This is a genomic window from Rossellomorea sp. LJF3, assembly GCF_037046045.1.
GTDB lineage: Bacteria > Bacillota > Bacilli > Bacillales > Bacillaceae_B > Rossellomorea.
This window is the reverse complement of the sequence record NZ_JBANLY010000004.1, coordinates 1-57,671: the sequence shown is the minus strand read 5'-3', so window position 1 is coordinate 57,671 and position 57,671 is coordinate 1. Positions and strand designations below refer to the sequence as shown.

Below are 57,671 nucleotides of genomic sequence, written 5' to 3'. Positions count from 1 at the left end.
GGACAAATGAACTTAATGAATACGCCATTTAATGGCATGAAAACACTTAATATCTATATAAATTAGACTTAAAGTAATGAACATTAGAGATGAGAACCTTATGTGGAAAAGATTTCGTCGTACTTAAACCAAGGCAAATAGAATCCTCCCGACCGTAATGGTCGGGGGGATTCTATGCTTTATAGAGCATCTTCCAATTCTTTTTCAGTATACCCAAACATGTAATCTTCATCTTTTCCATGTGAAGCCCAAATCTCTGCAGCTTCATATACACTTAAAGCTTCATCACTATCATCATCGTCGTCATCATCTAAACCATAGTTGCAATTTGTACAATACGTTTCACTATATTCATATTTTTTAGTTAATGACTCTCCACATCGTGGACAAGGTGGGGTATCGCCTGTATATTCATTCTCTTCACCCGAACTCTTCCCTTTGAAGATATCAAATATTCCCATACTGACTTCCTCCTTTGTTATATAACTTAAAATTAATTGGCTGGGGCTAATTGCCACTTGTTAAATTATACCACACTAAAAGTCAGAATTTATAAAAAATTATTAGCCCTCCTGGTACCCTCCACCGTTCATAAACGATTTCAACTCTTCCAGATTCTCACCGTCCATCAGATAAGTCACTCCAAATGTTTCGCCTTGTCCACTATGATTTAAAGCAATGTCTAAATCGTGGACAATTCTCTTCATATACATATATGAATAATTCAAATCCAGACTGGCCGGCCTCCAATCACTCACGGCTGTTTGAGCCTCTGTCTCCCCTCCCGTGTCGTCTATATGGGCCGTTCTTACATACTGAAGATGCCCGATTGTGGCGGCAAGCAATCTGATATTCAACAAGTCGCTTGATTTAGGTTTATCCTGAAACCTTAGGAATTCATCGACTTCATTGGATACTTTTTGAGACTTTAAATACCAATCATATTCCTTGTCAAACCCAGCTTCGATCAGAGAAGCGTCCATAGGCTCATCCAAAATCCTCTTTAAGCTCTCAACGACTCTAACGGCTTCTTCCTTATTTTCCATGAAGTTTTCCTTCATCTCATTCTGAGCTTCGTCTTCTATAGACTTAAATGACTTCACTTCTACATTCGCTACTTTTTCAACTGACTGTTTTGGTTCAGACGTTTCTTCTGCTGAACAACCTACTAATACTGAGCCGATTAACATGGATGCGGTAAAGTACTTTAATTTCACCAATCTTTATTCCTCCCAAATTCCCTTTTTCCGTTTCACATATTTCTTTTAGGTCAACCAGGGACGGATTCCATCCTACTTTCGCATCTCCTGAAAATGTAATGTTGGTTAGGGTACAGCGGGAGCCGTTCCCATTTACTATCACGGCTCCACAATCAAGGTACCTGCTCCGTGGATTTTTTTGCCGTATTAGCTTTATTCACTATCATCTTTCACGATATTAACAATCGATAATAACTTTTGATGCAATTGCTTATTTCCCGCTCCAGGTACCATCTGCAATGCACCCATTCTATATCTATCATGATAACCTTCCTGAAAATACCTCATCGATTCTACAGAATTATCACTTGTCGGTGTTAGTATATACACTTCACTAACAGCTCTTTCTCCTGTCTCCCTGTGAAAAATTCCATCCCGATACTTGTGCATTTCACCAAGAGCAGTACCAAGGTTCCCGGGTACCCGATATTTTGGATCAAATACAATGATTTCTTTTCCACCTTCCAACACGATATCAGGAATCATCCTTTGGGTATAAGTGTAGAATTCTTTTGAATCGTACTGATATTTCCGTTGAAAGTAGAGTGACTTTCCATCTCGAAGCCTGATCCTGCTTTCTTTGTTTTCGACTAGGTCGATAAAGATCCCACTTTTAGTCGTCTTGTATAACCCCCTGGTATCCTCGACCAGGTTCAACTCCCTCAATATCCCGATAATTTTCATAAAGCACCACATCTCATATAATTCGAAAGTATCCTTCATGGCAATGGGATAATCAAACCCGATTCCTTCCCTGTCATGTTTGTATAACTGTTCAAACCACTTATACCATTGTCGGTAAATGGGATGTTTCCTGAATTTTTGGGTGATAGAGTATGGCCCTTGATGCATGGAAACTTCCTTTAGAAAAGGAGAGTTGATCCACCTTCTTATTAATGAATGAAACGTTGCCGCTTTCTTGGAAACGTCCACTCTTTCCACTTTCATGTATGTCCTAAGGAGAGTAGTCAGGTCAAACAGCTGCTTCTTTAAAACCTGATTTTCATACACGTCCACTGTCTCAAACGTTTTGGTCGTCTCGACATTGAGGGGAATAGTTTCACCGTACCCTCTCTTATCCAGCCAGTTCAACGTCGTATGTTCAACACGTTGTACCCTCTCCCTTTTTTGAACAATCGGCAGTTTGACGAGCCTGCTGAATGGCTGTTTCTCGATACGGTCAAAAATCTGACGTAGAGGTTGCATGGACCTTTCAATGTAAATCCACTGCGTCCAGGAGGATCCCCGGCTCTTACCGGATACAGAGACCTCCCTCTCCAATCCGCTCAATTGAAAACAGCTGTTGCTTTCCTCTAATATCTCCTCAATCATCACATCAAATTGCTGTTCTGATAGTTTACGGGAATCAGGGTAGATGAATGTTTTATATTCCTTACCATTGAGGTATATTTGGACCGATCCGCTCTGGAAGGGAGTCACGAGTGAAGTGAAGAACAGGTTCCCCTCCTTATGAAAAGGTATCGGTATTCCTTGCATCCTTAAATCAATTCCAGTCCCCTCATACCGCAATCTGTATTCCGTTGCCTCTGTTAAAAAGGCTTCTTCAAAGGGGATCCATCCCTCTGAAGACATCCAGACTTCTAATTTATCTCCAGAACTGAGTTGCACCATAGTACTCCAACTCCTCTTGCATCCGGTTCACATGCTGCAAGGAGACGGAACGGCCTTCCAGATTGGAAGTCAACCAGAGATTCAGTTCATTAAGCATTTCCGATATTCGTTCGTCACCACGGATCTTCGTTAACACCTTTTCGGCAATCACGCCATCCAGTGCTTCCATCGGAGCCATTGCATGATCCGCTCCCAGCTGATGATTCGCATAGAGCTTCTGAAGCATCTCCCCCATGGTCCTGTAGCCAAAATGAAGTTCGTATGCAGACAATTTAGTATGGAACTCTTTCAAAAGAGAGAATTCCCGGAACAATGAATCTTTCAAATCCTGGTCTACCCTCTCCCAGAAAGAAGTGAAGTCCACATCCGATAATGTCATGACAAAAGCACGGTCCAATACTTTATCCGATATGGAATGAGTGGTCTCATCGATGTTTATTGTCCCTAATACGTAAACATTAGGCGGTATGTTCAATTTTTGAGGGATATCCGTTATATGCTCATCCTGATGAAGTGGGATTTCCTTTCTTGACTCCACCGCACTTAGATAATCACTCAAATAGTACTCCACCCTGGCCAGGTTCATTTCATCCAGTAGAATGAAATGTGGCTTTTCTCGTTCCTTCAATGCATTCAATATCACTTTCAAGAATTCCGTTTTCACATAACGTTTCTCGAATGAACTGTAGTACCCGAACAAGGAACTGGCATCAGTCCAGTCGGGCCGAACTGGTATGATGCTGAAATAGGGATTTTCACTTTCATACTCCAGCCCATATACAGCATTGGCGTATAATCGGCAAAGCTGTGTTTTCCCAGTCCCGGAAATTCCGCTTAGTATAACAAAATGTTTGTCATCAAGCGCAGTCAGATTCAAGTGCAGATCCCTTACAATCGATTTGGAAAAAGTAAATTGACTGTTATCGATCATGTCATGGATTTCTGCGAACCTGAAATTAGGCTCAAGTGTTTCTGTTTCGGAAAGCTCATTTTCTCCTTCCATTTCCAGTTCATTGTTTACACTATCAGAAGGAAGCTCCACCGTTTTTCGTGCATGGGCAAACAGAAGAGCTGCATCAATAAAGTTCTTCTTGACCTGATGAGCCCCTTCAATGAAGGTTTCACTATCGTTGTCATATGTGCCTACACAATAAGAAGCATCCTCCACCTGTATCCCATGTTCCTGAAGCAAGCGCATGGCTTCCGCCTTGATTTCATGGTTATCCATACTCTGAGTGGCAAATAACTTCTTGATCCACCACTCCTTTGTACCATTGGCCAAAATCTCACGTACATTGGTGAAAATCTGATTGCCTCCTGCCACCCTAACGACAATTGTTTGGAATGGTGAGTTTTTGTCATGATAATCAAGATAGTCAATATTTCCTTTAGTGATCATTTGATCTCCATCATTGATTTGAAAAGATTGTCTCTTCCCTTGATATTTAAGGTTTTCAACAGAAGAAATCTCTACAGAATAAGGTCGTCCAAGCAGTTGGGTTTCTTCAATATCACGTATGGAAGACAATTGTTTTAATGCAGTCCAAGCTCTCTGTCCTGTTTGTATTTCCATATTGATGAATTCCCTGAATTCGCTCAACCCGTCCCAGACTTCCTGTAAATATCCACTCAGTTCTTTCTCATCCATCTGTCCTTCAAGATCCATACTTTTTCCTACTTGGAACCATGGCCTCTTTCTTGGTTTGATACAACTTTTCACAAAATCTTCAAATTCTTCTTTAGGCACTCTGGACTTTTCCTTCCATCCAGTAAAAATCGAGTACTCATCAGGAATCGAGGACAAAACGTCCTGGATGACACCACTCCTGGACCAGGACCAAAAAGGTATGAGGCTTATTTCCGTATGCAACAATAACGATTGATCAATTCCATTAAATTCTATTGTCAAAAGGTTGTATTCTTTCTCATCGGATTTCATATATAGACCCACAAAGTATTTCCTGCCCATATCAGAGTTCTTTTTCTTTTCTGCATATGTTGGATTCCGCGCATCATGATAAGTTGTCGTCAAAGTAGTATCGTAGTTACGGATGTATAACTTATCCCCCAAAGGGATTTCCTTGGAAGTAATGAATCGTTCAAATACCCTGTTTACTTGAGGAGCCACTTCATCAAGGACCCTGCGGCACCTTATCTCGGTATTGTCTTCATTAAATAATGATTGATAGTATGTAAGATTCAGAATTGTGTTCACCCACTTATTGTTAGTTATAATTCTAGACTAGCATATAATTGGGAGGAAAAGGGAAAGTAACGTCTTATTAGATCGAACACTCAATAAAAGCCCTTCCTAACGGAAAGGCTTTTACTTTCTAGGAGCTTCAAACACCGAATCTTTAACTAGTTTAAACACCTGAGCTGGCTGTTTCTGTAAGGATACTAACGGAATAGTTTTTACGATCTCATAATCATGTAATATTTCTATCTGTTGATTTGTAGGATTCAATAACACCTCAACATGACCAATTTGATAAGCTTGCACCTTCTTGGCAAGATCCAAAGTCCTATCATCTAAGCTTGTTCCCACTCTACTATTAAGCCGACGCAGCATCCGCCAAAGCTTAATCTCCTCCCCAGACTTCATAAACAACTCCGGAAGCTCCTCAGACTGCTCAAGCAATGACATCGTCGTCATCATATGTGACTGGATTCCATACCCTACAGGTCGAATCACCTTCTTCAAGGTTTGCCAACTCTCCACTACAAACCTCACCTTACCGCCATTAACCTTTATATCCTCAACTCTTCCATAATACTGAATCCCATTCTCAGGACCCGCCTCACCACTCACTTCACTAGTCATATACAAAGCAACATACAAACTTTCCTGCCAACCCCTCTTCAAAGAAGATGAGTCCATCTCAAAATACTTGCCCCTCTTATACTCCTGATAATCCGACCTATCACTCACCGTTCCAACAAGCACCTTCTCATCCAAAGAAGACTCCCAATGCTTCCAAGCACCAGTAGGCAGCACACCTTCCTCCTGCAGATCCTCAGGATTACTCTCCACCAATCGTTCCACTAACGTCTCCACTAGCACAGTCGAATTCGGCAAAAACGGCAGTCCCCCAATATTCACCTCATCAATGCTCTTATAAAAAGGATGCTCTAAGTAAGCCTGCTCTTCATTCCACGGAAACAATACATACGCACCAAACGAATACCGCTCATAGCTATCTCTCTCATGATGCTTCTTTACCAATGCATCTCGATAACGATGCATCGTATTAATATCTTCTTCCAACGGCCCAACCTTTTCTGCCTGATCAGATCCGAAACCAAAATCAATCCGATACTTCGCGTCAAACACATAGTGATAGCGATTATGAGAATACTTCTTCTCCACCTCGAGCATAATATCAGGCTTCTGCGTGACTGTAGGGACCTTCCCTTCTCTCTTTTGAAAAGAAAGGACAATCCGCTCCCCAGTCTGAGGATGTGTAAACACCTGCTTCGCATTCGAAGTTTGATCCAGATCAACGAATAATGATCCATGGCGAATCGCCACAACATCCTGATATTCAGGCACATACTTCGCTCGTAATATCTGCCCCATTTTCAGGTACGTCCAATACTCATAAAGCGTCGCGACATCCTTCACCGACATTTTGAAAAGCTCACCCTCAAGCATCAACCCTCTGGTCACAACTAGATAGATTTTATACGCATCCCGATAACCAATCTTCCTCTGGATCACCATGCTTGTGACCGTTCGATCCACACTACTAATACCTTTCCAAAAAGGTTTATTCAAATAAGCCTTCAGGGTACCTTGCATCCCTTTGACCTTGAGAAGCAACTTTTCATCTACCTTCCGCTCATACCTACCCGATTGACTGCTTATCTTAGTAGCAAGATCGGCTAACTTATGAGTTAGCCGATCCATCATCCACTTCACAAATCGATTTTCTAACGTATCATAAGTAATCGTTTTTCGTGCATTTAACCCCTTAACAGGGAAAACAGGCTTATTGTCCAGCACCAGTCCATTGTCAGCTTCCATAAACAATTGAGGGTTGCTTCGTAAATGCTTACGTCCCTTACTATCCAACCTCTTAATTCGTTCCCCTCTCACCATCTGATGCTCCGTCAGCAGCTGGTGGTGAGGCTGTTCCTCAATCCGTTGAATCGACTTGATAAAGCTCTGAAAATAGAACTCTATCAACCGATAAAACTCCGTCAAAGAAGGATTCTCTGATAAATGATTAGAAGCCCCTAAAAATGTCTTCTTAATAAAGTGAAAAGCAAGATTATACACTTCATCATTTACTTCCTCTAGTAGCTTACGATAATCATCCTTATAGCTTAATTTCGTCGGGAAAATCTCAAGCTTCACTTCAAGTAAAATCTTCTCATTGTGTTTAATAGAAAAGCTTGTATATCCCACTTCATTCATAAACTGCAAATTCCCCATAAGTATCGGATGACTTCCTCTACCTACTCGTTCAACCGCATTCCTTAAAACAGGATGCTCATGATAAAAGGACAGGCTTTTATCAGTCTTAGGAGAAATCACAATCTGATAGACTCCATTTTCAAAGAAAACAGGAGAAAAGGACTGTCCCTGAACTACCTCAAGTGAATCCGTTTCCACATCATACAGTTCAACCGATCTTATGCACTCACCACTATAGGTAAACGTCATAGCTTCCTTTTCAAGAGCAGAATGCTTCCGATACTGTGATAAACTCTCAAACCTCGCATTATACGGCATTCCCTTGATATACAGGGAGAAATCATCAGTCTCAATATACAGCAGTTCTTTCGTTTCCGATCCATTCATCCTTAACTACCCCAGAAGGAAGTGAAGCCATCATGCATGATTTTCGGAATCATATTTGAAAGCTTTTCGGCAGATTTTGAAAAACGAGCTTCTTTTACGATCGAGGTTGCATTCATCTCATCCCACTCATGACTTGTACAGAACAAGAATAGTTTCTTTAATGCTTCCTCCGTTTTCAGGTCGTTGCCTGTTAATCTTGGAAGAACTTTTTGAAGTAGTTGAAAATCAAAGGCGTCCTCGAATTTCATCAGTTGGCCCTCATCGTTATAAATCATATAAAAGCAGACTTCATCTCGTACCCGGTATCCGAAATGAGCCTTTATTGGTTCTAATATCGTATTTACCTCAACAAGCAGCCCAGTGACCTTTCTCACAAGATACTCATGATCAAAGAAAGCATCCTTTAAATTTAAAAACCTACCAGCCATTTGTTGATTGTCTATAGCTACTGGTTCAGCAATAGAATCTTTTGTTAAAAACCCAAAATGATCTAATACCACGTCATTATATTCAATCGTGTTCGCCCGATCTAACACCTTTGGACTGAACGGATGAGTCGTCTCATCCATGTTCACTGTCCCAATAATATAAAAATTATCTCGTAAAAGAAGTTTACCTACTTTCTCTTCCTCCACAACAGGAGCAGAAACCATCTCCCCATCCTGGCGATCTCGACTTTCCATCACACTCAACAGGTCACTAAAATAGTATTCTACTCGTGCTAGATTCATCTCATCCAACAGCAAGAAATAAGGCTTATCACGGTTTTCAGGCTGATTCGCTTCCATCAACACTTTCGTTAAGGGCCCTGCCTGGAACTCTCCTTTAATATCTCGATATCCAATTAGGTCGGATCCATCACTCCAATCAGGTCGTACTGGGATCAGGGCAAACTGTCCATTTTCTGCCGTGGCACCAAGACTTTCAGCAAGCAACTGAACTATCTTCGTCTTACCCGTCCCTGAAATACCAGACAGAATAACGAAGGGTTTTGTCTTTAGAGAAAGGTATAAGTTGATGATATCTTTGCGATCATAATAATATCCTTTAGCAGAAATATAATCATGGATATGATCAATTAGTTCACCATCACTTTGGAACTCGACTTGAACTTCCTCTACTTCAGGTAGAACATCATCTGTTTCGTCTATAGTATTAGAATACTCTATGTATCTCTCATAATAAGCAATCATGCTCTCTAAATCGTCCACAAGCTCGCCTTCAGAAGGCATGTCTTCTCTATGATATTCTATGTATGCTGCCGTTGAAAAAGCATAATCTTTTGATTTCTTGGATTCCCCTAAATATATATCATCATCTTTTTTAACAGAGGGTTGCATATCAATGTGATCACGTATATCTTTTTTTCTTTGTAACATGTCTTCTCGTGTAGTTTCTTTTACACCCTGGGCAAATGTTAAGAATAATTTAGTCATATCTTCACTAAACAAATAAACTAGATAATAGCCTCTTTGAGTAGATGTTGTAATATTTTTATGCATAATTGCAATCCAGGGTACAAATGCCCATTTTGTCTTTCCTACAGAGCCAACAACAGTAAATTCGCTATTTATACTAGGAAGTTTATTAAAATCTTTAGGAACTTCATTTCTTACAAAGGATCCGAGTTGATTCCCTCCAAAAGGTTTGGTCCTCGCTGAAACATAGTTATTCATTATAAATAAAAGTTTTTCACGTATCGAAGTATTCACAATAGGGTGCTCCTTCAGTTTACTGAATTGAATGTTTGGGGCGTACTTTTCATCGATTAAGTCTACATATTGAAGCCATTTGAGTAGATTCGTAGTTCTTTCTCTCGCTACACTATCCACCATCAGATTATCGCCAATTGAATTTCTTACAATTAGTTTTCCTACCTCAATCAATGCTCTCTTTTTTTCGATTGGGGTATGGTCATTTAATAAGCCCAATATTTCAATCGCGATTCTAAAATATTCTTTATGTAAAATCTGTTCCCTTAATAGCTCTATCTTGTTTGATGATTGAATGTATTCTTTGAAGAGTTTTTCATTTTGATGTTGATCCTTATCCAGGAATCCTAACAATCTTAAGTCCTGCCGTGCTCTTGACGTGATTCGATACTCATTACCCCTAAGTTGTTCACTTAATCTATCAGGTTGATACGTACCCTCAATAACCTTCTCTAAAAAGGCCGTAACTTTATGGATCTGCTCATTCGGCAAATCATCTGTTTTGAACTCAATGAACGAAATGGCAGTCTTTTGTCCTTTCTCCACTATCTTTACAAAAGACAGCTTTGAGAAGAAAGACATAATAAAAGAAGTTCTCCCCTTCGTTTTAACAAAGTCCTCTTTAGAAGCCACTCGTTTTGAGGAAAACTCTCCCCACGCTTGTTGTAGAAACTCAAAAGAAATGGATTCAATTGAAGTATTTTTTTCTCCACGTTGAAACTTCTCCAATGATGACTCGGTCTCTACATAAATCCCTTTTTCATCTATTTTTCTAATGTAGTTCCTCTTATTTAACGATAAGGTTTCTATCATGTTTGTTTGTTTTGCCAATGCTTTTATGATTTCTATTATCATAGTTGTCTCCTAAATAGTCATTTTCTATAGTTTATCACAATTATTTCCATGTAATTAAAAAGCCTTCCTGCTGTATGCAAAGAAGTCTTAAACAACTCTATATTGAATCTAATTAAAATAGGACAATAGTATAAACCGTCTTCCCTTTATTCCTTCCCTAATCTAGAGGCATCCATTCAATTGAACTCATCCAATCAATCCTCTACCTCGATCAAAAAGATCTTCTCTTCAAACCCACCACGTTTTTCCGCTTTCTCTTTGCGTACCGATTCAACTTCTTCTAAAGAAGATCCATGTTGCTTAGCCAGAGCTTGAATAATCTCTAACAGATCTGCAAGCTCCTCTACTGCTTCTTCATTAGATTCAGCTGCGCAATACTCGTCCATCTCTTCATAGCTTTTTTCTTTTAAATACTTTATGTAGTCCTGATCAATTAAGATTTTAGTTAAAAACTTCTTCCCTGTGTTTTCAATGATTTGTGGAATTTTATCTCTGACTCGTTTGTTGTAAGTTGGCATATTACGACCTCCTATTTTATGTATATGAATAGTTTAACACGACGGATAATTGCAAATGAAAATACTTTAGGGATGCGTCTAAAAAAATATACTATCTGGTCACACTTTATTTCAAAATGTGGTGTTTAGTCTGTGTTAACTCTCGATTCCCCCTTGAATAATAGAGTAGAAAGGTGGGTAGCGAGAGATGGACATACATAATAGTTTATTCGAAATGATTGGCAAGTATATTCGTAAAGAACGAAAACGTCAGAAACTAACAATAGAACAATTGGCAGAATTAGCTGGCATTGATCATACCCACCTAGGAAATATTGAAAGAGGCGGGGTTAATCCAACAATCGCTACCATCTTTAATATCGCTGCAGGTTTAAACCTTAATCCGCTCGACATACTGACTGAAGCCAATAATAAACTCTACCCTTTCTTTCAAGAAAAAGTAAAGAAACGTACAATTAAAAAGAGGTAATCTTTTAATTTATATTAATCTCTATCTAATAAAGGAGGTATCATTATTAAAAGAGAATTTTACGTAATTAAAGATAAAGATACCATCCTATACACCATTATGGGATTTAATTCCAAGAATGGATATGGAGAAGTATTTATTCGTAATAATGACTCAACAACTTATGCTTTTAGAGGATTTAATAGACAAAAAACGTTAAAGGAAGCTAAAAAGCAAATTAATTCTTTAATCTAGATGGCTTCACCAAGTCTTAGAAAAAGTGACACAATCTAAGTCACCACAAATTGTAGAAAAACCCCAGTTTCTCGTAAAGAGAAGTTGGGGTTTTTCTAGGGTAATTATTGTTCACACTGCTCTATTCCATTGTTATTTCTGAATTCCATAAATAACTTCACTATAATTCTTAGTATAGTGTAAAAATACATTAGCTATACTGACTGAAGTTCTTTATAATATGAATCAATTCTTTTGTTACTTAATAATATTGGCTTATTAATTTCAATTCTTTCTTTAATACCTGTTAGTGTATCCTGAATATATGTAATTAATTTCTCCTTAAAATTAGATGTCTCACTAAGATACATTAAATTAAATGCCATATTTTTCATAGGATCTTTCTCAATTTCAACATCTACCATTATTATATAATTTTTGCTAATTTCTTTAAAATAATCTCTTTCTTTTTTAGTCATTTCTAAAGAGCCTATTTTTGTTATTAAATCTAAAATAAATAAACTATCTTTTATTTTAGTTTCAAAATCAAATTTATTCACTTGCTTTGTCAATTGTCTTTCAACTTGTACTTCAGTACCAGATAAGTTATTAATAAATAGATCTAATCCTTTAAATTCTATAAAGTCTATTCTGTCTGATGCGGGTATTATTTTTAAAGCATCACATGATTTTGGATCTTGAAACGTAATCGATGATTGATTTAAAGTATCAATCATATACCGTTTAGTATCATCATAATCAATCACCTCTGTAATAGATACCTGACAACACGATTTTTCAATATCTTTTATTGGTTTAATTTTAAAATAACTGTTATTTATTCCATGATCTAACAATCTTTGTAACATAACCAGTTTACTCCCATACTAAATTTTGTAATGGATCTGAAAGTTTTTTAAAGACTTTATTTAAATCATTATTTACATTGTAAACTACGCTACCTGTACCCTCGGGTTCTCTTTCTGCGAAATAAAAGTTTGTTTTGCTCTTCACATCAGATTTACTACTGAATACCTTTAGCGCTTGTAAGATATACGGGCTATGTGAAGTTACCAAAACAGGAATACCTCGCTCAACAATTTCTACTATTATTTTACAATACTCCACTTGCCATTTAGGATGCAGATGAATTTCAGGTTCATCTATTATGAGTAAGCTTCGTTCATTTAAGATATCTGCTTTCAATAAAAGTTGTAATATACTAAAAGCTTTTACGCCTGTAGCAACGTTGGTTGATTTTACATTTACATACTTCTCTCCAAACTTTTTCCTATAAAGAAAGTCTCTCTTTTTTTTATCAAAGCTAACCTCACCGTTAATAATATTATTTATGCTATTAACTAATTGTTTAATATTATCATCTGTTTCATCTAATTCATTATAATACAATGAATTAGCCATTTTATTGATAATGTCTTTCATGTGGAAAGGTACAGTTGGTCTAGCTATCCCCCTCACTCTTCTTATACTACCGGGAGAAATTTCCTCATCCTCTAAAAAAGCACTACTTCTACTAATTAGGTCATACATTTGCAAAACTAAAGGCGTCTCTATATACGTGACATCATTAAAATAGAGTAAATTATTATATGTTAGATCTTTTAAATTGTTTTGTTCAATTGTGACTTCGAGTATACTGTCTAAACCTTCATTGTACTTAACTACTGCTTTTTGGTTACTAAATTTATTTGAAACTTCTTGTCCAAATTCCGACATGAACGCTAACTTTAAGGCTCTTTTTATATAGTCTTTTTTTTCACTAAGGCCAACCATTTTTGATTTTAATTCTTCTATACGATTAATTATTAGATTTTTGTCTGATTCATTTAAATTAGATTTTTCAATTAGATATATTCTGTAATTGAGAGTATTTTCTATAGCCTCAACATTCATCAAGTCTAAGTGTAGCTCTAGTTCTTTCATAAGTTTGGGAGGATAAAACTCATCTCTTATATCTAAGATTTCATTATCTGACAATCTACGAAGTTTAAAAAAAATATTGTCAAGAGTATTGAAAATTGTTCTTTTCTTATCTTCATTAAAATCTTGTTCATACCTACTGAATGCCTTAATTATTGAGAACATTGTTTTTCCGACTGTACTTTTACCTGTATCATTCTCACCAGCAATAATTGTTAATCCATTAAACTCTATGTCAGCATAAGAAATTAATCCCACATCTCTTAGTTGTAAACTCATAGGTTAACACCTCACTCCATTTGTATTGTATTAAAACATACTATACTAAATACATAGTTCTATTTTAATTTATATATATCCTTTTTTATATAGATAAAACAAAAATAACATCTTATCAGAATTCTGAGTTTCAATATAAATTACTTATTTAAATAGCTTTAAATCACTATGCGTCCCATCTATACTATCATATTCATGAAACTATTCTGTGAATTTCCTGTATAATAAAGGAAAGAAGAATAAAAAGGGGATATTAGTATTGGCTTATCAACCGGAAGCACAACTCGAAAAAAATTTACATAAACAGCTAGTAGATCAAGGATACAAACCCGTTAATATAAAAGACTATGAAGCTCTATTAGCAAACTTTAAGCAACAACTCAATGTCTTTAATGAACATAAACTAAATGGGCAGCCATTATCAGATTTAGAGTTCAACCGAATTCTTACTTTAATCGAAGGTAAAAGCATATACGACTCCGCAAAAATCCTTCGCGATAAGCTATTGATTGAGCGTGAAGATGGAACACAGCTTTATGTAGAACTCATGAATACTAAAGACTGGTGCAAGAACTTGTTCCAAGTAACGACTCAAACAACTGTTAAAGGCACTTATACAAATCGTTATGATGTGACGATTCTCATTAATGGTTTGCCACTTGTCCAAATTGAGCTGAAGCGTCGCGGATTAGATTTCAAAGAGGCGTTCAATCAGATTCAACGTTATCGTCGACATACATTTAATGGTCTATATCGATTTTTACAAATATTTGTCGTGAGTAATGGCGTTGATACGAAGTACTTCTCTAACTCGGATTATGATATTCAGTTTGGATTTACATTCTTCTGGTCAGATGAAAAGAATGAATTGATTACAAACTTACAAGAGTTCAGTAGTGCTTTCTTAAAACCATGCCACTTAGCCAAAATGATCTGTCGCTATATGATCATCAATGACACAGATAAAGCGTTGATGGTGATGCGTCCTTATCAAGTGTATGCTGTAGAAGCATTGGTACAACGAGCGACGGAGACGAAGAACAACGGTTATATTTGGCATACTACTGGATCGGGTAAGACACTTACCTCCTTTAAAGCTGGCCAAATATTAGCGGATGAGGAAAGCATCAAAAAGGTTTTCTTCTTAGTTGATCGTCAAGACCTCGACAGTCAAACGACCTCTGAATTCAACAAGTTCCAAAAAGGTGCGGTAGACCGGACAGACAAAACCGAAATCCTTATTGAACAAATCCAAGATCCAATGAAACGATTCATTGTGACAACGATTCAAAAAATGAATAATGCGATTAAGAACTCTAAATATGCAAAGATCATGGCACCATATAAACAGGAGCGGGTTGTCTTCATCATTGATGAATGTCACCGCAGCCAATTTGGTGATATGAGAAAGGAAATTGATCAACACTTTCAAAGCGCACAGTACTTTGGCTTTACTGGAACTCCACGTTTTGTCGAAAACAAGAGCAAAGACGGTCGTACCACAGCTGACCTTTTTGAGAAGTGCCTTCATCACTACCTTATTAAAGATGCGATTCGTGATGGGAATGTTTTAGGATTTTCAGTTGAATATATCCGTACGTTTAACGCAAATATTGATGAATCAGATGAGACAGAAGTACATGCTATAAACACGGATGAAGTGTTGCACGACGAACGTCGTTTAAACCTTGTAGCTGATCATATTATTGATAATCACCAACGACGTTCTAAGAGTAAAGGGTATTGTGGAATGTTCGCAGTAGATTCCATTGCAACATTAATAAAGTACTACGATATTCTCAAGTCGAAGAACCACGATCTTAAAATTGCTGGTATCTATTCATATGGGCAAAATGAGGATAGTGACGGAACGAGTGAACATTCTCGCGAAGCGCTAGATCGTATGATTACAGATTATAACAAGATGTATGAGACCGACTTCTCTACTGAAACATGGGATCGATATTTTTCCGATGTATCTAAAAAAGTAAAAAATGCTCAGGTTGATATTCTACTTGTCGTTAAAATGTTCCTAACAGGATTTGACAGTAAGCCTCTTAATACACTTTATGTAGATAAGAACATGGTTTATCACGATTTGGTGCAAGCCTATAGTCGTACGAATCGTGTTGAAAAATCAACTAAGCCCTATGGAAACATCGTTAACTACCGAAACTTAAAAGACAATACAGATGAAGCCATTAAGTTATTCTCTAGAACAGACAATGTGGATACTGTTCTAATGGGTAGCGATGAGGAATATTTAAAAGCATTTAAGGATGCTGTTAAAAACCTTCGAAGCATTGCGGTCATTCCAGAAGAAGTTGACGAACTAGAGCGAGAAGAAGATAAAAGAAAATTTATCATTGCATTTAAAAGTGTAACGAAATTTCTTCAACGGTTACAGTCGTTTTCTGACTTTGAGTTTGATGAAAAAGAACTTACAATCTCTCAACAATCCTATGAAGATTTCAAAAGTAAATACTTCAAAGTATATGAAGACTTTAAACGGAACGAAGTACCAAAAGAATCAATTTTACATGACATCGATTTTGAATTAGAGCTAATGCACACAGACAAGATTAATGTCAGTTACATCTTGAACCTGATTGCGACGCTCAACACTGAAAATAATAAGGAACGAGACAAAGAGATTCGCTTTATTAAACAAGAATTAGATCATGCCTCAGATCCGAAATTACGACTGAAGATTGAATTGATTAAAGGATTCTTGGATAAGGTGGCTCCAACTCTTACTTCAAGTGATTCTGTAATGGATGCCTACAACCGTTACGAAGAAGCAATGAGCGAACAGGAACTTGAATCATTCGCAAAAGAAGTTGATATTGAAGACAGTGTTTTACGCGAACAAGTCTCAACGTATGAGTACTCCAATTTAATTGAAAAAAATGTGATTATGGATTCTTTACCTGGATCTTTCCTGAAAAAGAACAAAGCAATTAAAGCTATCACCTCTTTTATTCATGATTTCTCTGAAAAGTACGGTGCATAAACCTCAATTGATTAAAGAGCGCAAATCCGCGCTCTTTTTTTGATATTTTTAAAAATATCAAAAAACTATTGCTCTTCGTAATATTATCCATTAGACTAAACAAAGTGATATATTAAAAAATATCAAGGAGGCGAGCCGTGAAACTCTCTGAAATTGCTGAATTTACTCAAGGAGCATTTAAAAATCGATTAGAAGACCCGACTTCTGAAGTAGAATTATTGCAAGTTAAACCCCTTTCTTTAAAAGAATTTAACGAAACACTAGGCTTGGCTTATCGGATTTCAAAAGATAGAGATGTTACAATTACTGTTCCCAAAGAAAAATTATCACCTAACCTTTTAACTGATACGAATAGCACTATTCTACATATACATACGCAAAAGGTTGTTTGGTTACCTGAGAAATATACTGGGCTATTGATAACAAATAACTTTATCAAAATACAATTAGTAAGTAATGTAGATGAAGCTTTTTTTGAATGGTACTTTAATGAACATCCATCCATTCAAAAACAGTTAGCGATATTGTGTGAGGGAACCTTCAACTCGTCATTGAAGCTCTCTCACTTAAAAGACTTAGATGTTAATTTACCACCCTACCAACAGCAAATCGCTATTGGGAAAATCGCACAACTTAAAAAGAAGAAAAAATTACTGATGTCTGAAAAAAGTAGATTGCAACAGCTATACATTCAGCATAAACTAATTCAAGGCATAACTACTATAGGGGGAAATAAAAATGACAACCAGTGAAAAACAACGTCAACAACAAGCGGAATTACATAAAAAATTATGGGCCATGGCAAATGATTTAAGAGGCCAAATGGATGCCAGTGAATTTAAAGATTATATTTTAGGGTTGATATTCTACCGCTACCTTTCAGAAAAAGTAGAAGCACGCGCTGACGCATTACTAAAAGAAGATAACATTTCATTTGCAAATGCATGGAAAAACGAAGAATATCGAGAAGGTTTAGCAGAGTACTTAATCGATGAATTAGGCTATGTCGTTGAGCCACAATTTCTTTTCTCACATTTTCTCGAAGAAATTGTGAAAGGAACAAATGGTAACTTTGACGTTGAAATGCTTCAAAATGGAATTAAGGCAATTGAATCTTCTACTTTAGGAACAAGAAGTCAAGATGATTTTCAAAATCTCTTTGATGACATGGATTTATCTTCAACACGATTAGGACGCACAGTAAAAGATCGTACCGGTTTAATCAGTAAAGTAATTGTTAACATTGCAGACATTCCTTTCTTGCAAGATGACGTAGAGATTGATGTATTAGGAGATGCATATGAATATATGATTTCTCAGTTCGCAGCAAATGCAGGAAAAAAAGCTGGAGAATTCTATACACCACAACAAGTCTCTAGAATCTTGGCGAAGATTGTCACTTCTGGTAAATCAGAGATTCGTGATGTATATGACGGGGCATGTGGATCAGGATCATTGCTTCTTCGCGTAGGTAGAGAAACAAAGGTGCATAAATATTATGGACAAGAAAAAGTATCCACAACCTACAACCTAGCTCGAATGAATATGTTACTTCATGATGTTCCATATCAACGCTTTGATATACGAAACGCAGATACTTTAAAAGAGCCACAACATCTGGATCAACGGTTTGAAGCAATCGTTGTGAACCCTCCATACTCAGCAAAATGGAGCGCTGATGACAAATTTAAAGAAGATGAACGATTTAGCGTATATGCTAAATTAGCTCCAAAATCCAAAGCAGACTTCGCGTTTATACAACACTTTATTCATCATTTAGATGAGAACGGGACAATGGCAATTGTATTGCCACATGGTGTTTTATTTCGTGGAGCTGCAGAGTTAGCAATTCGAAAGTATCTGATTGAAGAAAAAAATTATTTAGATGCTGTGATTGGCTTACCAGCAAACATATTTTTTGGAACTAGCATACCAACATGTATTTTGGTATTCAAAAAATGTCGTAAAGATGATGATAACGTATTATTTATAGATGCATCTAATGAATTTGAAAAAGGTAAAAATCAAAACCATCTATCAGATGAACATGTCGATAAAATCATTACTACATACCAAAGTCGTGAACAAGTTGAAAAATATTCGTTCTCTGCAACACTAGAAGAAATTAAAAAAAATGAATATAATCTAAATATTCCACGTTATGTAGATACATTTGAAGAAGAGGAACCCATTGATCTACAAGCTGTATCCAGCCGTCTCAATGAGATTGATCAAGAAATTGAAGAAATTGAACATGAATTGGTCAAATACTTCAGAGAGTTGGGGGTGTAATATATTGAATATACCAAAAATAAGATTTAAAGAATTCACCTCAAAATGGAAAATAAAAGAACTTAAAGAAGTTGTTGAGATTCAGGGGGGAGGAACTCCTTCTACTTCAAATTCAGAGTATTGGAACGGTAATATCCAGTGGTTTACGCCGAGTGAGATTGGTGATAAGAAGTATGTTTCTGAAAGCATCAGAACTATTTCAAGTTTAGGACTAAGAAAAAGTAGTGCTAAACTTTTACCTATTGGAACAATCTTGCTTACTACAAGAGCTTCACTAGGTGATATGTCTATTAACACACAAGAAGTTAGTACTAACCAAGGGTTTCAATCATTAATTTGCAAAGAGAATGTATATAACCAATTCATTTATTATCAACAACCTATTATAAAACAGCATTGTTATACCCACTCAAGTGGATCTACATTCTTAGAGATTAGTAAACATAATTTAGGTAAATGTAAAATTGGCATAACTACTATAAAAGAGCAAAAGAAAATCTCAGATTTTTTATCATTAATTGATGAAAATATTTATAAACTACGTGAAAAAATTAATTTATTGAGAGCACAAAAAAAGGGATATTTACAGAAAATATTTTCTAGGGAACTACGTTTCATGGATGACAATGGGCAAGCTTTTCCCGACTGGCAAACACAGAAACTATCGAACTATTTATTCGAACATAAAATCCGAAACTATGATAATTTTTATTCAAAAGAAGATGTTCTCTCAGTCTCTGGTGAGTACGGTATAGTCAATCAAATAGAATTTCAAGGAAGATCTTTTGCTGGAAAATCCGTAGCAAATTATCATGTAGTTCATACAGGAGATGTTGTTTATACAAAAAGTCCATTAAAGTCTAATCCCTATGGAATTATAAAGTGTAACAAACATGAGACAGGTATAGTTTCTACCCTATACGCTGTTTACTCTTGTAAAGAAACTATGATTGGAGAGTTTTTAGATTATTATTTTGAACTTGATGATCATACAAATTCATACCTTCGACCTTTAGTAAATAAAGGTGCAAAAAATGATATGAAAATAAATAATGAGAATGTACTAAAAGGGGTAATTACAGCACCTATAATTGACGAACAAAGAAAAATAATAAAATTTCTAAAAGCCCTGGATAATAATATTAAGCTGCAAGAGGAAAAATACGATAACTTACTAAAACAAAAGAAATATTTTGTGCAGCACATGTTTATTTAATAAGACAGCACCTTCCAGAATTAATGGAATGGTGCTGTGTTTTTTAGAATTTAAAACCCTAATAATTTCTAATCCAAACATCTAAGTAGCCACATAGCGCATTAGCAAGAATTGAGCTGAGGAATTAAAGAATAAAACTACTCTAAATAATCGCCACCTATCCCTTAGAATTAATCCTTATAAGTCGTATACCAACCCTGCATATAACTTGTAGACTTACTACCGTTTTGAGTAAAGTTAAATTTGATACCCATCTTATTCAATTCTCCCATTAGAATATCTAATTCTTCTCCACCCACTACCCACAAGTTACCACCTTTTTCACGTTGATCAATGACCTTTAACTTTCTTTGCTTTAAATAATTCAGTAAAGAGAAATTTGAAGGTTGATCGTAATCTCCAATGCTTTCATTATCCTCTTCAAACAAGGCAATCTGCTCGAAAGATCCTTTTGATGGCTCAGTAAGTCCAGACAGGTCTAACTTTATTTGTCCATTAGGTACTACGTATTGTTTAATCCTTTCTTTTTCTGTAGTTACAGCCGCAGGTTGAGGCTTCAAATTTACACGTTCAATTTTAGGTCTATTCTCTTTTTGAGTCTTTTGCTCCTCTGAATGTTCTAGTGTGTTAGGTTCTATACCTAACTTCTCTAACTTCTCCCATAGGCTTTCCATTGCAGCCACTCGATCATAATAGAATTGTCTACCCCTAACTCTCCAGAACTTCCAGCCTGCTCGTTCCAGGTCATACTGACGTTGCATATCTTCTTCCCACTTTTCAGGTCCATGCCACCTTTCGCCATCACACTCAATAGCCAGACGGTCTCTGATTCCTTCAATGACAAAGTCAATACGGTACTTACCTACCTTTACTTGTGGTTGGATTTTATATCCTTTGGCCACAATCATACGTAATACATCAACTTCAAATGGAGAATCACATTGCTCTTCTAAGTTCTCTACAATATCGTTTACTCTTGTAGGATTCTTACAATAGCTTAATAACTTGTATCTGTAGCAGTCTTTCTTCAAGTCATCTAAGTCTACTGAGTGATATAACCTCATCTGGTTTTTGGCACGGCTGGCAGCAACGTTGAAGGTCTGTGGTTGATCTTTCTTTGCCATCGCAACAAATCGCCTGTTCCCTGAAACTACCATTGAAAGGAAAACAATATCCCGTTCGTCCCCTTGAAGGCTATAGGCATTTCCACAGATTATTTTTCTTTTCACAAATTCACTTTCTGAAATTTTCTCACGGATTCTATTCTCTATAAGAGCTGCTTGTTTTGTTCCTTGAAGGGTAATCACACCTATTGTTTGATCATTATATTTAGGATCTGAAATGATTGTTTCTATATCTTCTACAATTTTTTCAGCCTCAGGTATGTTTACGAAGTTACTACCTTCTGTTGCATAACCTTCATCTACCTTTATTGCCAGTACTGGAGGGTCAATTTTTTCATTTTCGAAAGGCAGTCTGAGTGGGACCATCTGACCTCCATAACTCAAGTCATTAGAGAATTGAATGATTTCTGGTACACATCTAAAATGCTCTTTTAACATTAACCTTCCGCTCTTAGGGAAAATTTGATCTGCAATTTCATATAGTGAAATCTTATGATCAAATAATCGCTTATTTGGTACTCCCTCTAGATAACGCTGGATTAATTCTTCTATCTCAGAATCCTTTGTGCCAATGCCGTACGGACTAATTTGTTCGTCATCACCAACGACGACAATTTTTTCACCACGTAACAATACCGGAACGGACATGATATCGCACTGGCTGCTTTCATCAAAGATAATGACGTCAAACTTTTCATTGTAGACAGGGAAGTTTTCAATGACTTGATTGACTGGCATAATCCATACAGGAATGGCTGATTGAGCCTTCTCCATTTCCTGGCGGGCATCTGTTAAATAACGCTTGTTGTTACCCGTTCCTTTTCCATAGCGCTTAATAAAGTTTTTCCAAGCTACCAACGCCCTCTTTTGGGTTTCGGTTATTCGAGTAATCTGATTTAACCACGTTGAATTAGACACGATTGAAGTAATCATTTTCTTTTGGTACTCTTGCTCAGCTTTAATATGACCTTCCATACGCTCTGCTTCAACCTCTTGGTTTTCTGTCATCCAATCGTATAATGACTTTAACTCCCAAGCTCTTGAAGGATTATGAGGCATCTCGGCTCCATTCCCCATCAAATCAATGATCATAGCTGCTGTTTGAGGAGCTTGCTGTTCAAGGCGACTTATTAAAGAATGGAACTGCAGTACTTCCTCTTTTGTTCTTCGTAAGGCCGATATTTCAGTCAGAACGGTAGCCCATCTATTTTCATCCTGTACCTGGAGAACCTGTATCAAGGTTTTTATTATTGGATGAGTGTTTTGAACTTTAAGAGCGTTCTCTAGTTTCTCTTCATATAATGAATAGTCATTTTTCCACTCATTATAGTTAAGCACGTCAAAGACGATTCCAGTAATCTTGTATAACTCATGGTAAAAATCATAATCTAGCCAATTCTCATTACTTATATTTAATCGATTAGCAGCTTCTTTAAATTTCACAATTTTATCGGCTAAAGAAATAATCTTTTCAAAATCAGCAATCTTTTTATCAATGGAACTAATAAGACGCTTATCCTCACGATCGATGAATTCACCACTGACTTCATCAAGGTTGGCATTCCAAGTCCTAACCGCTTCCTCTTTCTTCTTCTTCAACAATAAATGCTGCTGAAGTACATCAATTTCTTCTACATTTCTTATAGGCTGCCCATTAATGATCGGAGTTTGCCATAAGTACTTGGCATTCTTCCCTTTAGTGAGACCAAACACAGCATTGGGCTTTTTATTCTGTCTTAATCTTTCGCCCAATACGTATATATCCGCTTCTAATTCGTAATCCGATTTATCCGGTAGATTAATGTCGTAACTAATAATCGAACGGTTAATGGTAGCCATTTCTTTATTCATTGATTCCATTTCCTTGAGGAAAGTAACCCAACGCTCTTTACGCGTATCTCCGGCAAGAAAATCATCAAGAATCTTATGAGATGCAGTATCTTCTGCTAAAAGTTCTTTGTAAGCAAGAATAGCTGACAGCTGCTCTTTTATCGTTTGAGCATACTCTTTCTCAATAGGGAAGCGGACCTTGTCTGTATGAACAATAGCCGTATCATTCTTATGTTTTAAATCTCTTCCAAGATTTAACCACTGTTTCATTTCTTCAGGACTTTTTAGAAAGTCGGTTTCAGGAAGGATAGATTCCTTTAGATATAAGTCTTCTTTTTTCAATCTTCCTCTTAGCTCCCATAAGGATAGAAACTCTTCATCCGAAATGGGAAGATCAGTGTTGAGTTGTATTTTGTCCAAGATCCACTTGTAGTCTAAAGGCTCTTCAATTAACATTTTAGCGGCATCTGCCTTCGTCGTTACATTGCCTTTATGCTCGATTTCTGTCCTTTCGCTCTTGCTGTATTCTAAGAGTTGATTCTTGAGTTTGGCTTCTTTTCTTCTGCTTTTATCTAAACCTTCTTTACTTCGAGCGATTTCAGCTTCTAACTTTTCTGTGGAAGCATTTCCAAGTTTTTCGGATATGGTACGGATTGATTTTTCAATCTCTCTCAGCGAATCCCTTCCACCTCCGAGTACTGGAACACACAAGTCACGAATTTCTTCTGGAATTTTATCTTTTAATACCTTTAAAGGGTTCTCTTTTTGACTTGTGATCAATACTTTTTTTCCATGAGCCAGTAAATGAGACACAATGTTAGCGATTGTATGGGTTTTCCCCGTCCCTGGAGGACCTTGAACAGTAAGACCATAATTTGTCGCTAACCTTCTTGCGATATCCTTTTGCTCCTCATTCGCTGCTAAAGGAAAATACAAATCGGTACCTACTTCATCCCATTTCAGGTTATGAACAGTTTCTTCGTTAATTTGATTACCTACAATGGAATCAATTGTTGCTGGTACTGGATAATCTTCCTCCTGCATCAATTCGATAATCTGCTCCAAATCATTCTTCAATACTTGATTATCTTTTTTCCTAAGAAGAATGACATACTCGTCTACATGACCTACCGCATTTTTTGTAGGAAGTAATGCTTCTCCTTTACCTGAAGTTCTACCTCCAGCATCCACTAATTGCATAAATTGACTCGAAAGATCTTTCACATCTTCTTCTAAAACATCCTTGTACCTGGCTAATCTTCCAATGTTCTGAATGCCTTCCATATTAGGAAGTGATATTCCACTTAAAATGTTAAGTTCGAGCTTATACCCTTGATTTGTTGGTTTAACAGTAATAACACCTTTATCAGTATCAAGCTCAATATCCAATTTCGTTGTAAACAGGGGATGCTGAATGGTGCCAACCTCATGTTTCCAAGTAAATAACGTCTCACCTAGAAGGAGTTCAAGTCCTTCTCCTTCCCTTTGAAAATCTTGATGGATTCTAAAGAATAATTCATAAAGAGACTGAACTTTCTTTATCCTTGTTACTTCTTTTGCCCAATCATGCCATTCAGTTTTCCACTCACTAAAAAGCTTTACTCTTGTAGTGTCATCCTCAAATTTCACTTCCACTTTCTCGTCGCCTTTTAATACAACTTTAGGATCAGGCATTTGTGGATGTTGATTTTCTTTATTATAAGGATATGTAATCCACTCTTTAATCTTTTTATCTGGTTGTGGCGGGGTTAATACATCTGTGGTTATTTTCTGCCTATGAATCTCTAAAACTGCTTCCTCATCTTTCCCGTCACCAAAAAGAAATACATCCTCCCCATATTCCTCCAAGGATTTATTATTCCAACTTTTATCATATTCGGTATAATCCCGAATCACATTAAAACGCAAATTATTAACGGCCAATAAATATTCAAATAACTGTCTCGCCTTGTCGTTCACTTACAAACACCTCTTTATCATTTCTAATAGTAAATATATCACAATTGTATGTTTGGGAAATTAAGTTAATGAGGGTGGAATACATTTCCTAATTAAATATGCTGTATCTTCTATTTTAATTATAAAGTGGAGCCTTACTAAAAATTCGGACTGCAGGTAAGATGTGTTCAACATAAAAAATCACCCCACCATTTTTGATGGAATGATTTTTTATGATTAATACCTTATTAGTAATCGTACAATAAAAGCGCCTAATTCCTGTTCTGATTGAAACTTAATGAATAACCATAGTGATTATTTACTAAAGGATGATAACTCTTCAATATATGAGGAATACATATCCTTATTAGAACTATGGACTAATTTTAAGTGCTTAATAAGGTGCTTCTTCATTGAGTTTCGATCAAATGATAACAATTCTTTTCCAAGCTCTTTATATTTAACCTTTTTGCGTACCCCGCTAAAATTCTCCATTTGAATTATCACTTCCGCTTCCCTCATCTCAAAAAAACTAAGAGCACACGCAAACAATCCATAATAATATTTAAGCTGTATTAATCGTTTTCTATCACTCCTACTAAATACACCAGTTCTCTTACTCGTCCTTATAATGTCATCTAATAAAAAATAAACAACAGCATGTTTATCAATCTCTGCTCTGCTTCCCCATCCATCTTCATAATATTCATATCCTATTAACCCTTCATATACTTTTAGAACAGTTGGAGAAGCATATTTAATTTTTTCTTTCAGTTCACTTAATGCAATCTCCAGCAAATCACCTTCTATCACTTTATGATGGACGTCGTGGAGTTTTCTTGGATTAGTTTTTATATGCATGTAAGTCGATATCGGAGCTATAATATTTACGTATAAATCTTGATACTTTTGCATGAATTCCTTCTTTTTTTCTCTCTTGTTAGTTAAATAATGAGAAATAAGCTGGGCTAGAATTGCAGCCAAGAACGTACCTAAGACAGTAAATATAATATAAATTGGAATTTCGTATAAAATGACAGGCTTATTAATAGAGCTTAAAGAAAAATAATTAACCAACCACATTTCTATATCCCCCTACTTCAACAATCTTTATCTCTTTTTTTCTTTGAATAAATTTTTATTTTGAAGTTTAGGATCTGAACCCTCAGCACGGAAACCTTGCAAAAATTCCCCACATAAAGCAAATTTATTATAAGGTCAGTTCCTAATTACGATATCGGAGTTTCTACTTCTACAATATGCCGTTCGATTATTTAGGAGAAGGGGAGTCTATTATAAATTTTATATGTAACAACTCTATTAATTACTTCTTAACTTTCGTTAAATCAGTCTGTTATGTTGTTACAACTTGCCTCCTACACCATCAGTTTTATCTTCTTCAACAAATACAAATAGGTCATTAGGCGTTACGTTCAACACCTTGCATGCCTTTTCAATTAACTCACCAGGGAATCTCGTCATAGTACCGTGGTACATCTGCCGGCAGGATTCAAAACGGAAGTCCGCCATTCTAGAAAACTCTCTTATCGTAATACGCCTGTCATCAAGTATTTCCTTTAGATTAGACTTCAGCATCTTAGATGTCCTCCTTTTGTTTTTTTTCAGCTAAATACTACACTCTCACACAAACTATACTCTGGGAAACCATGGCTACTTTCTTCTCAATTAAGTTCCTCTTAAAAACACATAAACCAATACCCCGACTCATCCACCTTACAAAACGCATGCCTCTCATCTTGTTTTCCATCCGGATGAAACCAGAAGGTACTCACTTTTTCCATCTCTGTTTCTACATCCCAATACCGATAGACCATTAAGACACTTGACTGCTGCTGACGATTTTTCTCCACAACAAGATTGTTCAAATAATCAATTCTTCCCTCAGATTCTATGTATTGAATACCAATTACATGAGTAGGGACACAGCCTTCTTCCGTTTCGGAAAACAACTTCTCTACTGTTTCGACATCTTTCCCCCACACACTCTCTCGCTCCAGATGCAAATCCAAAGAGACATACTCTTCCTCACTGATTCGTTTATCCCACTTCCACCAAGCCAGGTCCATGGGACGGGACCGCCCCTTCACCTTATCCATTTTCCTATCTTCAATAAAAACCTCGAAACCAAGCATCTCTCCCAAACTGGCAAAATAGTCGATTTCTCTTTTAGTAAACATCGAACGATTATGATTAACAGACAAATTTAGCCTTCTATAATTTCTTACGTAGCCTTCAAAGAATTGCATTAGATTGAAAAAATTTTTGGGATATTCCTTGTTCAGTACATACTTAGGATTGATTCTAACTACTTCATTTAGATAATGCTTCTTCCAATAATAATTATCTCTATTATGGTTGTTGTTACATAAACTAGTGAACTCATCCCCAACGCCTTCATTCTCAAAGATAAAATAATCCCTTTGTTTCTGGTTACTGAGCATACTCATAAGGGAGAATCCATACGTTGCATAATTTTCTACATCCGCAGTTCCTCTAGGTATGAGTTCAGTAATTTCTTTTATAGTAAACGATTTGTTAATATCTAACCGATTGTCCTCGATCTTCTTCAATAAACTCACAAATAATTTATCTGCGTTTACCTTAGCTTGTATATCCACAGTAGAAAACAGGCGATATCCGCTGCAAACCCAATCAAAGTTGTTCAATGTTTTTCCCCCAATTACTTTTTACTTTTAATAAGCCTTAATCCCAAACATCAACAACTTCTTAGGCAAAATATCATCTAAGTTCTGGATATCCGCGTCATTCAGCTCAATTAAATTAAATCCATATTTATGATAGATGCGTAATTTTTCTTGTTTTCTTGCTGCATATTTCGGGTCGTTTTCCATTCCCCAATATTCTATGTACACTTTACCGACGGGCAGGTAGAAATCCGTGTATACATCTTCTTCTACAGGCAACTTTCTTTCGTACGCATGGGCAATTTCTGACATGTATAGCCAATTATCAATTAACATTTCTGCTCTAGACCTGACATAATGTCCATCAGTTGCCCTATGTTTGGCTTCAAACTTTTCTCTAAACTCTAAAGGGTTGTGTTGGGCAAAATCTGATTTCTCTTCCGTCCCATTCCCTTGAAGCTCCTTCATCGTTTCTACTAACCTTCTGTTCTGCAATATGCTGTTTGGCCAGTTTACATACGGGACTCCTGTTTTATCGTATTCAAGCTGTTTTCCACCCAAACTTAAACCAAGCTTTGTTACTGTCCAACCTTTTAGACCCTTCTGAACAAAGCCTAACTCCGATAGGATTGGATTCATTTTAAGTTTTGAAATCCCGAAGTGTTTACTTATGGCAGTAGAATTTATAAGTACATCAAGACTATCGGCTTTAAACATACTATGATCTCTTATATCTTCCTTCCAAGCAATATACTCCCCCACTCTTGGAAGTTTTTTTATGGTGCCCCCTATCTGCTTTCCCTTTTCAGTTAGCACCCAATAATCATCCACTCTGTTAATGAACCCATTTGCAAGGAAAATATTAAACATATCTTTAACATTTATTTTTAATTCCTTTGAAAGTGCAGTGGTAGAAACATATTTCACTTTACCCGTTGTACTCATGTCATCCCCCATTTTCAATAATCTGCTAATTATATAGTACTTCTTAAGTGTCGATAGAACAATAGATATAGAGAGATCCTCTTTCGCAAAGATATTGAAGGTTACAAGAGGCGACTTCTTCTAAACCTCTCACTCAAACCTTCTCAAACACTCCACAATAACCCCCTGCCGATCTTTATGCACCTCATGATCACTCCCCTCCGCAATCACCAGCTCTCCCTTACTCGATAACCCAGCCAACTCCACCTGTAGCTCCCTCCACGCTCTCTCATGCAGGATTGCTTCTGCCTCTGGTATTCCATGTTCAACATAAGGCTTGGCTGAAAGCTCTTGATCTCTTGCTATCACGATCAGTGGAATGTCCGGAAATGCTTCTCCGGATTTGATTTCGTCCCGGCTAGTGGACCAGTTCTCAAACTCTTCCGCCACCGTTTTGTAGAAATGAGGAGTCGTCATGAACTCTTCATAATCAGCCGCTTCTTTTTCGGTAAGATAGCCCTTACTTTCTTCTTTACTCTCCTTAAATTTTTCCTTTAACTCATTCTTGGATTTCGTTGATGTTTCCTTGTTGGCTTCTATCAATTTTTCTAAAGAGATCATGGAATACATGAACGGCAGATCCAGATCATAAAGGCGGTGGAAATTATGTGACTTAGAGTCGATCAAAAGGACTCCATCCAGTTTTTCAGGATACATTCGTGCATATTGTTGAGCACAGAGTCCGCCAAAGGAATTCCCGACTAACAGAAACCGATCAAGTTGCAACTTTTCAATAAGCACATGAAGCTCCCTCGCAATATTGGCGGTGGTCCTTCGATGCATGGGGGTCGCACTTTTTCCATAACCGGCCCGATGGTACAGGATGATCGTATACTCTTTCTTGATGGTGTTGATGAATGGCAGCCAGCTGTAGAACGAATTCCCGATCCCCGTTTCAAGGACAAGAATCCGTTTCCCTTCTCCTATGATGAGATATTCAAGGTCGATATCGTGCATTTTCACCCTCCTGACGTTCAATTTTTATGTAGAATTATGTAATATTATGGTAAAATAAAAGGAGTATTCTACTAGTATCAAATGAAACGAGGAACCACTTATGCCTATAGCTGAAAGAGACTACTGGAATGATAACCGGTATCGACCTAAAAGCAAGAAAGCTCCCAAATGGTCATGGGGAGTCATCGGATTCATCCTCCTGGCGTTGTTCGCAAGCGGGTTACCAATGAAGATCTACAACGAAATCACCATCCAACAGGAACAAAAGATACGAAGTTATCTACAGGAGCGCGAACAATATTTCAGTTCCAGTGACCAAAGCTTCAAGCAGCTGATGACCAAGCTCAACGCTTCTAACGGTAATCTTTCATCCCTGACAATCGACATCAACGAAACCAATACGACGCTCACTCAAAATTATCAGAAGCTCATCGACTTGAATCCTCCCCACGATTTCATGGAGCTGCACGACAAAACCATCGAACTATACGTCATCAAACAAGCAGCCGTCGATTATCTCATATCGTCTGTGAATGCCAACTCCTATCATTCTGAAATACTCTCTACTTATATAGAAGAAAGTAATCGAAAAATGAGTGAATTGCGACCACTTATGATTGAGGGATTGCAGAAAGCTGAACTGCGCTATCGTATTGAGCAGGATGGGACGTTGACGTATTGGGTGAAGGATCATTATGCACGGAGTTTGGAGTGATGGTGATGCGAAGGTCCGTCCCCATAAGTCTTAAGACCTACACGAAAGTCCACCTTAGGCTCATTCTCAACAATGGCTTTACTCTATAAACTTAGTACATACGGTATATATGAATGAGGAGAGTGGAGATAGTGGCGAGGAATGTTTATTTGATTCATGGTTTAATGGGAACGGGAGAAATGCATTTTAAGGAGAAATTAGGTCCTTTACGAGAGGAATACACTGTTATTCCAATTGATTTGCCGGATAGTTAATCGGGGACGGTTCCGATTTGACTTTTGCAAAAATGGTAAAATTACATTATCAGATTGACACTACCACACCAATATGTCTACTTAATTAGTGCAAATAGTAAGAGCCCCTGTGGCGGACATTTTAGTATCAAGTTAATAAGTGATAGAATAAAACACCTCTTTTTGAGTTTTTATTTTGAGTTTGGCCGTTTTTTCTTTTATAGACCTATTACCTAAGATAATGAACCATACAAAAACCCTCTTGAATATTAGTCACCACCCGAAGGTATGCTCACTAATTATAAAGAGGGCCTAGTTGTAAACGGCTGGTCATTTCTTGTCACTAGAAATAGATTGTCATTGGTGATCCATTTCACTGACCGTATTCATTTCCATATTCATGAAAAAAGTCAAATCGGATCCGTCCCCATTTAACCCAGAGGATAATACTAAGTTCTCTATAACTATATTTTTATATTTATAAAAAACTTTCACTCTTCTTAAGCCATAATCTTATTTAGACCAATATTACACACCGTAAAAATGGAATATATTAGATTTCACGCTCACTTTTATATTTCATCATGTATAATACTACATAATTATATTTTCAAAAATCAGAAAATCGAATAGGAGGATTCCATGGACTATATATTTATTGATGAAAAAGGACCACAAGAGACAATTAGGATTACGACTCCCTATAATGAAGAGAAGAAAATTAAGTTAGGAAATGATAACATGAACGTTTATGTTGCTAACTTAATCAAAATAAACGAGAAACACCTTCATGAAATTGAGAAGAAATACAAAATGTTAGAAAAAAATTACATGTCTTCTAGGAATTTTCGTGACAAGGATAGAGAATTAAAAGGAAAAGATATTTTAGATAAGCATTTCGAGTATGGAATTGCTAGCCTTAAAGGACATGAAATAAATTTTTATAGTTCATTATTTGAAATACTCCTTGAAAATCAAGTTGATAATTTATTATTTTCAATAAATAAAATGTCTCTAGTTGCAGACAAAAGATTGTCAGACTGGATACTTAAATTAGAAGAAAAAAGGTTTATAGGATCTGTAAAGCTTTTAAAATATTCTATTGTTAAGTATTTACATATCGAAGCTAGCGAGAGTGTGATTCAATCCTTTTTTGACCCTAATAAGAAAAATAGAGAAGTTCTTACAGAGATTCAGAAAGATATGAAAGCATTCGTTGATAAGAACAAGCATATTCAAAGAATGAAAGTTCAAATACAGAATTACACGGAAACAATCGAAACAATTAGGAAAACAAAACATTTGATTCAAGAAACTCCTTTTGATTTAGTCTCCTTTGATTGGAACAAGGTGTCATTTGATCTTGACTTGTGGATTACGGAAATGGACCATGCTAATAAAGCTAGCGTGCAGTCTACAGAACTTATTCTTGATGAAGGGATACCTTTAGAACCATTCAAAAAGCTAGGTTTTTTATCTATAAAAGAAAATGAAGATTCTGCAGTAAATGTTGGACTTCGCATTTGCGATGTTCTTGTAGTAATTTCCGGAAAGTATTTTTCAAAATTAGAGATTGATGTCAGATATAATAAAGAACAGCCTGAAAACAGGAGGCTTTTGCATAGTGAGTGGTTTAAATTAAATGAAGAGCAATTTGAATTAATAAAAAAAATGAATATGTTTCTTTTCCCTAAAAATTCAACCTACTGTTATATCGTCGATACTTATTTTGATGATGGACTGTTATTCGAAACATTTTTTAGATATATAAGTTCATATGGGAATTTCATTGATTATAATAAGCATTTAGAATCACACGTAGACCAACATTTCGAATATTTCGCAAGGCAACTTAATTTTAAATATCATTTAGCAGTTGAAAACGATTTAATGACTAGAAAGATATATGGGAGTACACTTTCTGGTATAAAAGCTGGAACGGTCCGTCCTATATGAATAAACTATTGAGCAAACTCCTTCTTGAAAGGCGTTAGGCTCAAATAAAAAAGGGTTTATTTTGGTGCCTACATTTCTCACTAAAGAGAGACCTTTTAAAAGTGTAGAAGCGCGAAATCCATTCCAGACTCTCCTTTAAATCCTACACCTTTGGAATAGAAACCATCCCTTAAATACTTCATGTTTTAAATTTAGATATACTTATATAATATGGGTCTATTCTTTTGATATATAGTAAACTAACCATTACTAGAAAGGGTGAAAATCATTAAAGTATTATTTTGGAACATCAAAAATAACCCTAGAATAATTCCTACTGTTTCACAGATATGTAATGAACATAAAATTAATGTATTGATTTTATGCGAAGTAAATAAAGTAGATCATGAACTTATAAAAAAGAGCCTGAAAAGAGTAGATCTCAATTTTGAAGTAGAAATGCCCTTACCTAAAAATAGAACAATGCTATTTCACAACATAGGTAAGAGAATAACAAAATATCATGATGGAACTTTTTATTCTGCTTTTAAACTTAAATATAAGTCTTCTCTAATCATGATTGTTTCATTACACTTACCTAGTAATCTCCATATTTCAGAAAACGATATAGGTGCTCAAGCATCCTTAATCAAGAGAGAAATTGAAATATATGAAAATAAGTTAGGAATTAACAAAACCATTGTAGTAGGTGACTTTAATTTAAATCCCTTTTCTGAGGTAATGGTTTCAGCACACGGTTTTAATGCTGTAATGGATAAAAATACAGCAATGAAGATTCAAAGAACAGTGTATAGAGAAAAATATTCATATTTTTATAATCCGATGTGGACTCTACATGGAAACTTTAATAATGAGGTTTTAGGCACATATTATTACCATAGTAAACCAACAAGTTACGTTTGGAATATGTTTGACCAAGTAATTATTCGTCCTGATCTTATTGAAATTTTTGATTTTAATGAACTAGAAATTATACATAAAATAAGCGAAGATAATTCTCTTCTCAAACCAAGCGGTAGACCAAATGCTACTTTGTTTTCAGACCACTTACCAATAAAATTCGCTCTACAATAGGAGGATATTTATGAAAGATTTATGGGGATTCAATAAGTTAACTAAAAATGATATTAAATCATTACCTCAAGGGATATTAAAAGAACAGGCTGAATTATTTGAAAAGAAAACTGATGATATGCTTTTTCTTAAGACACCAACTAGAAGTTTGAAATATAAAGTTGATGAGAAATATGGATTAGCTACAAATTTTGAGATAGTAGCACCATATTTAGATGGATATTCATATACCTTGTTCACTATGTACTCTAGTCCTGAAAATGATTATCCAGTTGCACTTGCATTCGATGCTGATGATATTGATGGTCCCTTTGCAAGTTCTGATTATGAATGCAAAAATGAAACTCAATTTTTAGAAAAACTTCAAGAAATTCTTAGCTCTCAAGACACTATAAATATTATTAAAAGTTTATATTCAAAGAGCATTATCAATGGAAAAGACGAGGGTCTCCCATTTTAATAGAATAATTTTCATCCCTGCAAACCCTATAGCCCCACCATGTATTGATGAGACGGGGCTTTTTTGATTGTATAAAATATTCACAACGTCATTCCACTCGTTAATCATTAACTATTTACCCCCAGCCCCCAAATACACCACCCACGTAACAGAAAGCACTGGGACGGGCCCAGATATTCAAATACACCATTTATCTCACCAACACCCCCAGGTGGTCAAATTCACATAAACACATGGAGAGTTCTGATGTTTACTATCAATATAAAAAAGCACGAGATCTATGCCCGTGCTTCCACATGATTATTTCCCCTCAAATTTCTGCATTCTTTCTACCAAATCCAAATCTACCTCTTCATTATTTAAGTACTTATACTCAAAATACTCTATTCTTGCTGTCGGACCAAACTCGCTTTCATGCCAATTTGTATAATCAAAATGCACATTCAACTTACCTGCATCATTGACTAATAGAGTGACTGAAAACCAAGGTTCTTGGTCGTTTTCAATAAATACCTGTTGAAGTTTTACGGTTAGTTCAAACAAGTTATGAAGTTCTTCGTCATACGTATCCTCATCTATTTGGTATAAGTCTGGTATGTCGTGTGAATAAACTGCACTTTCATTTTTATCAACAGGAGTAAAAAAGAAGAATACCCCACCCTCTTTGTCCTTAACTTCTCCATTAAAATAAAACTCTTGCCATTCAACTGGGATCATATTATTAACACATTGAGCTATCTGTTCATAAAGTCTATTTAATTCTATTTCAAAACTCATTTTCTTTAACCTCCTGATTTATTTAATATTTTTAGCCTGACTTGTCGCTTTCCTTCGATTTTATATTTTATAATAAATGAATCTGGTCGCAATGAATTATTCGAATAAATTGGACTAATATTAACTGAGACTTTCTTAGGAGGCACCTCTCTTAATGCTTTAACCCATTCAGTCTCCATATCAAACCAAACTCCACCACTTCTGTTAATCTGGCTGTTTTGTGGTACAAGATTATCAATATCAGGAGGTCCATTAAACTGAGCTCCTATTAAGTGACCGCCATCATCATCCGGTAATCTATCTTTTCCACCCACATTTGCTTGTGCATATTTATTTCTATCAGCCTTTTTCAACACTAGTTCAGGTGCTTCAACACTAACAATACGTCCAAATTCATCAGTAATATATTTATAATCATCATTTGTTACATACTTAGTATTGGGGAGTAGTTGTTTCTTTCCGTTCTTACCTTTAATTATATGCTTCCCGAAGTCAATTTCTTTAACTTCATTGAAACCATTACTTTTAACCGTTCCCTCATTCTCACCCCGTCTAACCCAATCCTTCCCAGACACCACCACATGCCCATCCTCATTTAACAACACCTTCCCCATCCTGGAGAAAGCCTCTGTCTGTGCCACCCTCGAAACCGGACCGGCAACCACTTTTTGATACGTATTCTCCATCACCGATCTCACTTTCTTCGGATTTAAGACGTTTTTCGTTTTCCTGAATAGCTCTTGAAGATGTCCGGAAAAAGCGTTCAGTCCCAATGCCCTTTTTCCAGTTCGGGAAGAAAGTAGCTGATGAGCGGTGTCCTCTACTTTTCCAAAGGTGCTTTTCACTCCATCGTGGATGAAGGATTTGATTTTGGCTGTCGTCATGACGTTGTAGGGAACGTCGGTCTTGGAGCTCACTTTGCCGGCTTTGCCCATCTTGCCGACTTTGTCTACGCCTTTTGCTCCGAAAATGGATGCGGCGATATAGGTTCCCGCATAGGAAAAGTACCTTGCCCTGCTTCGCACATCTCCGTTGACGACTTCTTCTTCAAAGGATTGTTTCAGGTCATTCCATATGTACTTCGCCGTGTCGATGGGGTGAAGGACGGTATGAATGATGCCTTTGAAGAATCCGATGGGATCGGTGAACAGGGCGATGAGCGTGTCGACGAGATCGCTCACAATATCGACGATCGCAAAAAGGGCTCCTTCCACGGTCCCAAGAAACTCGGATAATTTATTTTTGGCCATGGCCGATGTAAACTCGGATAGTTTGGATAAAAACGATGAGTCTTCCTGATGAGCCTTCTTCTCTATTATACCAAGCTTTCCTTTTTGAAAAACAGTTTGGAGCCGAGCGATTTGCTGCGTCATGGTGTGGACCTGTTCTTCGAGGGGCGCAAGGGAAGCCGTTTGAGTATGGTCGAACTCATGCAGCTTTCGGAGGCTGCGTTCTTTTTCCTCCTGGGCATGGGTCACCTGCTGTAAAAACGACCAGTCCTGGATTCTTGGCACCGATACGATGTCTGATACACTTCTGATGGTCGAATTGGCTTCCCCTGTCAATTCCACCGTTGTCCGCCGTGCACGGTGAAGACCTTCTTCCACTTCGTTGTCCAGAAAGCTCTGTCTCATAAACCCGTCAGGTGAAGGCTCCACGTGATCTAGAGCCTCCTTCATCTGCCGGATGACGGATTGATAGTCGGATAAAAACAACTGGTATTGTTCCAGCATGGGAAGGTGCTGACTCCTGTAGAAGTCCCGGATCGCATTCCCACCCTCCCCCTTGAACGCCTCATCCAGATTAACCACTTCCTGAACGGCTCTTTCAATCTGCTCTACCTGATCTCTCTGGGAAGACAGGGTTTCCTCTATCTCCTTTATTCCATGTTGAAAGCCGTCAACATCCAGTATTTTCATAGAATGCCTCCTTTACCGGCTCAAGGTCATGGCAGAAGAAAGAGTACGATCGGTTTCTTCCATGCCTTCTACAGAAAGTTGAGTGGCCGCCTGGTTTTCCATCAAAAGCTGCTGATAGCTCTCCAACATCTTCTGGCATTGCTCATTGAGTTCATTTAGCTTGTTAATGACCTCCAGTTCGTTCGCCCCGCCAATCTGCCTTGGATACGTCGTATTCCAAGCGTCAATCGTCTGACGAAGCTTGGAGAGCGCCCTCTCCGTCTCGTTGTACTGAATCTTGATTTCAGTGTGCATGTGATCGGTCCTTTCTCTATGAATATCTCCACTAACATCCTATAAAATTCCAATTCATAGAATATCGTACCATCGTTTCTGTGGGCATTCTATTATGAACCCAGGTTTTTCTATAAATAGGAAAATACTCATAATTCTTAAGTAGCGCTAAAGTAGATTTAAAGAAGCATGGGGACGGTTCTGTTGCTTCTCTTATAATAGAAAAAGGAAGCACGAGAACCGTCCCCGTGCTTCCTTCCGTCACTCTGTATTAACTTTTCGAAGCTCCCAGGCAATATGGGCACTTTCCTCTAATTCTTCTAATGCAAAAAATGCTTCCATGATACCTTTTCCGGGTACTACTGGGCCGTGATGGCTCAACAACCATCCATCACTTGCATGTACGTGTTTATCAAACTCGCGGAACAATTCTTGACTACCGGGTTGTTCATAAGGAATTAAACCAACGGTTCCCAGCTTCATTTTCAAGTATGGAGTATGGTCCGGCACACAATCCGATTCATTCAGGCCAGGCAGACAACTCCAAAGTACACTATACGTGCTGTGAACATGAAGAACTGCACCAGCATCAGGCTTTGCTTTGTATACCGACAAATGTAATGGCCATTCTTTGCTTGGTTTTATGTCACCATATTGCCTTCCATCCATTTCCAGTATAGCAAACTCCTCGTGTTTAAGAGTTCCAAAGCAAGTTCCCGTAGCCGTCACATACATTTTGCCCTCGTGGAGAAAACTTAGGTTTGCAACACTCCCCGTTGCTTTCCCGCGTTGAAAGAGACTTTGGGCCACCCAAATGGCATCCTTTATCTTCTTATCTACTGATTGATCCATATTTTCCACTTCTCTCTTATGTTAAAGATAAGGCTTGAAGGAAAAAGTCCGATTGTCCAAAGTTTCCGCTTTTAAACACCATCCGAATACGTTTATCTTCTATTGGGATCATAGTAGGTACTCCTGGTGAAATACTATCTCCAATATGATATCCATGGTACCCAAGCCGTTTGGCCACCGCCCCACTCGTTTCTCCGCCTGCCACGATGATTCTGTGAAACCCGGCTTGAACAGCCAGTTTTGCCAGGTCTGCGGTGGCTTTTTCTAATCTTCCGGCCACTTCTTCTTTCCCTTTTTGTTGAATATCCCGCACATTTTCAGGTGTGTCGCTGCTGTATACCAGGATGGATTCTTCTTTGTTTTGAGAAATCACATTCCAAATCTTCTCGATCGATTCTTCCCCTGACATCAATTTAAGAGGATCCATGAAGTAGGTTTTACCACCTGAACGTTGATATTCTGTAATCTGGTTTCGAGTCGCTTCACTGCAGCTCCCTGCTAACAGTAACGCTGGCGAATTCGATCGCGCAAAGTCATCCGCATCCGCTTGTTCCTTATGCATTTTAGCCAATGGATAGGCAAGGCCACTTCCACCTGTGATGAGTTTGAGCTCTCCAAATAACTCTACCAGCTTTTCCGCGTCTTCTTCTTTCTCGTAATCTGGTACGATATAAAAAGGCGAATCCTTATGTTGTGCGGCTATTCCTGTCATCCATTCATTTACTTCTTTCTTGTCTAAAGTATCCGGCAATTTCACACTGGGAAATTTGCTCTGGGCGTCCATTAAACGAACCAGATCACAATCCCGCATGGGCGTAAGCGGATGATCCTTCATTGGGCTCTTATCGAGTGGAACTCCATTTACATATAAACATCCATTTTTCACAACCCGTCCATTTACGGGAAGGGCAGGACAAAGAATCGTATAAGGAACGTCCAATTCTTCCATTACAGCATCACAAATCGGGCCGATATTCCCTTCAGGTGTAGAATCGAAGGTAGAACAATATTTTATATAAAACTGTTGCGCACCCTGCTCTTTTAACCAGGCGATTGCCTCGAGTGAATCGTCGACAGCGTCATTTGGATCTTGAGTACGTGTTTTCAAGGCAATGACACATACCTCTGCCTTTGGAACCTCATCCATTTCAGGTATTCCAGAGTATAAAACGGTACTGAGTCCGCCTTTCACAAAGAAAGAAGCGATGTCACTGGCACCGGTAAAATCATCTGCAATCACACCAAAGCGCAATAAATTCACCCCCATCCTATGTTTTTATGTACTACTTTACCAATTCAGCTTCTGTTTCTTGATAGCTCTTATTACGCACTTTTACACCTAACAAATCTTCAAAATAACATATCATGGCATGCTTGTAGAAATCACCTTGTCCGTTTTGTAAGGCAAGTTGATACGTTTGCATCGTTCCACTCAACGTTGGCAGCGGAATTTGGTATTTCGTTAATACTTCATTCATACTTTCCATGTCTTTATAGGCTCTTTCAAGTGAAAAACTATGTTCAAAATCCCCTTCTAACACCTTAGGAATCAATGTTTTCGAAGCAAAACTTGATCCAGTTGCCGTCATTAATACATCACCGAGTTTCTCTGGATCTAAACCAAGCTTCACTCCAACGGGTAATAATTCACTGAAGCTTGCACAACAAATATTTAATACACAGTTATTAATCATTTTCGTCAGCTGCCCAGCCCCGTTGTCACCCATGTAGAGGATCTGTTTCCCCATCCGGTCAAGCATTGGTTTCAGTGTGTGAAATAGTTCTTCATTCCCGCCGCACATGATCGTAAGTGTTCCTTCGACCGTTGTTCTGGGATGACCCGAAATGGGGCAATCCATATATTCGATTCCATTCTCCCTGCAGGTTTCTGCGACTTCTACTGCTCCTAAATAACTGATGGTGCTAAAGTCCACAATGGTCTGACCCTGCTTCATATATTTCAGTAGACCGTTTTCCCCTACTACAACCTTTTTGACAATCTCTAAGTCTGGCAGACAAAGAAATAGATAATCACTATCTGCAGTCTCCAAGATATCCGTTGTGGTTTTAATCCCTTGTGCATTGAATTCTTCTAATGCCTGTGGATTTGCATCACACACAAGATACTCATACTCATCTTCTTTTTCACCTTTTGCCAGATTGAATGCCATACCTGTGCCCATGACGCCTAATCCAATAAAACTTACTTTCATTGAAATCTCTCCTTTTTGTTTGAAATCATTTCAAGGGCTGAAGAACAGGGAAGTACCGTAACCTAAGCGTTTACTTTATCCCCTTCCAATGCACCAATGACCGCTTTCACCGCTTCTTTCGGACTGGTTAACACCGGAATTCCTAATGTACTCGCTTCAACTTCTGCACATGCCTGCGTAATCTGGGCAAGAATGATGGCTTCACATCCTCTTTTTTGCAATTCCGCTGCGGCAAGACGATTCAGATGATTATGTTCGACCTCATGACCAGCCTTCAATTCTGTCATCGCCTGCGTAATAATCTCCGTTTCAATTTCCACTTCCCTGCCCCATTCCTTGGCAAGCTTCTCCAATTGGGCTTTCGTTGCGGGCCCGGATGGAGCAGTCGTCGCCACAACGCCAATTTTTGTATAATGAGTAACGGCCTTTTCTAACATCGGGCGATCCACCGCAAAGATCGGGACGGATATAAATGGCTTCACAGCATCCACTACAGGTGTGAGCACAGTGCATGCTACAATAATCGCGTCTACTCCCGCTTCCTGTGCTTTACTGGCCAAATGGACAAAATCCCGAAATGATTTGTCATCGATTCCATTCATTTGGTTGGCATGATACTGGATATTCTCGTCAACAAAATTTAAAACCGTCACTTCTGGTGCCAATTGTTTGAAGGCTGCATTCAAAGGTGGTACAGCATTGCAGGTTGCATGTATAATACCGATTTTCATTTCGATTCTCCCCCTAGTGGATTCCGGTTTATAGAGTGACCTTTACCTTACTTGAAGTTTTTTTTAGCACATCGATCATTTGGTTGATATCTAAAACTTTTTCATTGAAATTTAATGTATTGCATAACCGGCTGATATGAGGCTGTTTCAACATCGCTTCTGCCAGGACACCATGGTTCCAGAACACATCCTGCTTATGAGAATCCTGAACGACTCTCTTATTTGCCATCACGATGACACGTTCAAAGTTATTCACGACAAATTCCATATCATGTGTAATGGTAATGATGGTTTTCCCTTCTTGAACCAATGAATCAATGATGTGCCCCAGTCTTTTAATGGCCAGGGAGTCTTGTCCAGCTGTTGGCTCGTCTAAGATAATCGTATCCGTATCCATCGCAATGACCGAAGCAATGGTGACAAATTTCTTCATGGAATAAGGCAGGTTATACGGATGGATATCCAAGAATGGCACGATTCCTGTCAATTCTGCTGCCTTCATTACATTTTCTTCAATCTTCTCCTGTGAGAATCCAAGGTTTTTAGGCCCGAACCTAATTTCACTTTTTACATTTTCGTGAAAAATTTGATCATCAGGGTTCTGAAAGACATACCCCACCTTTTTAGATATTTGAGCGGTTGTGTAATCTTTTGTATTCAAACCATCAATGATCACATCACCTTGGGTCGGCTTTGTTAATCCATTCATCATTTTCACTGTTGTTGTTTTCCCGGCCCCATTTTGTCCAACAATGGCTACTGATTCGCCTTTTTCAAATGACATGCTGACATTTTCAACCGCTTTAAAACCATTTGGATAACAGTAGGTAACGTCATTTAAAGTTAAATAGCTCATCCTTTCACCCCTTCTAGTTCCATCCATTGTTTCATTACTTGAACGGAGTCCCTTTCAGTGATGGGTATTCTTTCTGTATGCATATCGTGTTTCCGCATTTGTAGATCCAATAGCGTATACTGGGTCAATCCCAATCCATAATCCTGTGTACCTTCTTCAGAAAGCACCTCTTCCGTACTTCCTTGTTTCTTAATCTGCCCATCCTGAAGGACAATCACATAGTCTGCATATTCAGCAATCAATTCAATCTTGTGCTCTACTAAAATAATGGTTTTTCCTTTTTTCTTCATAATATCGATTACCCTGAATATTTCTTCCGTACCTTGTGGATCCAACTGTGATGTCGGTTCATCAAAAATGAGAATATCCGGTTCCATTACGATAATGGACGCTAAAGCGACCCGTTGTTTTTGACCCCCCGACAGTTCATTCGGGTTTTTGTGCTGGATATACTCAATCCCCAGCAATGTAATGATGTCTTGTACTTTCTGTTTAATGACACTGATTTCAACTCCCAGATTCTCAAGTCCGAAAGCAATCTCATCAAAAACAGTTTCCTTCACACCGCTGATTTGGGTAAATGGATTTTGGAAGACAAACCCTACCTTTTGAGCAAGCTCACTTGGATCCCATTCACAAACATCCTTCCCATCAATCAGCACTTCCCCACTTCTATCACCATTAAAAAAATGTGGTATAAAACCTCGGCAAACATTGCAAAGTGTGGTCTTTCCCCCACCATTCACACCGACCAGAGCGTAAAATTTCCCGCTTTCGATCGTAAGATTCAGATCATCCAATACTTTTTCACTTCCAGTAGGATACTGGTATGATAGATTTCTAATCTCGATTCCACTCATAAGAAAAACCTCCAGATCAAGATGGAAACAAATACAATCAATAGTACAACTCTTACCACATGATCACTCTTCGTCTTTTCCAGTTGATGTAAGCTTGTCTTCTTTGTACGGGCAGTGAAAGCACGGGATTCCAGCGTGATGGCTTTCTCATCTGTGCTTGAGAATGATGATAATATCAGTGGGGTTAATGCCGGTACAAATGCTTTTACCCTTATACTTAGATTCCCTTCCGTTTCAACACCACGGGTTCTTTGTGCATCCATAATCCGTAATAAATGCAGCCTCATTTCCGGAATAATCGTAAGTGCAGATGAAAGGACATAGGTAGCTTTTGGTGAAACTCCTGCTATTTCTAATGCACGGGATAAATCATTGATTTTTGTAATCTGAAAAAATAACACAATGGCTGATCCCACCGCCAATATTTTGGAGGTTAATTGTAAACTGAAATGGATTCCTTCTTGTTTAATGGAGAAGATGCTCCATGACCATAATATGGTCTCTCCAGGGTAGAAAAATGATTGCAGAAGGAAAATCATGAAAACAATCGGTATCAATCCTTTTAAGACGAAGTCGGCGTACTGCTTTGTTTTTCCAGCTGCCATTGCAATAAATAAACATAACACGGGGACTAAATAAGAGTAGATATAACCTGGTAACAGTAACGGGGTCATCATCAAAAAGGCGGCAAACAAGAATTTAGTAGTTGGATAGAGATTTAGAATGAAGCTTCTCAGTTTTTCCATATGTGTATCTCCCCTTTCATGGTAAGGTTCATTTTTGGCTGATTAATAAAAAAAATCCGGTCAATCCCTTCAAGCCCTCTGTTATTCTTGAAATATACTTTCCGAAAGCAGAAACACGATATAACGGGGTGGGTGGTGCAGTGACCGCAGATTCCTCAACATGTTCACCCCGTATTTTTTTAAGCTCCTATTTTAGTACTTCTATTTTTATTGTTCATCGTAAGATATAAGTGACCATACTTTTGTTTAGACAGGTATTGATCTGACATCTTACGCACAATCATATAGGCAACTAAAATCGAGAGAATTTTATCAATACTTTCAACAAATATCTTTTGTGTAAAAACGGATGTCCATATTTCTTTGCCTGAAGCTAAAAGTACGGCAGTGATTGTATCTGATCCGGTTCCTGAAGCTCCACCGAATACAATAACCGTGGTCGGGGTAGCGATTAAGATGGCAACAATTGCGACAATAAAGCCTGTAAATGCGACCTTCCAAACATTTTTTGTCAGCCCCTTTTTTGCCATGAGACCTACTACAATCCCTGAAGCCATGGCAACCGGCATAAACGCCAGCTGAGTAGGGTTGAAAATCCCGAATATCAGTTTTGAGACGCCTCCAGTTACTGCTCCAACCCAAGGACCGGCTACCATCGCAACAATCATCGTGCCGATTTGATTTAAGAAAAGAGGGATCTTTAATAATTCAACCAATTCTCCAGCAACTACATTGACGGCAACACCAATGGGAATGAGCAATATGGAAATAAGCGTAAAATCCTTTTTTATACTTTTCATGTATAGTCCTCCTTTTATATGGGTTTTCTAAGATTTCATTCCTTCAAATTTTCCTTGCTCATGAGCAGCATCCATTCGGTTGCTGCCAGCCTTTTTCTCTCCAGGATGAGGATGAAACTTTTTATACATATCAGTGAAATAGGGTTCAACTTCATTCGCCCACTGAACACTTGCCCGGCTTTTTTGAAGAAGGGATTCCTGTTTTTCTTTTACTGCTTGAATTACCGCTTCTTCATCGAATGAAACCATTTTACGATTCTTGAGAATCCATTCTCCCTTGACCATCACTGATTCAATCGAACTCCCATTTTCGTAGTACACAAGCTGAGAAATGACATCGGCATTCACTGTTAAAGCAGATGAGCGCTTGTTTAGTAAAACAAGGTCCGCTTCATAATTCTGTTTAATTTTCCCCCGCTTTTTCTCTTCGCCTAATATGTGTGCTCCCCCAACTGTCGCCATTTTAAGGACATCTATCGGCTGCAGCCATTCATGAAAATTGGGGTGTTCTTGCCGGCTGTGCATAACGGCTATCCTCATGGCTTCAAAAAGGTTATGGGAGATTCCGCAATTGGAGGAATCCGTTCCTAAGGCCACGTTGATTCCATCTTCAAGATAGGATGATACGTTCGCTCTCCCGCTGCCAAGCATCATATTACTGACTGGATTATGAACAAAGGAAACCCCATGTTCAGCTAACATCTCTGCCTCATCATCTTCAATCCAAATGGAATGGGCGGTGGACAACTTTCTTGAAAGTAATTGTTGATCCTGCAGTCTGCCGAGTATACCGCCCGAAAACGCCGAATCCCCGACTTCCTTTTGAATTCTTGTTTCGAGAAGATGTGTATGAACATATGCCCCACTTTGTTCACTTAATTCCTTACATAACGCGAGCATTTCCTGGGAACATCGCTGCGGAGCATTTGGACCGACTACTATTTGAATTCGATCATTTTTATCGTGCCACCTATCGAAAAGAGAGTTATAAAAGGCTCTCATTTCAACCACTGATATCGGTGATGCTTGGTCCAGTTTTCGCTTTGTATCGATCGGCAAGTCAACTGGAAGAAAATGATGATCAGGAACATCGTGCATCATGGGAGCAAATCCTACTCTAATGGAAGATGCCTCGTATGCTTTAAGGGCTGCTTCTGATCTTCTGATATGAGGAAAATGGTCAATGCAACTGGTCACCCCACTTTTAATCATATCGATTACACCTAAAAGGACTGCATGGTAAATATCTTCATCATCAAGTGAATAACCATATGCTGTTGTATAAAGGGACCACATTTCTAATGGAAGATGGCTGGTTGTTCCTTTTAACAGATTCGAATAGGAATGATAATGAGCATTCGTCATACCAGGCATGACGATCATTTCAGATCCATCGATTGTTTCATTTACGTGAATTGTTGGTTCACTCCCAGGGAGGTGTGGGATGACTTCTTTTATGCGTCCATTTTCCACCCATACACTGCCCTGAATGATACCTGACTGGTCATCCATCGTTATGATGGTTGCGTTTTTAATGAGAGTTGACATGGAGTCACCCCTTCAATAAATAGTTTTCTAAATATTAAGATATCTCGGCGCGCAAAACGATTTATTTTTGCGTCTCTGCATAGTTTGTTTCCAAAGTAGAAATTCGTTCTGCAAAACGTCGTGCCACTGTCTCTCCATCTACATCCATCAGGATGGATGTATTTGATTCTGAATGACCCCACTGTCCTGTAAACTCAGTGACCGTCTGACCGGCTGTCAGTTCCCCTTTTGTCTCGATTGAAACAAAAGCCGGCTGGACCTTAAAGAGTTCTGGCCAAAGGGCATAAGCTACGGCTGGGACGTCATTAAAGAAAACGCCTGTCTCTGTTTCTGACGATTGCTTGGCAGCAATGTAAGCCTTGCGCCGAAATTCAGCGGCCTCTAATAGGAAAGTTCCTGGTCGCGTATTCGCATACCTGATACGTTCAAGGTTTTCGTGTGAGATTCTCACTTTTGTACATACATCGAGACCTACCTGTACGATTGGGGCACCAGAATTGTATATCACCCTTGCTGCCTCGGGATCAGTTGCCAGATTGAAGGACGCCACTGGGGAATAGTTCCCGGCAACACGGACTGCGCCACCCATGACAATGATCCTTTTCACTTTCTGCGCAATACCAGGGTCTATAGATAGAGCCAGAGCCACATTGGTTAATGGACCTATCGCTAAAATAGTGATCTCGTTTGGTGCTTCGTTACAGCGCCTCACAATCTCCATGGCTGCAAACTCCCCGGCTTCTGATACGGTAGGGGCTGGGGCCTCGACTCCACCAAAACCGTTATTGCCGTGAATATGCTTGGCAAATTGCGGTTGACGTATGAGGGGCCTGCTTGCTCCCCGGTAAACGGGGATATCCGTCCTGCCTGCTAATTCAAGTAATGAAAGGGCATTACGAGTCGCAGTCTCCACCTCAATATTTCCATGTACTGTCGTCAAAGCTTCAACATGCATTTCCGGTGACGCAAGTGCAAGATAGATTGCGGCAAGGTCGTCTACCCCCGGATCCGTGTCAATTATTACTCTTTCCATCATCATGTTAATTCCTCCTATTCTCTTTTATAAGAATATCAAGACACATACCAGCACTAACCCCTTACTGTAATAAGGTTTCGGTCCCAACGCCTTCGATACTCTTTTTCTATTAAAACTAAACCAATTGAGAGTTTCTTTCTCTGTCCACCCCTTCGCAGAAGCGGCGTGTTTTGTCCTCGTCAACCGGGTTCGTCATAATATCATCCACTTTCGCCCCATATCCAAAGACAGCTCCATCCGCATATTTGAGCAGATTGGCGGTTTCGACTTTCATTCCACTGCCGATAATGATTGGAACATCAGGGACTGCATTCCTTACCGCCTCTAAATTCTCAATGGAAGGAGGTTGAGCTGATTCCTCACCCGCAAGAATGATAGCGTCCGCCATTCCACGATAGGCAGTATCACGAGCCAAGACATCAATAGGACGAGCCGCTAAAGGAGCTGCATGTTTTGTTTGGATATCTGCGAAAATCTTGACTTTATTCTCTAAACCAAGAAATTTACGATATCTTGCCACCAAGTGCGCCGTACCGTTAATGAGACCCTGATCGGTTACATATGCATCTGTCAGGACGTTAAGTCTGATAAAATCAGCCCCTACTGTTCCAGCAACTGCTAGAGCAGATTTCCACGAATTTCTCAGGATATTAATCCCCATTGGAAGCTTCACTTCACGGCGAATTTCGTGAGCAATCAGTGTCATCGCCGCTACTGTTTCAGGTTCCTCTGTTTCAGGGTAAAATGGATAGTCATTAAAGTTTTCTACCATCACGGAGCTGGCTCCGCCCTTTTCAAGACTTTTTGCATCACGGATGGCAGCTTCTAATACATGATCGATATTCCCTTCATATAGGGGCGATCCAGGCAGCGGACCTAAGTGAACCATACCTAATACTGGTTTTTCGACACCGAACATATTTGCAAATGAGGTTTTCATACTATTTTCCTCCTTTAAAATATTGATCATATTCCTACTAGGGGGTAAAATCTTAAACTCTCAATCCATTATTCTAATCCTTGAACGAATGAGCAGTTGGAAGGGAAGGCATTTATTCTTTGACTCCGGTGGTAGCCATCCCTAAGTCGATTTCGTCCATAGAGAGCGCTACATCGGCATCCATACTTGGCGCCCGAAGCTGAGAAGTGAGTCCACCATCAATGGCTAAGACATGACCTGTAATGTAAGATGCATCAGGTGAAGCCAAGAAACGGACTCCCTGACCAACGTCCTGAGGCATTCCAAGCCTGCCAAGTGGAATGAGAAGGTCAGGTGAGGACTCCTCCCCGACTGCTGTACGGTTTTCAACCTCTATGGCGCCTGGCATCACAGCATTCACCCGGATTTTCCACGGAGCCAGATCAAGTGCCATTGCTCTTGTAGCGGCCTCAATGGCACCTTTCGTCGCGTCGTAAGCGACACGATTCCGATGCGCGCGCGTAGCTCCACCAGAACTCATATTGATGATGACCCCGCCCTCACCCTGATGGACCATTGCTCTCGCTGCCATTTGGCTGCAGTAGTAGAGTCCATTAAGGTGTACATTCATGAGGTTCTCCCACATAGGGAAGTCCGTTTTTAGAAAGTGTCTTTCCGAGAGCGGTCCGTGACCAATACCAGCATTGTTCACAAGTACATCTATACCGCCTTGGAAATGACGCGCTTCCTCAAAGAGGTTTCTCACATCTTCACTTGACGCTACATCCGTATAGACGAATAAACCTTCTCCTCCAGATTCAATGATCTCCTCCACACAGCGCTCGCCCGCTTCAGGATCAATATCAGCAATGACCACCGATGCACCGGTCTCTGCGAAAGCCAGGGCAATTCCACGTCCTAGCCCTTTAGACCCGCCAGTCACGAGCACACGTTGCTTTTTTTTATCACTCATTGTTTATACACCTCATTCAAATTTAGTTATCAATTCCGTTACTACAAAAATTTTAAAACTGCTAAACTGCTAACTTACGAAAACACAATGTAAGCCTTTTCATTTATTTGTAAATATCCCTTGGACAGTTAAAGAAGTTAAGGTAATCCTACTTGGACTGTTTTGCTAACTTTGACTCCTCTGCCAATTCAATCGTTGTATAATCCTCCAATGTATCAGAAAACCAGTATTGTAAGTCTGCTTCTCTTTCATGAACATAAACAGGTTCCCCGTTAACCAGTTTCAAAGGTATATCATGTCCGGGTACTAAAATACTATTCTCCCTTTTTTTCCATAAACTCCATAAGTATTCGATAGAATGCTGGCTCTCTGAAAGATCAAGTGTCATATCGACGTTCCTTGATAAAAGCTCCGCCCTATTCTTAGCGGCATCCCCACTAAATATCAAATCATAATCACCATTGTCTACGGTGTATGCCAAATGACCTGGTGAATGTCCTTTCGTTTGATGCGCCACAATGCCAGGAACAATTTCTTCAGAATCGTTGACCAACCTTATTTGTGGAGAAGAATTTAATTCTTTCACATACAATTCAGGAACATGCCAACCTCCAGGTGGTTCGTTTATTGCCCAATCCATATCCACCTGCCCTACAACAATGGTCGCGTTGGGGAACATAGTCCAATTAACACAATGATCCCAATGCGTATGTGTCAATAAAACCATAGAGATGTCACTTGGAGATAAACCTCTGGCTTCGAGCTTATCTAATAGTAAAGGCCTGACACCGAAGCTGCCGACATCGATAATAATGTGTTGGTCATTGCGGGACAATAACGTAACTGTACTCCACCCAAGCCCCCCATGAGTGGATGACTTTCCGGGAAACCCTTGAATAAATATGTTGTAGTCGTACATTCCAATCCCCTTTCATCGTTGTTATTGAGTTGGATACCTTGAATGAGATTTAATGTTAATCCATTCAATTAGGTTAGATTTACATGATCTGTAAGAGAATAAATAAATCTTGTAAAAGACTATTTCTGGAAACGTTTCCACAAAACCTACTAGAAACCTATTTCATTTTTAATTTACGAGTTGGATACCATTCAGAAAATGAAAACGTTGCTTATAGGGCTTCTTGCAGCTTTAAACATATAAAATAGGGACAATCTGGAGTTGATAATAGCACAAACACTTTGATGTTTAGTTTAGTTGAGTGGACAATACTTATTGATCCAAAAAAAAATGATTTAAATAATATGGAAACGTTTCCACTTATTTAAATCAAATTATACATACTTAGTAAACCACTTTCAATGATTTTTTTGAAAATTTATAAAATTATATTCATTTATCCTGAATCTCCAAATGTCTTTTAATCATTTGCTTCTATCTCCATTGTTGACTCCCTTTCAATAAGAGTCGGATAAAAGAGGACAGTTTCTTTGATTATTTGTTTTTCCTTTATTGCTTTCACCATGATTTCGATCGCCCTTTGACCCATTTCTTTAATTGGTGTTCGTATAGTCGTAAGCATAGGATATAAAATTTCCGCATATTGAGAATCATCAAAACCAACAACTGACAATTGCTCGGGGATTCTAATATTCAGCTCCCTTGCAGCTTTGTAGACACCCACAGCCACACTGTCGCTAACCGCAAAGATTGCCGATGGCCTATCATTTTTTTGCAACAATCTCATTGCATTTTTATAACCGCTTTCAATATAAAACTTGTCAAAAATCACATAATCGTCCTTTATGGGAACACCTCTTTCATTCAATGCTAACTTGTACCCTTGATGCCTTTCGATGGATGCGTAAGTTTCAGGATCCCCACCGATAAAGGCAATATCCTTATGACCTAAATCCAGAAGATGTCTCATCGCTTTATAGGCTCCATCAACATTATCAACTATGATCTCATTTAGAATTAATTTCGGGAATTTCCCCCCTAATATGACGACTGGCAGTTCAGGGTAGTTTTCTCTCAATTCCTCTATATTTCCATCATCAGCCTCTGGAGATGAAAAGATGATTCCATCGACTCCTTTAGCAATCAGTAGGTGTATATACTCTGCTTCTTTCTGCAAATTGTTATCTGTATTACATAAAAAGATGTTAAATCCATGACTATTTGCCCGATCCTCTATTGTTCTAGTCAGATCTGAATAAAAAATATTCTTTATATCAGGTATGATTAAACCAAGAGTCAATGTTTGTTTCTTCTTCATTGCAGCAGCCACCAGACTCCCCTGGTAGTTGAGTTTTTTAACTGCATCAAGAACCTTTTCTTTCGTTTTTTCACTTGTATACCCGCTCTTATTAAGCACTCTTGAAACAGTGGAGATTGAAACATTAGCTTCTTTTGCAACTTCCTTTATTGTTACCAAAACTGACACATCCTTATGGAAACGTTTCCTCATTTTTTACCACTATTATAATTCTACTATAATTCTAGAAAATTTGTCGATTTCCTTTTGTTGATAAAAGAACAAAAGGTAAACTCCCCCTAACCTTATACATTAATCTACATGATCGTCTGTTTTTATATCTAAAAGTGTATAAGAAAGCGTATCACAAAATTTGGAGAACAGAAAGTTCTGTCATTTTCATTCTTCTTCGGGATTTTATTCTTTATTACTGCTAGTTACTTATTGCAAAGAGAGAGGAGTGACGTTGCTTATTTTAATATAGGTTTCTTTGTTACATTTCGGAGATTACATAAGGAAGCACGGGGACGGTTCCCGTGCTTCCTTCTTTAAAACGTCGCAGTATTATTCGCCTGATCCGCCTTCACACAATCAATCGCAATCACAAGCGCCAGAATCATCGTTTCCATCTCTTCCTCCAGGATCTGCACCCTGTAACTGTCTCCCCAACTGAACCATTTCTTGCCCACTTCACCCACGACTCTCCCCTGATGTAACACCTGAAAGTCCATATCCATCCAGTTTCCTTCCACTTCAATGTCTGCCGAATCAATAGAATACTTGGCCTTCAGAAAGGATAATTCCTTCTTGATCGTCACGACCTCTTCACCATTCACCTCGACAAAAAATGTCGGCAAAAAGCTCAACACCTTTTTCGTGATCAGGGCTACTTCATCGCGGTCTTGATTCATAATAGTGAATGTCTTCGGGACCTTCATAAAACTCCCCTCGACATAATAAACGTCCTTCTCGTCCTGGTCCTTTACGGTGAATTTTTCGCTGAGACTGAATACTTTCTGTTTGATGTAAAGTTGTTTCATATCAGTTCCCCCATTTTTCGTCTTTCCTTTATATACGATTGAGATGGGGGGAAGTTCCAGTCATTCATCAACATTTTTGCAAATATAAAAAGCCATTCCCTCACAAAAGGAATGGCCATACTCTCTCTTTATCTCTCACACGCCCAGTCATCTTTATCCCGGTCATGCTTTCGGGCATAAGCAGGATGATCTGCTGGGACTCCATCCGGATAGACTTTTCTCAGTTCCGTACAGTTTTGATAATAATCTTGTCCTTGACCAGCTGCCGGTTCTTCCGTTGTGGCGCTGGAGCTGGATTTCGGTGTGGCGGCTGTTGTTGTTTTCTTTTCTTCCTTTGGGTCCAAATCCCCTTTAGTGGTGCCATTTTCACCGTAAGCCCAGAGGCCGGTTCCATTCTCCCTTGCTTCCCGGGCGAATTTCACAAAGTACTCGCTGTATTTCACATCCGGGTTGTAAGTCGACGGCTCAGCATATCCGTTTAATTCTTACTCTAGGTCGGTAGATACTACTCATCCGCCATTATTAAAACAAGGGGACTAACTAAGAATGGTTATTTGAGAATACCTACTATTCAGAAAATTATTTAACATGAGTTCATCTTTTATTATAAAATAACAAATAAGCCCACTCTAATCTATAAAGTGGGCAACAGTTAGAAATTATTTATTTTTGATTCTTTTTTTAATGTAGATAAAACATGACACAATAAGTATTAGCAATATGATTAGAGGAATAAATACAGTCATCGCAGCTCCAGTAGGTCCAATCACTAAAATCCTCCTCTCAACATAGCATTTCACTAATTATATCAATAAAATTACCAGACATCTACGCATTAGTTATACCAATTGCCACTAGGCACGACTGAAAATCCATCATTGCCTACAACCAACCTGAGATATGCATCAAAAGAAGCTGTACCTCCAGTACTTATACATGTAAAGTACAATGTTGCCTTGGCTTCTTCGCCACCTCCATATACATACTCTGTAGCTCTGTTAACTAAAAGGTTGTAATCTTCTACGTATCCAGGATAATATGAAACAGATGCATCATACACATGCCTTATGTAATCAGGCTCACTGTCCCCCTGAACAATGGTGAAATCTGCTCTGAATTCTGCTACAGTATTGAAAGCTTCTCGCTTAATCAGATAATAATCATAAGCACAATAACCACTGCCGCAATTGATAACTCTTTGTGGTCCTGGCACTGCGCTAACTCTTACTTTTGAACCGTCTTCAAAGGTATATTCTTTTACAGGCTCATCCATATCTACAGTCAATTCCTCAATGACCTCCGGCGTATATTTATCAGGATTATCAGCATTCAATAACTTTCCACTTTTAATTTTCTTCAACACTTTTTGTTTATTCTTCTCTTTAATATCAAGGTTATCAAAATAATTTTCAGCTTGTTTTTCAATGCCAACCTTATTAGCTTGAGAATTGGCTTTGCTTGAATTTGCTAAAGAAGTCATTGGGAATGTCAAAAACAAAGCAAGAATAAATAGTACTAATTTCTTTTTCATGAGTTCTCCCCCTAGTATAAAAATACATTATATGTGTCGCTACCTACACTTAACCTTAGTTTTTCAACGGTTCCATAAGACTCTCCAAAGTACTTTACAGTAAATGCACCATTAGCAATAGCGGGAATATCATTATAGATATCTTCAGTTGGACGAGGAATATCAATTCTCTTATCGGAATGAGTGCCGCCGGTGACACCAACCACTAGCTCTTTCATACTAGAGATGTTATCTGCTGCACCGTAGTTTAATCCAAACGTAACTTTTGCCTCTGCGTCGAGTGTTGCTGTTGATGCTGTAATTTTGTGATCAACATACACACAGTATCCAGAACCACAACTATACGACCTCTCAGGGCCATCAGACTTTAATAAATTATTTTCATTGGAAGGTGGGGTGATGCTTACTTTTAGAACTGAACCGTCTTCAAATTCATATTCTTTTTTTGGGTGTTCAAGAGTTAAAGCAAGTTCTTCTTTTGCGGCTTTTACTTTTTCTGGGTTGTTAGAGTCGAGTGTTTTCCCATTGGCAATCTTTTTGAGTAGACCTTTAATCTTCCCTTTTTTAACACCTAGTTCCTCCATTTTGTTTATTAACTCTTCTTTGTTGTTATTTACATACTTTGAGTTTACTCCACTAAACTTGCTGATTTTTTCTGATTGAGGAGTGATTTCTAGATGACTCGCACTTGCTGACGAGCTAGCAAAACCTAAGAACAAACCCATTGATAAAGCTGCTTTTAAAAACAATTTCTTTTTCTTCATTTAGTTCCCACCTTTACATTTGATAGTTCAATAGTAGTTTAAATATTCTAATTTTTGTCTTATAATAATAGATGTATTGTAATTTTGTCGTAATACGATGGTATGGAGGCTTAATATTGCATGTAGGCAAACGAATAAAACATTTAAGGATAGTAAAAGGAATGTCACTGAAGGAATTAGGAAAAGGTATAGTATCACCCACACACTTAAGCAACGTAGAGAATGGAAGGTACATCCCATCGGATGACATTATAATGGAACTAGCAACAAAGTTAGATTGTGATATTCATTATCTTACAAACAGCTTAAGACCTAATATCGAATTAAAAAATAGATTAAAGGGAATTTTCAGAAACATTATACTAGATGAAGATGGATGCAATAGTGATTTAGAAATGCTAAATAAGAAGAGCATACAAAATATTTTTCAAGAGCTCACACTTATATTATTGGTAGCTACAAAAAAACTTAAGAATAATGTTTATCCGAAAGAAGAAATTAATCAACTTAAGTGTTACGAACTACCAGAAGAGAACATTAAAAGTATAAAGGACAATTTATTAATTAATAGTTTTTACTATTTTAAAGCTCAATTTTACTACTTTAATAAATCGTTCAAAAAGTCATTAACTTTTTTTGAGATATTGCATGATGCTCTAGAAAGTGATCCTAAATTATACTCTGCTCTAACCTACAACTTATCGCTATTAGAATATTTATCACATTATTATATAAGGGCAATTCAAAGTGCAGAAAAAGCTCTTATATATAATTTAAAAAGCCATAATTGGGAAGTTTGTTTCGATTTATACAACATAATTACAGTAATTTATTGGCGAACTAGTGATTTAGAACTCGCTTTGCATTACGGTAAAAAAGCACTAAGTATCGGCAAATCTTTAGGGACTCCTGAGGTCAGCAGGATTTTTCATAATTTAGGAAACTTGCATTTGGAAATGAACCAACCAGACCAAGCTGAAGTATATTATAACCAAGCAATAAAGGTTAAAGAAAAGGTTGGGTTTTCCACATTAAAGACTAAAACCCAAAAATTAAAATGTTATTTGAATTTAAAGGATTATGAGAGATTCAATAAACTATATGTCGAATGTGAGTCCCAAACACAAAACAAAAAAGAAGAGTTAATTTTATTGTTATTAAAGGCGACGTATTTAAAGGAAAAAGATGACGTTTCATACATCGCTATACTCGAAAACATTAATCCTTTACTGAAAAAAGAAAACCTAATGAAAGAATACTATTCCTCCTGTAAAATTCTCGCAAATCATTACAAAGAAATGAAGTCTTATAAGTCTGCCTTTAAATATTCTATTGAAATAAATAAAGGATTGGAGAAAAAAGGTTTATGGTAAAAAAATTTTTGCTTGTTCTCTTTTTATTATCTACACTAGCTGTGTACAATGTGAGTCCTACTATTCATTCAAACTCACATTTTTTAGTAAGTGATGAAGATTTAAAACCACCCAATGTCAGTGATCTTTCTGAACTAGTCCAAAATCCAAATGTAAGAATATTATTATAGTTTGTGTTTTCTTCTTTTCAACTTTAATAATTGAAACTGTAATAGATAGATATATAAAGAAAAGCAGAACCGTAGCACTCGTCGAATACTTACGGTTCTGCTTTTTTTGTAAAAGCGACATTTATCTCTAGTCTATAAATTCTCCTTGATTAAGCATTCAACAGAATCACCAACGTTCTCATTAGCAACCGCTCTGACATCCTCCCCAAGCGATTTCTTACATGTATCTTCAATAACATCATCTTTATCACCTAGAATTTCACCCATGGTATCTTTTATTGATTGTTCAGAAAGCGCACCTTCTACTACAACGGGGTTATTACCTTCATTCGCTTATAGATATTAAGGTACACTCCACTTGAACAAACAACCGGCAATGATACCGAAAGCCAGGATGCACCTACCCTGGGCACGGATATAAACAAGAACAAACCTATTATACTGGCTAAAAAAATTGATAATAGTAGGTACAAACGAATATATCCCCCTTCTCTCTAATGATTTAATCGCCTAGGATCGCGGACAGGTTCCTTTGCCTACTTCCGATCCCCACCATGCCTCACCCTATACAAAATCGAAGCAAATAGATTAGCCAAAAAGAATAACGGGTTCCCCTGCATATTGGAATGAAGGCTCAGTTCACCAGCATTCATATCATCATACATCTCTCCCTGCTTCTTCCCCTTCAATCGGCTCTTCTCCTCTTCCGCTTTTAAAGCGATCAAGAAGCGATATTGCATAGGTAAGATCAATAGGGAAATCAACACATATAAACCGAAAATAGCTAGAAAGATATACAATTCCATATTAACTGCCTCCTCAAGTCCACCACTGTTTTTATTCCTTATATATGATTACGTTTAACTTAATTGGAAAGTTTCGTTAATGGAAGTCTTTTGTCAATTGGATTCATTTAGTATGATAGAAAAAGGGAATTCTACGCTTTTGTATAGGGGAGCATGGGGACGGTTCTCCCGCTTCCAACTCATAAAAGGAAAAGAACCTTCCCATGCTTCCAAAAAGTAGACGCATATGCTCTTGATCCTCCCCACAATCATTGAATTCATAAAGTATCTATTGGTTACCATCTTACTCACACAACTCGGTTTCGGTTGTCTGATTTTATTATTCGGAAGAACCATGGTGAATTTCTACACAATCTCCATTTACGAAAAGCCCGATAATCCCTTTCAAAGAATGAGTAACGTTATTCAGAAGACCACCATTGGACTTGGGTATCTGCTTTACTCCAAAGTTTCAACATTTAATTGGTTACTGAGGAAGGTCTAATTACTGGGATGTTTACTGGTTCAGGCACTCCTATCGATCTTCCTGTATGAAATCATTGTGGGTTTACTCGAAGGGCTGTCATTCTAAACGAATCCTAAGGGAAAAAGAAAGGAAAATATTATGTTTCTTACGCCTGATGATATCGGTGAAATGATCTTATTGGCCGTTGCTGCCGTACTGGCCACCCAGTTCGCATACGGCTGCACAATCCTCCTCTTAGAGAGGACCATGCTGGACTTCTACGATCTGTCCATTTATCGTCCCGCTACCACCGTCTTTCAAAAAATCCAGAACACCTTCCAAAAGGGGCTGCTTGGCTCCGGATACTATATTTATACGAAAATCGGAAAGTACAACTGGTTTGTCCGAAAGATCCTATTTCTCCTTGCGCTGTCTGTCCAAGGAATTCTCTCGATTATCGTCTACACTCTCCTTTCCCTGATAAAAGAACTTATTGTTTAAGGAGCACAGGGACGGTTCTGCTGCTTCCCCATCATAGAAGAAAAGAAGCAAGGGGTCTTCCCTTGCTTCTTTCAGCTTGTAGACAAAGTCTAAGAATTAGACCAAGTCTACAAGCTTTTTTTGTATAATAGAAAGGAATAAAGCTTTTGTGGGGGATAAAAATGTTATCAAAACACACT

49 protein-coding genes are annotated in these 57,671 nt (G+C 38.0%); 11 read left to right on the top strand and 38 right to left on the bottom strand.

Translation table 11 applies throughout. From position 1 onward, the window contains the following. Nucleotides 1-179: 179 nt before the first annotated feature. The 7 genes from V8G47_RS05545 to V8G47_RS05515 all read right to left on the bottom strand — a co-directional run bounded on the left by V8G47_RS05545 (nt 180) and on the right by V8G47_RS05515 (nt 10,783). Nucleotides 180-461 carry a hypothetical protein gene (locus V8G47_RS05545; protein ID WP_034761777.1) on the bottom strand — a complete coding sequence of 94 codons (282 nt, stop codon included), beginning with the start codon at nt 459-461 and terminating at the stop codon, nt 180-182. Between the two features lie 102 nt (nt 462-563). After that, nucleotides 564-1,220, bottom strand: a complete 657-nt coding sequence (locus V8G47_RS05540; protein ID WP_336199220.1) for a hypothetical protein — start codon at nt 1,218-1,220, stop codon at nt 564-566. Nucleotides 1,221-1,412: 192 nt separating this feature from the next. Beyond that, a complete protein-coding gene (locus V8G47_RS05535; RefSeq protein WP_336199219.1) occupies nt 1,413-2,891 on the bottom strand; it encodes a DUF2357 domain-containing protein in 1,479 nt (492 codons plus the stop codon). After that, nucleotides 2,866-5,106 (bottom strand): McrB family protein, encoded by a 2,241-nt coding sequence (locus tag V8G47_RS05530; protein WP_336199218.1) that lies wholly within the window; start codon nt 5,104-5,106, stop codon nt 2,866-2,868. The genes V8G47_RS05535 and V8G47_RS05530 overlap by 26 nt, the downstream gene beginning before the upstream one ends. Before the next feature lie 111 nt (nt 5,107-5,217). Beyond that, on the bottom strand, nt 5,218-7,698 hold the full coding sequence (locus tag V8G47_RS05525; protein ID WP_442970799.1) for a DUF2357 domain-containing protein: 2,481 nt from the start codon (nt 7,696-7,698) through the stop codon (nt 5,218-5,220). Nucleotides 7,699-7,700: 2 nt separating this feature from the next. Further along, nucleotides 7,701-10,265, bottom strand: coding sequence for an MrcB family domain-containing protein (locus V8G47_RS05520; protein ID WP_336199217.1), 2,565 nt, complete (start codon nt 10,263-10,265; stop codon nt 7,701-7,703). A gap of 194 nt (nt 10,266-10,459) precedes the next feature. Next, the gene (locus tag V8G47_RS05515) at nt 10,460-10,783 is read right to left on the bottom strand and encodes a nucleoside triphosphate pyrophosphohydrolase (protein WP_336199216.1); all 324 of its coding nucleotides are present in this window, start codon (nt 10,781-10,783) and stop codon (nt 10,460-10,462) included. A gap of 187 nt (nt 10,784-10,970) precedes the next feature. Here V8G47_RS05515 and V8G47_RS05510 point away from each other — a divergent pair, with 187 nt between their 5' ends. After that, entirely contained in the window at nt 10,971-11,252 is a 282-nt protein-coding gene (locus V8G47_RS05510; RefSeq protein ID WP_336199215.1) for a helix-turn-helix domain-containing protein, read from the top strand. A gap of 428 nt (nt 11,253-11,680) precedes the next feature. Here V8G47_RS05510 and V8G47_RS05505 read toward each other — a convergent pair whose 3' ends face one another. Continuing rightward, complete coding sequence (locus V8G47_RS05505) at nt 11,681-12,334, bottom strand: hypothetical protein (RefSeq protein ID WP_336199214.1); 654 nt, start codon at nt 12,332-12,334, stop codon at nt 11,681-11,683. 7 nt (nt 12,335-12,341) lie between these two features. Continuing rightward, nucleotides 12,342-13,685: an AAA family ATPase gene (locus V8G47_RS05500; protein WP_336199213.1), complete on the bottom strand. Its 1,344-nt coding sequence runs from the start codon at nt 13,683-13,685 to the stop codon at nt 12,342-12,344. Nucleotides 13,686-13,944: 259 nt separating this feature from the next. On the opposite strand from V8G47_RS05500, the gene V8G47_RS05495 reads away from it, so the two are divergent. From V8G47_RS05495 to V8G47_RS05480, 4 genes are all read left to right on the top strand, one after another. Beyond that, a complete protein-coding gene (locus V8G47_RS05495; protein WP_336199212.1) occupies nt 13,945-16,698 on the top strand; it encodes a type I restriction endonuclease subunit R in 2,754 nt (917 codons plus the stop codon). A gap of 137 nt (nt 16,699-16,835) precedes the next feature. After that, nucleotides 16,836-17,450, top strand: coding sequence for a restriction endonuclease subunit S (locus V8G47_RS05490; protein ID WP_336199211.1), 615 nt, complete (start codon nt 16,836-16,838; stop codon nt 17,448-17,450). Further along, nucleotides 17,437-18,990, top strand: a complete 1,554-nt coding sequence (locus tag V8G47_RS05485; RefSeq protein WP_336199210.1) for a type I restriction-modification system subunit M — start codon at nt 17,437-17,439, stop codon at nt 18,988-18,990. Before V8G47_RS05490 ends, V8G47_RS05485 begins: the two co-directional genes overlap by 14 nt. Beyond that, on the top strand, nt 18,953-20,206 hold the full coding sequence (locus V8G47_RS05480; RefSeq protein WP_336199209.1) for a restriction endonuclease subunit S: 1,254 nt from the start codon (nt 18,953-18,955) through the stop codon (nt 20,204-20,206). The genes V8G47_RS05485 and V8G47_RS05480 overlap by 38 nt, the downstream gene beginning before the upstream one ends. 170 nt (nt 20,207-20,376) lie before the next feature. Here V8G47_RS05480 and V8G47_RS05475 read toward each other — a convergent pair whose 3' ends face one another. The 6 genes from V8G47_RS05475 to V8G47_RS05450 form a co-directional block, all read right to left on the bottom strand. After that, the gene (locus V8G47_RS05475) at nt 20,377-25,119 is read right to left on the bottom strand and encodes an AAA domain-containing protein (protein WP_336199208.1); all 4,743 of its coding nucleotides are present in this window, start codon (nt 25,117-25,119) and stop codon (nt 20,377-20,379) included. 294 nt (nt 25,120-25,413) lie between these two features. Continuing rightward, nucleotides 25,414-26,181, bottom strand: a complete 768-nt coding sequence (locus V8G47_RS05470; RefSeq protein WP_336199207.1) for a hypothetical protein — start codon at nt 26,179-26,181, stop codon at nt 25,414-25,416. A gap of 279 nt (nt 26,182-26,460) precedes the next feature. Further along, entirely contained in the window at nt 26,461-26,694 is a 234-nt protein-coding gene (locus V8G47_RS05465; protein ID WP_336199206.1) for a helix-turn-helix domain-containing protein, read from the bottom strand. 101 nt (nt 26,695-26,795) lie between these two features. Continuing rightward, the gene (locus V8G47_RS05460) at nt 26,796-27,785 is read right to left on the bottom strand and encodes a hypothetical protein (protein ID WP_336199205.1); all 990 of its coding nucleotides are present in this window, start codon (nt 27,783-27,785) and stop codon (nt 26,796-26,798) included. A gap of 27 nt (nt 27,786-27,812) precedes the next feature. Beyond that, nucleotides 27,813-28,709, bottom strand: coding sequence for a glycerol kinase (locus V8G47_RS05455; RefSeq protein ID WP_336199204.1), 897 nt, complete (start codon nt 28,707-28,709; stop codon nt 27,813-27,815). A gap of 129 nt (nt 28,710-28,838) precedes the next feature. Further along, nucleotides 28,839-29,705, bottom strand: coding sequence for an alpha/beta hydrolase (locus tag V8G47_RS05450; RefSeq protein ID WP_336199203.1), 867 nt, complete (start codon nt 29,703-29,705; stop codon nt 28,839-28,841). Nucleotides 29,706-29,805: 100 nt separating this feature from the next. Between V8G47_RS05450 and V8G47_RS05445 the strand changes: the two genes are divergently transcribed. From V8G47_RS05445 to V8G47_RS05430, 4 genes are all read left to right on the top strand, one after another. Beyond that, the gene (locus V8G47_RS05445; protein ID WP_336199202.1) at nt 29,806-30,420 is read left to right on the top strand and encodes a hypothetical protein; all 615 of its coding nucleotides are present in this window, start codon (nt 29,806-29,808) and stop codon (nt 30,418-30,420) included. An 875-nt stretch (nt 30,421-31,295) separates the two neighbouring features. Further along, nucleotides 31,296-32,609 carry a hypothetical protein gene (locus V8G47_RS05440; protein ID WP_336199201.1) on the top strand — a complete coding sequence of 438 codons (1,314 nt, stop codon included), beginning with the start codon at nt 31,296-31,298 and terminating at the stop codon, nt 32,607-32,609. A 258-nt stretch (nt 32,610-32,867) separates the two neighbouring features. Beyond that, complete coding sequence (locus V8G47_RS05435) at nt 32,868-33,683, top strand: hypothetical protein (protein WP_336199200.1); 816 nt, start codon at nt 32,868-32,870, stop codon at nt 33,681-33,683. A 10-nt stretch (nt 33,684-33,693) separates the two neighbouring features. Beyond that, entirely contained in the window at nt 33,694-34,143 is a 450-nt protein-coding gene (locus tag V8G47_RS05430) for a hypothetical protein (protein WP_336199199.1), read from the top strand. Between the two features lie 300 nt (nt 34,144-34,443). On the opposite strand, the gene V8G47_RS05425 is transcribed toward V8G47_RS05430, so the two are convergent. The 21 genes from V8G47_RS05425 to V8G47_RS05325 form a co-directional block, all read right to left on the bottom strand. After that, complete coding sequence (locus tag V8G47_RS05425; RefSeq protein ID WP_336199198.1) at nt 34,444-34,920, bottom strand: immunity protein YezG family protein; 477 nt, start codon at nt 34,918-34,920, stop codon at nt 34,444-34,446. A 5-nt stretch (nt 34,921-34,925) separates the two neighbouring features. Beyond that, nucleotides 34,926-36,839 (bottom strand): T7SS effector LXG polymorphic toxin, encoded by a 1,914-nt coding sequence (locus V8G47_RS05420; protein ID WP_336199197.1) that lies wholly within the window; start codon nt 36,837-36,839, stop codon nt 34,926-34,928. 12 nt (nt 36,840-36,851) lie between these two features. After that, nucleotides 36,852-37,133, bottom strand: a complete 282-nt coding sequence (locus V8G47_RS05415; protein ID WP_336199196.1) for a YwqI/YxiC family protein — start codon at nt 37,131-37,133, stop codon at nt 36,852-36,854. Nucleotides 37,134-37,373: 240 nt separating this feature from the next. Beyond that, a complete protein-coding gene (locus tag V8G47_RS05410; protein ID WP_336199195.1) occupies nt 37,374-37,964 on the bottom strand; it encodes a class II aldolase/adducin family protein in 591 nt (196 codons plus the stop codon). A gap of 16 nt (nt 37,965-37,980) precedes the next feature. Next, the gene (otnK, locus tag V8G47_RS05405; RefSeq protein ID WP_336199194.1) at nt 37,981-39,216 is read right to left on the bottom strand and encodes a 3-oxo-tetronate kinase; all 1,236 of its coding nucleotides are present in this window, start codon (nt 39,214-39,216) and stop codon (nt 37,981-37,983) included. Between the two features lie 31 nt (nt 39,217-39,247). Continuing rightward, nucleotides 39,248-40,177 (bottom strand): NAD(P)-dependent oxidoreductase, encoded by a 930-nt coding sequence (locus V8G47_RS05400; RefSeq protein WP_336199193.1) that lies wholly within the window; start codon nt 40,175-40,177, stop codon nt 39,248-39,250. A gap of 62 nt (nt 40,178-40,239) precedes the next feature. After that, nucleotides 40,240-40,908, bottom strand: a complete 669-nt coding sequence (locus V8G47_RS05395; RefSeq protein WP_336199192.1) for an aspartate/glutamate racemase family protein — start codon at nt 40,906-40,908, stop codon at nt 40,240-40,242. A 28-nt stretch (nt 40,909-40,936) separates the two neighbouring features. Next, nucleotides 40,937-41,764, bottom strand: coding sequence for an energy-coupling factor ABC transporter ATP-binding protein (locus tag V8G47_RS05390; RefSeq protein WP_336199191.1), 828 nt, complete (start codon nt 41,762-41,764; stop codon nt 40,937-40,939). Further along, nucleotides 41,761-42,624 (bottom strand): energy-coupling factor ABC transporter ATP-binding protein, encoded by an 864-nt coding sequence (locus V8G47_RS05385; protein WP_336199190.1) that lies wholly within the window; start codon nt 42,622-42,624, stop codon nt 41,761-41,763. The genes V8G47_RS05390 and V8G47_RS05385 overlap by 4 nt, the downstream gene beginning before the upstream one ends. Next, entirely contained in the window at nt 42,621-43,370 is a 750-nt protein-coding gene (locus tag V8G47_RS05380) for an energy-coupling factor transporter transmembrane component T (protein ID WP_279726050.1), read from the bottom strand. The genes V8G47_RS05385 and V8G47_RS05380 overlap by 4 nt, the downstream gene beginning before the upstream one ends. A 179-nt stretch (nt 43,371-43,549) precedes the next feature. Continuing rightward, on the bottom strand, nt 43,550-44,170 hold the full coding sequence (locus tag V8G47_RS05375) for an ECF transporter S component (RefSeq protein ID WP_336199189.1): 621 nt from the start codon (nt 44,168-44,170) through the stop codon (nt 43,550-43,552). 27 nt (nt 44,171-44,197) lie between these two features. Beyond that, nucleotides 44,198-45,718 (bottom strand): amidohydrolase family protein, encoded by a 1,521-nt coding sequence (locus V8G47_RS05370; protein ID WP_336199188.1) that lies wholly within the window; start codon nt 45,716-45,718, stop codon nt 44,198-44,200. 61 nt (nt 45,719-45,779) lie between these two features. Next, nucleotides 45,780-46,757 carry a nucleoside hydrolase gene (locus V8G47_RS05365; RefSeq protein ID WP_336199187.1) on the bottom strand — a complete coding sequence of 326 codons (978 nt, stop codon included), beginning with the start codon at nt 46,755-46,757 and terminating at the stop codon, nt 45,780-45,782. A 112-nt stretch (nt 46,758-46,869) separates the two neighbouring features. Beyond that, nucleotides 46,870-47,694, bottom strand: coding sequence for a BtpA/SgcQ family protein (locus V8G47_RS05360; protein WP_098437478.1), 825 nt, complete (start codon nt 47,692-47,694; stop codon nt 46,870-46,872). A 112-nt stretch (nt 47,695-47,806) separates the two neighbouring features. Further along, the gene (locus V8G47_RS05355; RefSeq protein WP_336199186.1) at nt 47,807-48,646 is read right to left on the bottom strand and encodes an SDR family NAD(P)-dependent oxidoreductase; all 840 of its coding nucleotides are present in this window, start codon (nt 48,644-48,646) and stop codon (nt 47,807-47,809) included. Between the two features lie 148 nt (nt 48,647-48,794). Beyond that, nucleotides 48,795-49,565, bottom strand: a complete 771-nt coding sequence (locus V8G47_RS05350) for an MBL fold metallo-hydrolase (RefSeq protein WP_336199185.1) — start codon at nt 49,563-49,565, stop codon at nt 48,795-48,797. A gap of 460 nt (nt 49,566-50,025) precedes the next feature. Then, nucleotides 50,026-51,042, bottom strand: a complete 1,017-nt coding sequence (locus tag V8G47_RS05345) for a LacI family DNA-binding transcriptional regulator (RefSeq protein WP_336199184.1) — start codon at nt 51,040-51,042, stop codon at nt 50,026-50,028. Between the two features lie 368 nt (nt 51,043-51,410). Continuing rightward, the gene (locus tag V8G47_RS05340; RefSeq protein WP_336199183.1) at nt 51,411-51,902 is read right to left on the bottom strand and encodes an LURP-one-related/scramblase family protein; all 492 of its coding nucleotides are present in this window, start codon (nt 51,900-51,902) and stop codon (nt 51,411-51,413) included. 128 nt (nt 51,903-52,030) lie between these two features. Continuing rightward, nucleotides 52,031-52,345 carry an excalibur calcium-binding domain-containing protein gene (locus V8G47_RS05335; RefSeq protein ID WP_336199182.1) on the bottom strand — a complete coding sequence of 105 codons (315 nt, stop codon included), beginning with the start codon at nt 52,343-52,345 and terminating at the stop codon, nt 52,031-52,033. A 392-nt stretch (nt 52,346-52,737) separates the two neighbouring features. Continuing rightward, the gene (locus V8G47_RS05330; protein WP_336199181.1) at nt 52,738-53,433 is read right to left on the bottom strand and encodes a hypothetical protein; all 696 of its coding nucleotides are present in this window, start codon (nt 53,431-53,433) and stop codon (nt 52,738-52,740) included. Nucleotides 53,434-53,444: 11 nt separating this feature from the next. Next, entirely contained in the window at nt 53,445-54,197 is a 753-nt protein-coding gene (locus tag V8G47_RS05325) for a hypothetical protein (RefSeq protein WP_336199180.1), read from the bottom strand. A 116-nt stretch (nt 54,198-54,313) separates the two neighbouring features. On the opposite strand from V8G47_RS05325, the gene V8G47_RS05320 reads away from it, so the two are divergent. After that, the gene (locus V8G47_RS05320) at nt 54,314-55,570 is read left to right on the top strand and encodes a helix-turn-helix domain-containing protein (protein ID WP_336199179.1); all 1,257 of its coding nucleotides are present in this window, start codon (nt 54,314-54,316) and stop codon (nt 55,568-55,570) included. Nucleotides 55,571-55,872: 302 nt separating this feature from the next. Here V8G47_RS05320 and V8G47_RS05315 read toward each other — a convergent pair whose 3' ends face one another. Beyond that, the gene (locus tag V8G47_RS05315) at nt 55,873-56,007 is read right to left on the bottom strand and encodes a hypothetical protein (protein WP_336199178.1); all 135 of its coding nucleotides are present in this window, start codon (nt 56,005-56,007) and stop codon (nt 55,873-55,875) included. 269 nt (nt 56,008-56,276) lie between these two features. Then, nucleotides 56,277-56,546, bottom strand: a complete 270-nt coding sequence (locus V8G47_RS05310; RefSeq protein WP_336199177.1) for a DUF3949 domain-containing protein — start codon at nt 56,544-56,546, stop codon at nt 56,277-56,279. Nucleotides 56,547-57,150: 604 nt separating this feature from the next. Here V8G47_RS05310 and V8G47_RS05305 point away from each other — a divergent pair. Beyond that, on the top strand, nt 57,151-57,492 hold the full coding sequence (locus tag V8G47_RS05305; protein WP_336199176.1) for a hypothetical protein: 342 nt from the start codon (nt 57,151-57,153) through the stop codon (nt 57,490-57,492). Nucleotides 57,493-57,671 lie beyond the last annotated feature (179 nt).

What these genes read in the sequence shown, in the direction of transcription:
- V8G47_RS05430 (WP_336199199.1), top strand. Translation starts at nt 33,694, where the DNA reads ATGAAAGATTTATGGGGATTCAATAAGTTAACTAAAAATGATATTAAA.
- V8G47_RS05500 (WP_336199213.1), bottom strand. Translation starts at nt 13,685, where the DNA reads ATGAGTTTACAACTAAGAGATGTGGGATTAATTTCTTATGCTGACATA.
- V8G47_RS05390 (WP_336199191.1), bottom strand. Translation starts at nt 41,764, where the DNA reads ATGAGCTATTTAACTTTAAATGACGTTACCTACTGTTATCCAAATGGT.
- V8G47_RS05395 (WP_336199192.1), bottom strand. Translation starts at nt 40,908, where the DNA reads ATGAAAATCGGTATTATACATGCAACCTGCAATGCTGTACCACCTTTG.
- V8G47_RS05360 (WP_098437478.1), bottom strand. Translation starts at nt 47,694, where the DNA reads ATGAAAACCTCATTTGCAAATATGTTCGGTGTCGAAAAACCAGTATTA.
- V8G47_RS05510 (WP_336199215.1), top strand. Translation starts at nt 10,971, where the DNA reads ATGGACATACATAATAGTTTATTCGAAATGATTGGCAAGTATATTCGT.
- V8G47_RS05355 (WP_336199186.1), bottom strand. Translation starts at nt 48,646, where the DNA reads ATGAGTGATAAAAAAAAGCAACGTGTGCTCGTGACTGGCGGGTCTAAA.
- V8G47_RS05415 (WP_336199196.1), bottom strand. Translation starts at nt 37,133, where the DNA reads ATGCACACTGAAATCAAGATTCAGTACAACGAGACGGAGAGGGCGCTC.
- V8G47_RS05330 (WP_336199181.1), bottom strand. Translation starts at nt 53,433, where the DNA reads ATGAAAAAGAAATTAGTACTATTTATTCTTGCTTTGTTTTTGACATTC.
- V8G47_RS05410 (WP_336199195.1), bottom strand. Translation starts at nt 37,964, where the DNA reads ATGGATCAATCAGTAGATAAGAAGATAAAGGATGCCATTTGGGTGGCC.
- V8G47_RS05315 (WP_336199178.1), bottom strand. Translation starts at nt 56,007, where the DNA reads ATGGGTGAAATTCTAGGTGATAAAGATGATGTTATTGAAGATACATGT.
- V8G47_RS05480 (WP_336199209.1), top strand. Translation starts at nt 18,953, where the DNA reads ATGAATTGGTCAAATACTTCAGAGAGTTGGGGGTGTAATATATTGAAT.
- V8G47_RS05470 (WP_336199207.1), bottom strand. Translation starts at nt 26,181, where the DNA reads ATGTGGTTGGTTAATTATTTTTCTTTAAGCTCTATTAATAAGCCTGTC.
- V8G47_RS05325 (WP_336199180.1), bottom strand. Translation starts at nt 54,197, where the DNA reads ATGAAGAAAAAGAAATTGTTTTTAAAAGCAGCTTTATCAATGGGTTTG.
- V8G47_RS05505 (WP_336199214.1), bottom strand. Translation starts at nt 12,334, where the DNA reads ATGTTACAAAGATTGTTAGATCATGGAATAAATAACAGTTATTTTAAA.
- V8G47_RS05305 (WP_336199176.1), top strand. Translation starts at nt 57,151, where the DNA reads ATGTTTCTTACGCCTGATGATATCGGTGAAATGATCTTATTGGCCGTT.
- V8G47_RS05400 (WP_336199193.1), bottom strand. Translation starts at nt 40,177, where the DNA reads ATGAAAGTAAGTTTTATTGGATTAGGCGTCATGGGCACAGGTATGGCA.
- V8G47_RS05420 (WP_336199197.1), bottom strand. Translation starts at nt 36,839, where the DNA reads ATGAAAATACTGGATGTTGACGGCTTTCAACATGGAATAAAGGAGATA.
- V8G47_RS05515 (WP_336199216.1), bottom strand. Translation starts at nt 10,783, where the DNA reads ATGCCAACTTACAACAAACGAGTCAGAGATAAAATTCCACAAATCATT.
- V8G47_RS05535 (WP_336199219.1), bottom strand. Translation starts at nt 2,891, where the DNA reads ATGGTGCAACTCAGTTCTGGAGATAAATTAGAAGTCTGGATGTCTTCA.
- V8G47_RS05425 (WP_336199198.1), bottom strand. Translation starts at nt 34,920, where the DNA reads ATGAGTTTTGAAATAGAATTAAATAGACTTTATGAACAGATAGCTCAA.
- V8G47_RS05455 (WP_336199204.1), bottom strand. Translation starts at nt 28,709, where the DNA reads ATGAGTACAACGGGTAAAGTGAAATATGTTTCTACCACTGCACTTTCA.
- V8G47_RS05485 (WP_336199210.1), top strand. Translation starts at nt 17,437, where the DNA reads ATGACAACCAGTGAAAAACAACGTCAACAACAAGCGGAATTACATAAA.
- V8G47_RS05310 (WP_336199177.1), bottom strand. Translation starts at nt 56,546, where the DNA reads ATGGAATTGTATATCTTTCTAGCTATTTTCGGTTTATATGTGTTGATT.
- V8G47_RS05440 (WP_336199201.1), top strand. Translation starts at nt 31,296, where the DNA reads ATGGACTATATATTTATTGATGAAAAAGGACCACAAGAGACAATTAGG.
- V8G47_RS05385 (WP_336199190.1), bottom strand. Translation starts at nt 42,624, where the DNA reads ATGAGTGGAATCGAGATTAGAAATCTATCATACCAGTATCCTACTGGA.
- V8G47_RS05465 (WP_336199206.1), bottom strand. Translation starts at nt 26,694, where the DNA reads ATGCTGAAGTCTAATCTAAAGGAAATACTTGATGACAGGCGTATTACG.
- V8G47_RS05520 (WP_336199217.1), bottom strand. Translation starts at nt 10,265, where the DNA reads ATGATAATAGAAATCATAAAAGCATTGGCAAAACAAACAAACATGATA.
- V8G47_RS05525 (WP_442970799.1), bottom strand. Translation starts at nt 7,698, where the DNA reads ATGAATGGATCGGAAACGAAAGAACTGCTGTATATTGAGACTGATGAT.
- V8G47_RS05545 (WP_034761777.1), bottom strand. Translation starts at nt 461, where the DNA reads ATGGGAATATTTGATATCTTCAAAGGGAAGAGTTCGGGTGAAGAGAAT.
- V8G47_RS05365 (WP_336199187.1), bottom strand. Translation starts at nt 46,757, where the DNA reads ATGATGATGGAAAGAGTAATAATTGACACGGATCCGGGGGTAGACGAC.
- V8G47_RS05445 (WP_336199202.1), top strand. Translation starts at nt 29,806, where the DNA reads ATGCCTATAGCTGAAAGAGACTACTGGAATGATAACCGGTATCGACCT.
- V8G47_RS05370 (WP_336199188.1), bottom strand. Translation starts at nt 45,718, where the DNA reads ATGTCAACTCTCATTAAAAACGCAACCATCATAACGATGGATGACCAG.
- V8G47_RS05375 (WP_336199189.1), bottom strand. Translation starts at nt 44,170, where the DNA reads ATGAAAAGTATAAAAAAGGATTTTACGCTTATTTCCATATTGCTCATT.
- V8G47_RS05340 (WP_336199183.1), bottom strand. Translation starts at nt 51,902, where the DNA reads ATGAAACAACTTTACATCAAACAGAAAGTATTCAGTCTCAGCGAAAAA.
- V8G47_RS05450 (WP_336199203.1), bottom strand. Translation starts at nt 29,705, where the DNA reads ATGCACGATATCGACCTTGAATATCTCATCATAGGAGAAGGGAAACGG.
- V8G47_RS05350 (WP_336199185.1), bottom strand. Translation starts at nt 49,565, where the DNA reads ATGTACGACTACAACATATTTATTCAAGGGTTTCCCGGAAAGTCATCC.
- V8G47_RS05380 (WP_279726050.1), bottom strand. Translation starts at nt 43,370, where the DNA reads ATGGAAAAACTGAGAAGCTTCATTCTAAATCTCTATCCAACTACTAAA.